The organism is Achromobacter sp. RT286_PF (assembly GCF_059760425.1).
On sequence record NZ_JCBAMR010000038.1, the window covers coordinates 1 to 49,654 of the forward strand.

Here is a 49,654-nt window from a genome sequence, read left to right on the forward strand (position 1 = left end):
TGGCTGCGCAGTGTGGCGCGGGCATGACCGCCTGTCGATACGGACAATCCGAGGTGATGAAAATGTCCCGCAGGGCGGGACGCGGCGCTATCAGTGCACCGTGGGCGGCGCGTCGTCGGCGGCAGGTTGGTTCGGCGAGAACAACGTGGCGCAATCCACGGCGTCGAACTTATAGGGCTTGCCACAGAAGTCGCATGACACATCCACTTGGCCGCGCTCGGCCAGGACGCTGTTGACCTCTTCTTCGCCCAGCGAACGCAGCATGCTGGCGACGCGCTCGCGCGTGCAAGGGCAATGCCAGCGCACGGGCGCCGGGTCGAACGCCAGCAAGGTGTCTTCCCAGAACAGGCGATGGATCAAGGTGTCGATGTCGGCTTCCAGCACTTCGTCGCGCTTGAGCGTGCTGGCCAGAGCGACCACGCGGTCCCAGGTCTCGGCGGCGGCTTGCTCGGTCAACAGCGGGGCGTCGGTGCCACCATGGAACGGCAGGCGTTGCACCAGCATGCCGGCGGCGTTGTCGGCATCGGCGGCCAGCCACAAGCGCGTGTCCAGCTGTTCGGAGGCCTTCATGTAGTGTTGCAGCGCTTCTGCCACCGTGTCGCCTTCCAGCGGCACGATGCCCTGGTAGGTTTGCTGGCCCGGCAGCTTGCGCTGCGGGTCCAGCACGACGATGAAGCGGCCGTTGCCGCCCGGGTTCAGCAGGCTTTGCATGGTGCCATCGGACGGCACGTCGTGGCCTTCGCGCACTTTGACGGTGGCGCGCAGGCTCAGGTCCGAACGGCATTCCACCACCAGCAGGGCGATGGGGCCGTCGCCCTGGATCTGAAGCACCAGCGAGCCATCGAATTTGATGTTGGCGGCAAGCAAGGTAGAGGCCGCCACCAATTCGCCCAGCAGATGGGTGATGGCGGGCGGGTAGTCGTGGTTGGCCTGGACGGCCTTCCAGGTCGCGTCCAGGCGGACGGCCTGGATGCGGACGCTGCGGTCTTCGGTAAGGTATTTTTTGAGCTGATCGGTCATGGGGGAATGTTAGCCGATCAGGCCACCCAATTCCCCCTGCTGCCAGCAGGGCTACGGCAACTGCCCCGGGCGCTCAGGCCAGGCGCTTGAGGGCCGTCTTGTAGTGTTGGCCGCGCGCCACGTAATGGGCGGTGTTCTTGTGCAGATTGGCGATTTCTTCTTCGGACAGTTCGCGCACGATCTTGCCGATGCCGATCACCAATGAGTTGTCGGGAATGACGCGGTCTTCCGGGATGATGGCGCCGGCGCCGATCAGGCAGTTGCGCCCGATCACCGCGTTGTTCAGCACGATGGCCTGCATGCCCACCAGCGCGCCTTCGTGGATGGTGCAGCCGTGCAACATGGCCTGATGGCCCACGGTGACATTCGGGCCGATGGTCATGGGACAGCCGCTATCGACGTGCAGGACGCTGGATTCCTGGATATTGGTGCCATGGCGGATCAGGATGGCGTCGTTGTCGCCCCGGATTGACACGTGCGACCAGATGCTGACGCCGGCTTCCAGCGTGACATTGCCGATGATGTCGGCGCTGTCGGCGACATAGGCGGCGGGGTCGATGCGGGGGATCAGGTCGTCAAGCTGGTAGATGGGCATTGCCTAGGTTTCCGATAATTTTTCAGGGCCCGCAGGGGCAGGCGCGACGTTCTCGGCGGGTGCGGCGGCGTCGGCGAGGCCGGGCGTGGCGGCGGGCGAGGATGGTGGCGTGGGCGATTTCGGCACGGCGGCGGGCGTGGCGGGCGCGGACACCTTGGGTGTATCGGCGGGTGCGGACGGCTTGGACGCTGGCGGCGCGGCGGTGGGCGCTGGCGGCGTGGACGCCTTCGGTGCCACGGTTGCCGCTTGCGTCGCGACCGTCGCACGTGCCCCGGTTGCCGCAGGCGCCGCTGCCGGTGCCGTCGCCACGATGTGCGCGCGCTCTTGCTCGCGTTGGCGCAGGATGCGGCGTTGGATTTTCCCGGTCGTGGTCATCGGCAATTCGTCGACGAACTCGATCTCTTTCGGGTATTCGTACGGCGCCAGGCGCTCACGAACATGCTCTTGCAGGTTTTCGATGATCTCGCCGCGGTCGCGCTGGGCGAATTCGGGCGTCAGCACGACATAGGCCTTGACCAGCGCGCCCCGTTCGGCGTCCGGCTTGGGCACCACGGCGGCGTTGGCCACGGCGGGGTGGCCGACCAGGCAGCTTTCGATTTCGCCGGGGCCGATGCGGTAACCGGCCGACTTGAACACGTCATCGGCACGCCCGGCGTACCAAAGGTAGCCGTCCGCGTCGACGGTGGCCAGGTCGCCCGTCAGGCACCAGTCGCCCTTGAATTTGGCTTGGGTGGCGGCTTCGTTGCGCCAATAGCCCAGGAACATCACGGGGTCGGGAAAGCCGTGGATGTCCAGCCGGTTGACGGCAATTTCCCCGGTTTCACCAGGCGCCACCGGCTGCCCATCGTCGTTCAGCACCGACACCTGATGGCCGGGATACGGGCGGCCCATGCTGCCCGCGCGGGCGGGCCAGCGCTTCTGGCTATTGCCCACCACGTAGTTCATTTCGGTTTGGCCGAACATCTCGTTGGGCGTCACGCCCAACGCCGACTGGCACCATTCAAATACCGTTTCCCCCACGCTTTCGCCCGCACTCATGATCGAACGCAGCGCCAGCTGGTAATGATCGCGGGGCTGGGGCACCGCCTTCATCATCATTTTCAGCGCCGTGGGAAACAGGAAAGTATTGGTGACCTGGTAGCGCTCCATGAGCTCAAACGCGCGCTCGGGCGAAAAGCGGCCGCGCGTGCCCACAATGGGATGGCCGAAATACAGGGTCGGCAACAGCGCGTCCATCATGCCGCCCGTCCAGGCCCAATCGGCCGGCGACCAGAACACGTCGCCAGGCTTGGGGAACCAGTCTTGCGAGGCGACGAAGCCCGGCAGGTTGCCGATCAACACGCTGTGGGGCAGTAGCGCGCCCTTGGGCGCGCCGGTGGTGCCTGACGTATACAGCAGAATGGCCGGGTCCGACGAACGCGTCGGAACGGCCTTGAATTCGTTGGGTTGGCGGGCAAGCAGGCTGCGCCACGGCAGCACCCGCTCGTCAGCGAAGCCGATGCCGATGATCTGTTGCAGGTTGGGGCAGTTGTCGCTGACGGCCAGCAGATTGGCGCTGGAAGCGTGGTCCACGATGGCGACCCGAGTTTCGGAGTCGCGCAAACGGGCTTCCAGTGCCTCGGGGCCGAACAGTGCCGACAGGGGCAAGACGACGCCGCCTACGGTGTAGATGGCCATGTGGGCCACCACCGTTTCCGGCCGTTGCCCCAGCACCACACCGACGCGGTCGCCCCGGCCCACGCCCATCTTCACCAGGCCGTTGGCCAGCTGATTGACGGCTTCGGCCAGGCGGGCATAGGTCCAGACTTCGCGGTTGCCCGATTCGTCTTCGTAGTAGATGGCGATGCGCCGCGCATCCGGACTACTGGATGCCCAGCGGTGGCAGCACGCTTCCGCGATGTTGAACTGGGTGGGAACCAGCCAGCGGAATGTTTGGTAGAGCGCCTGATATTGGTCGTTCATGGCCCTATGTTGTAAGCATGTTGCAGCTGCGTGAACGGGCCGGCTCGCCCGTTGCCTCAGATGCAAGCATGACCTAGAGGGCCGTGAACTGCAATATCCCCGTTGCGTAATGGGGACGCATACGGGTTATCACGGGTGTTTGCTTTGGCGGCGAAGCGCTGAGGGCAGGGCGGGTAGTGACAGCGATCGCGGGGGGCGGGCAGTGGGCTCGGCCTGGCGTTCGGCCTGGATGGCGGCCCAGTCCAGCAGCTGCAACTGGCCATCGTGGGTCTCCGCCAGCGCCGACAGGCTTTCGACCCAGTCGCCGTCATTGCAGTAGAGGATGCCGCCGACGTCTCGCAATTCCGCCTTGTGGATGTGGCCGCAGACCACGCCGTCCAGGCCCCGCCGACGCGCCTCACCGGCCAGCGCTTCTTCGAAGTCGGTAATGAACGACACCGCGTTCTTGACCTTGTGCTTCAAATATTGCGACAGCGACCAGTAGTGCAGCCCCAGGCGATGCCGCAGCCGGTTGAAGTGGTGGTTGATCCACAGGGCCAGCTGATAAAGCCCGTCGCCCAGGTGGGCCAACCAGCGGCTGTGCTGGATGACGCCGTCGAATTGGTCGCCGTGCAGCACCAGCAGCCGCAAGCCTTTGGCGGTGACGTGCACGTCTTCATCCAGGATTTCAATGTCGCCGAACGCGTAGCCCGCAAATTCCCGCGCGAATTCGTCGTGGTTGCCGGGGATGAACACGACCCGCGTGCCGTTGCGCGCCTTGCGCAGGATGCGTTGAATGACGTCGTTGTGCGCGCGCGGCCAGTGCCAGTGCTTGCGCAGTTGCCAGCCGTCGACGATGTCGCCCACCAGATACAGGGTGTCCGAGTCGTTGTGGTCCAGGAAATCAAGCAGGAATTCCGCCTTGCACCCGGCAGTGCCCAGGTGAATATCGGAAATCCAAAGGGCACGCCAGTGCGCGGGGCGGATTTCGTTCACGGTCGCTTCCATGTGGGCTGTCGTCATGCCTTGGAATCAAACCATCCGGCGATGACGGGCGTGTGAAGCTATCGTGACGCTGTTGTGACGGGCGCGGCCCCCGGCGCGGGACGGCTAGCGGGATTTCTGGCGTTGCGGCGCGTTGCGCAGCCGCGTGCCAAGCAGACGGTCGTGCAGGAACTGGCCGTCCGGGTCGAACCAGGACCAGATAAAAATCGTGAACGGCGCGGCCACGATGAACATGTCCATCGACGCCCAGCCCGTGAGGCTGGCGGCGCCCCACACCACGGCCGCGCCGGCCAGCACCAGCGGCCAGACAAGCACGTAGCGCAAGATCAGGCGGCCGGTTGCCGGCGTGTTGCCGTCACGGTCCACCAGCCGGATATTCCAGGTTTTCATGGGCAGGGTCTGCCCGCGCCGACGCCAGCACAGCACGAAATACGCGCCAATCGCCACAAACAACCACGCTTGCCGCGCCGCGCGCAACTCCAGCGCGTTCTTGCTTTGCGTCAGCGTGTCCAGCAGATAGCCGGCCAGGAAGACGACGCCGAACAGCAACACGGCCTCGTACATCATGCAGGCAAAGCGGCGCAGCCGGTTGGGGGTCTGATCTAGGAAGGCGTCGGTCGTCATGGGTCGCCATTATCCGACAAAAAAAAACCCGCCGGTAAGGGCGGGTCTATAAAAGGGGCTATGCAGCCCCCAAGGGGAAAATCGTTCGGGCCGCGACGTCAGGCCCGGTCAGGCTTCAGGCGGCGGAGTGCGCGTTCTTGGCGCTCGTCTTGCCAACCAGGGCCTTCACGCCGTGAGCCAGCTTACGCAGGCCTGCGGCCAACGCCCGCATCGGGTGCGGACGGAATTGTTCTTCAATTGCCTGGAGCATCAGTTGGCGCTCGAGTTCGTCGGTCAGGCGGATGGTGTTGTTCGGGTTGATCACAATAGCCTCCACGGGCTTGCTCAGTTGTTTAGCTACTAGGGATAACCCGAATTATAGGGGTTTACCCTCAAACTGTGCAAGAGGCAGATGCAAGCTGGTGCAACACGGCAACACCTTGGTGCTGATGATGCCCCAAAACCGGGCGGCGGGGCACCATAAGCAAAGATACGGCCAGCATGTTGCGGCGCTTTTACAACGTGGCGGTGAGCGTCGGGGAAGGGGGCTGCCCGGGCGAGAACCGCCCGGGCAAGGCGGCGATCAGGCGTCGCGGTAGCCGGCGGCAACCAGTTCGAAACCGAACAGGCGGCAGTCCAGCGCGCCGTTGTGCAAGGGCACGCGGCGCTTGGGCTTCAGGCGCATCTGGTTGGGCAGCGTCATGTCGCTGGTGATGACGTGCAGCTGCCAACCGGCAAAATTGCGCTTCAGGCAGGTGGCCCAGTCACGCCACAAATCGGCGTCCTGTTCGGTCTGCATGCGCTCGCCGTAGGGTGGATTGGTGACAATCCAGCCGTGGTCGGCGGGCGCCGTTATTTCGCGGGCGTCGCCGATTTCAAAGCGGATCGAGTCGGCGGTGAGCCAGGCACGTTCGGCATTGTTCTGAGCGAATTCAATGGCTTGCGGATCCAGGTCGTAACCGACCAGGGGTGCGTCCAGCTGAGGCAGGATGCGTGAGCGGGCATCGTCCTTCAGATCGCGCCAGCGATAGGCGTCATGGTCGCGCAACCGTTCGAAGCCAAAGGGACGCGAAATGCCCGGGGGCACGCCCAGGGCGATCCAGGCCGCTTCGATCAGGATGGTGCCCGAGCCGCAAAAGGGGTCCAGCAGCGGGGCGGCGGGGTCCCACCCGGCCAGGGCCAGCATGCCGGCGGCCAGGTTTTCGCGCAGGGGGGCTTCGCCCTTGTCCAGGCGCCAGCCACGCTTGAAGAGCGATTCGCCGGACGTATCCAGGTACAGCGTGGCGGTGTGGCCCGTCAGGAACAGGTGGACGCGGGCGTCCGGGCGCACGGTGTCGATGCTGGGGCGCTCGCCTTCCAGCTCGCGCAGGCGGTCGCAGATGCCATCCTTGGCGCGCAGATTGCAGTACTGCAAGCTTTGCACCGGGCTCTTGATGGCCGAAGTGTCCACGCGCAGCGTTTGTTCGGCACCGAACCAGCGTTCCCAGGGGGTGTCGCGGGCCAGGTCCAGGATGTCGTCTTCGTGCGAAATCTCGGCGTGCGCGACCTGCACCAGGATGCGGGTCGCCAGGCGCGAATACAGGTTGGCGCGCTGCACGCCCGACCAATCGGCGGTGAACGAGCAGCCCGCGCGGCCTGCCTGGGCGTCTTCATAGCCCAGCGCCTGCATCTCGGCCGTCAGGGCCTCTTCCAGGCCTTGAGGGCAGGGCGCGAATACGGTGAAAACTTCCGCCTGGCGGGGCTCGCGCGGGCGGCGGCTGCGGGTCTCGACGCGGGGCGCGCGATCCTGGTGGTCGTCGTGCGCGTCGTCCTGGTAATCGTCGTGCACGTCGGGGTAATCCGGTTGCGATGCCTCTACGGACGGTTCGGCCTGGAAGTCGGGCGCGGGGCCGTCATCTTCGAAGGGATCGTAGAAACGGCCTGCCGGGGTGGCCGGTGCAATGTACTGGTCATCACGCAGGCGCGGCGCGCGTTGCGGCGGGCGGCCGGAACGGGCACCGGGTGCGGCGTCGCGACGCGTATCGTCGGAGCGGTCACGGGAAGGCTGGTTGCGATCGTATCTGCCGCGCTCGGACGTGCCGCGCTCGGAGGAGCCGCGCTCGGAGGAGCCGCGCCCGGACGCGCCGCGATCGGACGTGCCACGCTCAGAGGAACCACGGCCTGCCGGGCCGCGCCCTTCACCCCGGCTGGGCTGGCCGCGATCGTATTGACCGCGTTCCGCGCCGCCACGGGGCGCCTGGCCACGCGCGCCGGCGCCCGGCTTGCGGCGCGCCTCTTCTTCCTGGCGGCGTTGATAGCCTTCCGGGTCTTTCTGGCGTTCGACGTTTTCCTTGGTGCGCGAGATCTGCGCGACCAGCTTGGCGCGGGCGCCCGTGCGGGTGCGCTTGGGCGCCTCGACGGCGTGGGCGTCACGCGCCGTTTTTTTGATCGTCAGCGTCTTGCGCGGGCGGTCCTGTTCATCAGAGGACATACGAATCCTGGCGAATGTGCAAAGGTAGGGGGAATCAGAAGGGTTTGACGACGACCAGCGCCACCACCACCAAGAGCAGCAAGACGGGAACTTCGTTGAACCAGCGATAGAACTTATGCGAACGGGTGTTTTTGCCCTGTTCGAATTTACGCAGCATCAAGCCACAGGCGTGATGGTAGCCGATGACGAGCAGGACGAAAAAGAGTTTGGCGTGCATCCAGCCATTGCCCGGGCCCACGCCGATGCGGTAACCCAGATACAGCCACATGCCGAACACAATGGCCACCACGGCCAAAATGGTGGTGAAACGATACAGCCGGCGCGCCATGCCCAGCAGCGTCACCTGGACGGACGCGTCCGACTGCTGCGCCAGATTCACGAAAATGCGGGGCAGGTAGAACAACCCGGCAAACCAGGAAGCGATGAAGACGATGTGAAAGGTCTTGACCCAAAGCATGGCCATGGCGGCATCCAATCTAGGAAAGCCGCATTGTAAGGCCGCCGGATGGTCCCCCGCGCCGCCGCTAGATCACATACAGATCCACGTATTCGTGCACCGGCATGGCCTCCAGCGCCTGCTGGTCCAGCGACACGTCAAGAATGCGCCGCTGCTGCCTGGCCGGGAACATGCGCGCCAGATTGGTGCGGAACTTGGCCTCCAGCAACGGAATGCCGTCGGCGCGGCGGCGCTTGTGGCCGATCGGGTATTCGCAGACGATTTCGTCCAGCTTGGATCCGTCCACGAATTCCACCGTCAGTGCGTTCGCGATCGAGCGCTTGTCCGGATCGTGGTAATCGCGGGTGAAGGCGGGATCTTCCACGCATACGATCTTGTCGCGCAAGACGTCGATGCGCGGGTCGCGCGCCACGTCGTCCTCGTAGTCGGCGGCCGTCAAGCGGCCGAACAGCACGGGCACCGCCACCATGTACTGGATGCAATGGTCGCGGTCGGCCGGGTTGTTCAGCGGACCCTTCTTGTCGATGATGCGGATGCACGCCTCATGCGTGCGAATGGTGATGGCCTTGATGTCTTCCGGCCGTTTGCCCAGCGCACCGAGCTTTACGTGCAGCTCCATGGCGCATTCCACGGCGGTCTGCGAATGGAACTCGGCCGGGTACGAAATCTTGAACAGCACGTTTTCCATCACGTAGCTGCCATACGGCCGCTGGAACTTGAACGGCTGGCCCTTGAATAGCACGTCGTAAAAGCCCCAGGTCTTGGCGGTAAGCACCGACGGGTAGCCCATCTCGCCGGTTTTCGCGATCAGCGCCAGGCGCACGGCGCGGCTGGTGGCGTCACCCGCCGCCCAGCTTTTCCGGCTGCCGGTGTTGGGGGCGTGGCGATACGTGCGCAGGCTTTGGCCGTCGACCCAGGCCAGCGACACGGCGTTGATGACCTCGTCGCGGTCCAGCCCCAGCATCTGCGCCACCACGGCGGTGGACGCGACCTTGACCAGCACCACGTGGTCCAGCCCGACCTTGTTGAACGAATTTTCCAGCGCGATGCAGCCCTGGATCTCATGCGCCTTGATCATGCCGGTCAGCACGTCGCGCATCGTCAAGGGGGCTTTGCCGGCGGCGACCGCGGTGCGGGACAACCAATCCGCCGTGGCCAGGATGCCGCCCAGATTGTCCGACGGATGGCCCCATTCGGCAGCCAGCCACGTGTCGTTGAAATCCAGCCAGCGGATGATCGTGCCGATGTTGAACGCGGCCTGCACCGGGTCAAGTTGAAACGACGTGCCGGGCACCTTGGCGCCATGGGGCACCACCGTGCCCGGCACAATCGGCCCCAGCAGCTTCTTGCATGCCGGGTATTCCAGCGCTTCCAGGCCGCAGCCCAGCGTGTCGATCAGGCAGTTGCGGGCGGTCTCATACGCCAGGCTGCTCTTGATCTCGTAGTTAAGAGCGTAGTCCGCGATATCGACCAAAACCTGATCGGGATCGGGACGTACGTTTGAGATTGGGGCGGACATTGCGAACCCTCCTTAGCGAAGAAGTGAATACAGGTGGCCATGCCGCGCCTTGTTCTCGTTATGGTTGCGGCCGCCTTACTTGCGCTTGTCCAGCGGCACGAACTTCTGGTCTTCCGGGCCCACGTAGTTGGCGGTGGGGCGGATGATCTTGTTGTCGATGCGCTGTTCAATGATGTGGGCCGACCAGCCTGCCGTGCGCGCAATGACGAACAGCGGGGTGAACATCGACGTGGGCACGCCCATCATGTGGTAGCTGACGGCCGAGAACCAGTCCAGGTTGGGGAACATCTTCTTGATGTCCCACATGACCGTTTCCAGGCGTTCGGCGATGTCGAACATCTTGGTGCTGCCGGCCTTCTTGGACAGCTTCTTGGCCACGTCCTTGATGACCTTGTTGCGCGGGTCGGACACGGTGTAGACCGGGTGGCCAAAACCGATGATGACTTCCTTGGCCTCGACGCGGCGGCGGATGTCGGCTTCAGCTTCGTCGGGCGAGTCATAGCGCTTTTGCACGTCGAACGCCACTTCGTTGGCGCCGCCGTGCTTGGGGCCGCGCAGCGCGCCGATGGCGCCGGCAATCGACGAGAACATGTCCGAGCCCGTGCCGGCGATAACGCGCGCGGTAAAGGTCGATGCGTTGAACTCGTGTTCGGCGTACAGGTTCAAGGAGATGTGCATCGCCTTGACCCATTCGTCGCTGGGCTTTTCGCCGTGCAGCAAGTGCAGGAAGTGGCCGCCGATGCTGTCGTCGTCCGTCTGTACGTCAATCATGTGGCCGTTGTGGCTGTAGTGATACCAGTACAGCAGGGCCGAACCCAGGTTGGCCATCAGGCGGTCGGCGATGTCGCGCGCGCCCGGGGTGTTGTGGTCGTCTTTTTCGGGCAGCACGCAACCCAGCACGGACACGGCGGTGCGCATCACGTCCATGGGGTGGCTCGATGCCGGCAGCGCTTCCAGCGCCACTTGCAACTGGGCGGGCAGGCCGCGCAGGCTCTTCAGCTTTTGCTTGTAGGCGGCCAGTTCCGCCTTGTTCGGCAGCTTGCCGTGGACCAGCAGGTGGGCAATTTCCTCGAACTCGCTGGTGTGGGCGATGTCCAGGATGTCGTAGCCGCGGTAGTGCAGGTCGTTGCCGCTGCGGCCGACGGTGCACAGCGCGGTGTTGCCCGCAACCACGCCCGACAGGGCAACGGACTTCTTGGGTTTAAAACCGGCTTTCTCTTCCGGCTTGGCGTCCGGCTTGGCTTCTTGCTTTTTGGGAGCCGTGCTCATGTCTCTACTCCTTCACTTTCGCTGTGGTCGATGCAATGGGGGACTGGCGTGGCGGGATTACGCTTTGCCCTTTTGAAACAGAGCGTCCAGCCGGGATTCAAACTCGTGATAGCCGATGCGGTCGTACAGTTCTTCGCGCGTCTGCATCAGGTCCACCACGTTTTTCTGGTGGCCGTCGCGGCGGATGGCGGTGTAGACGGCTTCGGCGGCCTTGTTCATGGCGCGGAAGGCGGACAGCGGATACAGCACCATGCCCACGCCCACGCTCTTCAATTCTTCAACGGTGAACAACGGCGTCTTGCCGAATTCGGTGATGTTGGCCAGCACCGGCACCTTGACGGCCTTGACGAAGCGGTCGTAGGTGGGCAGGTCATAGGCGGCTTCAGCGAAGATCGCGTCGGCGCCGGCTTCCACGCAGGCCAGCGCGCGCTCAATCGCGGCGTCCACGCCATGCGAGGCGATGGCGTCGGTGCGGGCGATCAGGTAGAAGTCGCTGTCGGTGCGCGCGTCGGCAGCCGCCTTGACGCGATCGGCCATTTCTTCGGTGGTGACGATTTCCTTGCCCGGGCGATGGCCGCAGCGCTTGGCGCCAACCTGGTCTTCGATGTGGCAGGCTGCCGCGCCGAACTTGATCAGGCTCTTGACGGTGCGGGCGATGTTGAACGCCGACGGGCCAAAGCCGGTGTCGATGTCCACCACCAGCGGCACGTCGCACACATCGGTGATGCGGCGCACGTCTGTCAGCACGTCGTCCATGGTGTTGATGCCCAGGTCGGGCAGGCCCAGCGACCCGGCCGCCACGCCGCCACCCGACAGGTAGATGGCGCGGTAGCCGGCGCGTTTGGCCAGCAAGGCGTGGTTGGCGTTGATGGCGCCGATGATCTGCAGCGGGCTTTCTTCGGCAAGGGCGCGGCGCAAGAGGGCGCCGGGCGATTCGGGTCTGGACATGGTGGTCTCCGTTCTTATGGCTAGCCCACGACCTTATCGCGGGTCCGGAATATAAATCTGTCCCCTACGCGACAATCCCGGCGCGGCCGGGCCAAGAGACAGGTGTATGTTTCGGCATGAGGCGGGTACAGAAGAATTGGGCCCGCATGAACGGGCCCAATTCTGATTCAAGCGCTGCTTACTTCAGCAGGTCCTTGACGCCGTCGCGCTCTTCCAGGAGCTCTTTCAGCGTGAAGTCCAGGCGCTCGCGCGAGAAGGCGTCGATTTCCAGGCCTTCGACACGCTTGTATTCGCCGTTTTCGGTCGTGACCGGCACGCCGTAGATGATGCCTTCCGGAATGCCATACGAGCCATCCGACGGAACGCCCATCGTGACCCACTTGCCGTTGCTGCCCAGGACCCAGTCACGGACGTGGTCGATGGCGGCGTTGGCGGCCGAAGCGGCCGAGGACAGGCCACGGGCTTCGATGATGGCGGCGCCACGCTTGCCCACGGTGGGGATGAACGTGTCGCGGTTCCAGGCGTCATCATTGATGAGCTTGGTCAGCGATTCGCCGCCGACGGTGGCGAAACGGAAGTCGGGGTACATCGTGGGCGAGTGGTTGCCCCAGACGATCAGGTTTTCGATGTCGGCAACCGGCTTGCCCGACTTGGCCGACAACTGCGACAGGGCGCGGTTGTGGTCCAGGCGCAGCATGGCGGTGAAGTTCTTTGCCGGCAGGTCCGGCGCCGACTTCATGGCGATGTAGGCGTTGGTGTTGGCCGGGTTGCCGACCACCAGAACCTTGACGTTGCGGCTGGCCACATCGTTCAGGGCCTTGCCTTGCGCCGTGAAGATCTGGGCGTTGACCGACAGCAGGTCCTTGCGTTCCATGCCGGGGCCGCGCGGACGGGCGCCAACCAGCAGGGCCACGTCGGCATCCTTGAAGGCGGTGCGCGGATCGCTGTGGGCGGTCACTTCCTGCAGCAGCGGGAAGGCGCAGTCATCCAATTCCATGATGACGCCCTTCAGGGCCTTTTGCGCTTTCTCGTCGGGGATTTCCAGCAGTTGCAGGATGACGGGTTGATCTTTACCCAGCATTTCGCCGGAGGCGATGCGGAATAGCAGTGCGTAACCGATTTGGCCGGCGGCGCCGGTGACGGCGACACGCAAGGCAGGCTTGGACATGGACGTTCTCCGTAATGGTTTGGCGAGAAAAATCTCACCAATCAGTGTAATCGTTGGGGCATCAAAAACGGCGCGCACGAACCTGCCGGCGCGGGGCCCTGACAGCCGTGAATCCTAGAACGATTTCAGGGGTCCGTCAAACGCTCTTCTATCTTATATAAGACATAAGACGTTGGACAGCGTCCGGGCCGATATGCCACAATAGAGCGTTTATTCGAATGCGCTACAGGCCGTTTCTTCATACCCCTGGCAGCGCATTTTTGGATGTGGGTCCGCACCCATCTTGCGCTGCCCTCCCATCATCCGGATGAACATGACACTTTCAAGAAGATCCATGGCAGAGCCCCGGCCCGAAACCTCCTTACGCAATCGCGCCGCCCGTTCAACGGGCGAGGGGGCCGCTTTCAGTCCGCTCTATCGCCAGATCAAGGATCTGCTTGTCCAAAGCCTTGAACGCGGCGAATGGAAGCCCGGCGAACTCATCCCCAGCGAAATCGATCTGGCTGCCCGTTTTCAGGTCAGCCAGGGCACGGTGCGCAAGGCGGTTGATGAGTTGGCCGCCGAGCACATGCTGCTGCGCCGCCAGGGCAAGGGTACCTTTGTCGCCACCCACCACGAAGCCCGCGTGCGCTATCGCTTCCTGCGCCTGGCCGCCGATGACGAAAGCGAGGCCGGCCGCGCCGAAAGCCGCATCCTGGAATGCCGCCGCGTGCGCGCGCCGGCCGAAGTCGCCCGTGCGCTGGACTTGCGCGCCGGTGAAACCGTCGTGATGATCCGCCGCCTGCTGTCCATGGGGCAGACGCCCACCGTCGTGGACGACATCTGGCTGCCCGGCTCCATTTTCCGTGGCCTCACCCTGGAGCTTCTGACCGCCAACAAGGCGCCGCTCTATGGCCTGTTTGAATCCGAATTCGGCGTCAGCATGGTGCGCGCGGACGAAAAGCTGCGCGCGGTCATTGCGCCGGCTGAAGTCTGTCCCCTGCTTAATGTTCCGGCCGGCACGCCGTTGTTGCAGGTAGACCGGGTGTCTTACACCTATGGTGACCGCCCCATGGAAATTCGCCGGGGTTTGTACTTGACCGATCGATACCACTACCGCAATAGTCTGAATTGATGAGCTTTTACACTACGATTTGATACCGACCCTATCTCTGGGCGAAAATAGCGTGTTTGCCCGAAAGGGCCACGGCAATTTCGCCGTCACGATTCCCTAGTTCCGAAACACCGAGGCCGTCATGTCCGACACCGCTGCCAAGCCACGTCCGCAGTTTCGCAATATTGGGCTTGCCCAAGTTGCGTTCTCCTATCGCCTGCCCCTGGCCGGCAAGCTGTCCATCCTGCACCGCATCAGCGGCATTTTGCTGTTCCTCTGTTTGCCCTTGGTCATCGTGCCGCTGTTCGCAGCTAGCGTGGCCGCACCGCAATCGTTTGCCTGGATCGCCTCCATTGCGACCAACCCGATCGTCAAGCTTGTCTTCCTGGTTCTCGTCTGGGGCTACCTGCACCACTTCTGTGCCGGCATCCGCTACCTGCTGCTGGACCTGCACATCGGTATCGACAAGCTGTCGGCCAAGAAAAGCGCCGGCGTGGTCTTCGGTGTCAGCCTGGCGCTGACGCTGGTGTTCGGTCTCAAACTGTTCGGAGTGCTGTAAATGGCCGCCGCTAAAAACTACGGACCCAAGCGCCTGGTCGTCGGCGCGCACTATGGCGTCATGGATTTCATCATCCAGCGCATCACCGCCGTCATCATGGCCGTGTATACGCTGGTGCTGCTCGTCGGCATCTTGATGATGCCTGCCTTCACGTATGAACACTGGGTCAAGCTGTTCAATTTCTACGTGGGCTTCATTCCGGTTGGCCAGATCCTGGCCTCCCTTGCATTCATTGCGTTGGCCTGGCATGCCTGGATTGGCGTGCGCGACATCTGGATGGACTACGTCAAGCCGGTGGGCTTGCGCCTGCTGCTGCAAGTGCTGACGATCCTCTGGCTGGTCGGTACGGTCGTTTACTTCGCGCAAATCCTCTGGAGCATTTAAGCCGTGGTCTCTGTCATGAAATCCTTGCCGCGCCGCCAGTTTGATGTGGTGGTCGTTGGCGCCGGTGGAGCCGGCATGCGTTGTTCGCTGCAACTGTCCCAAGCGGGGCTGTCCGTTGCAGTGCTGTCCAAAGTGTTCCCCACGCGTTCGCACACCGTTGCCGCGCAAGGCGGCGTGAGCGCCTCGCTGGGCAACATGAGCGAAGACAACTGGTACTGGCACATGTACGACACCGTCAAGGGGTCGGATTGGCTGGGCGACCAGGACGCCATCGAATTCATGTGCCGTGAAGCGCCGAACGCCGTGTACGAGCTCGAGCACTTCGGCATGCCGTTCGACCGCAACCCCGACGGCACGATCTACCAGCGTCCGTTCGGCGGCCACACCGCCAACTTCGGTGAAAAGCCGGTGCAGCGCGCCTGTGCCGCCGCCGACCGCACCGGCCACGCGCTGTTGCACACCCTCTACCAGCGCAACGTTGCCGCGCGCACCCAGTTCTTCGTCGAATGGATGGCGCTGGACCTGCTGCGCAACGAAGCCGGTGACGTCGTGGGCGTGACCGCCCTGGAAATGGAAACGGGCGAAATCTACATCCTGGAAGCCAAGACCACGGTGCTGGCCACCGGCGGCGCCGGCCGTATCTGGGCCGCTTCCACCAACGCCTTCATCAACACCGGTGACGGCCTGGGCATGGCAGCGCGCGCGGGCATCCCGCTGCAAGACATGGAATTCTGGCAGTTCCACCCCACCGGCGTGGCCGGCGCGGGCGTGCTGATCACGGAAGGCGTGCGCGGCGAAGGCGGCATCCTGTTGAACAAGGATGGCGAACGCTTCATGGAGCGCTATGCGCCCACGCTGAAAGACCTGGCCCCGCGCGACTTCGTGTCGCGCTCGATGGACCAGGAAATCAAGGAAGGCCGCGGTTGCGGTCCGGACGGCAGCTACGTCGTCCTGAAGCTTGACCACCTGGGCGCCGACGTCATCAACAAGCGTCTGCCCTCGATCCGCGAAATTGCCATCAAGTTCGGCAACGTCGACCCGATCAAGGAACCGATCCCCGTCGTTCCGACCATCCACTACCAGATGGGCGGCATTCCGGCCAACTACCACGGCCAGGTGCTGTCGCGCGAAAACGGCGAGAACAAGGTCGTCAACGGCCTGTACGCCATCGGCGAATGCGCCGCGGTGTCCGTGCACGGCGCCAACCGCCTGGGCACGAACTCGCTGCTGGACTTGATCGTGTTCGGTCGCGCCACCGGCAACCACATTGTCAATTCGCATCCCGAGCGCCAGCGCGCGCATCAGGATCTGCCGAAGGAAGCCGTGGACTTCTCGCTGGACCGCGTGAACAAGCTGGAATCGCGTACGTCGGGCGAAAAGACGCAAGACATCGGCAACGCCATCCGCTTCTCGATGCAGCGCCACTGCGGCGTGTTCCGCACGCTGGAACTGCTGAACGAAGGCGTGACGCAGATCGAAGATCTGGCCAAGCAAGCCGACAGCATCTACTTCAAGGACAAGTCCAAGGTGTTCAACACCGCGCGCGTCGAAGCGCTGGAACTGGCCAACATGACCGAAGTGGCCCGCGCCACGATCAAGTCGGCCGCTGCCCGTACGGAAAGCCGTGGCGCTCACGCGCTGGACGACCACCCGACGCGCGACGACGAGAACTGGCTCAAGCACACGCTGTGGTATTCCGAAGGCAGCCGCCTGGATTACAAGCCCGTGCAGATGAAGCCGCTCACCGTTGAGTCCTTCCCGCCCAAGGCGCGTACCTTCTAAGTCCGGATAGAGCCCATTATGAGCACCAAGAGAATCGTCAAGTTCGAAATCTACCGCTACGATCCGGACAAGGACGAGCGCCCCTACATGCAAAAGCTGGACGTTGAACTCCAGCCCACCGACAAGATGCTGCTTGATGCGCTGGTGCGCATCAAGAACGACGTCGATGACAGCCTGGCCCTGCGCCGCTCGTGCCGTGAAGGCGTGTGCGGTTCGGACGCCATGAACATCAACGGCAAGAACGGCCTGGCCTGCACGACGAACCTGCGTGAATTGAAGGAACCCATCGTTCTGCGTCCGCTGCCGGGCTTGCCCGTCATCCGCGACCTGATCGTGGACATGACGCACTTCTTCAACCAGTACCACTCGATTCGTCCGTACCTCATCAACGATGCGCCGCCGCCCGAAAAAGAGCGCCTGCAATCGCCCGAGGCACGCGAAGAATTGGACGGCCTGTACGAGTGCATCCTGTGCGCGTGCTGTTCCACGTCCTGCCCGTCGTTCTGGTGGAATCCGGACAAGTTCGTCGGCCCGGCCGGCCTGCTGCAAGCCTACCGTTTCATCGCTGACAGCCGCGACGAAGCCACCGGCGAGCGCCTGGACAACCTGGAAGATCCGTACCGCTTGTTCCGTTGCCACACCATCATGAACTGCGTCGACGTCTGTCCCAAGGGGCTGAACCCGACCAAGGCAATCGGCAAGATCAAGGAACTGATGGTCCGCCGTACGGTCTAGTGTCTATCTAGCGTGAAGACTTTTGTTTTTATGGTGTAAAGATGAGCAGGCTAACTGAACTGGAGCGGGCGCGTCTGCGTTGGCGGGCGCGCCGCGGCCTGCTCGAAAACGACTTGATCATCACTCGGTATCTTGACGCTTACGAGGCTGAACTTACCGATGATGATGTGGCCGCATTGACCCAGCTGTTCGAGATGGGAGACAACGATCTTCTCGACCTGCTGCTGGCCCGCAAGGAACTCGAAGGTGAACTGGATACTCCCAGGCTTCGGGGCATTATTGGCCAGATGCGCGCACTCTGATTAATGTGAGAGGAATAAACATGAACCTGTCTGACAAAAAAGCCACTCTATCCTTCTCGGATGGCAGCGCACCCATTGAGTTCCCTGTCTACAAGGGCACGGTCGGTCCGGATGTGATCGACATCCGCAAGCTGTATGGCCAGACGGGCATGTTCACGTTTGACCCCGGCTTCATGTCCACCGCGGCTTGCGAATCCGGTATTACGTACATCGACGGCGACAAGGGCGAACTGCTGTATCGCGGCTACCCCATCGAGCAATTGGCCGTCAATTGCGACTTCATGGACATCTGCTACCTGATCCTGAACGGCGAACTGCCGAACCAGGAACAGAAGGCCGACTTTGATTCGCAAGTGACCCATCACACGATGGTCAACGAACAGCTGCACTTCTTCCTGCGTGGCTTCCGCCGCGACGCCCACCCGATGGCCGTCCTGACGGGCCTGGTCGGTGCGCTGTCCGCGTTCTACCACGACTCCACCGACATCACGAACCCGCAGCATCGTCACATCTCGGCCATCCGCCTGATCGCCAAGATGCCGACGCTGGTTGCGATGGCGTACAAGTACTCGCAAGGCCAACCGTTCATCTATCCGCAGAACGACCTGTCCTACACGGGCAACTTCCTGCGCATGATGTTCGCCACGCCGTGCGAAGACTACAAGGTCAACGAAGTTGTTGAACGCGCGCTGGACCGCATTTTCATCCTGCACGCCGACCACGAGCAAAACGCCTCGACCTCGACCGTGCGCCTGTGCGGTTCGTCGGGCACCAACCCGTTCGCGGCCATCTCGGCTGGCGTGGCTTGCCTGTGGGGCCCGGCTCACGGCGGCGCCAACGAAGCTTGCCTGCAAATGCTGGAAGAGCTGCAAGCCAACGGCGGCATCGACAAGGTCGGTGAGTTCATGGAGAAGGTCAAGGACAAGAACTCGGGCGTGCGCCTGATGGGCTTTGGCCACCGCGTCTACAAGAACTACGACCCGCGCGCCAAGCTGATGCAGGAAACCTGCAAGGAAGTGCTCTCGGCCCTGGGCCTGGAAAACGACCCGCTGTTCAAGCTGGCCATGGAACTGGAACGCATCGCCCTGTCGGATCCGTACTTCGTCCAGCGCAAGCTGTACCCGAACGTGGACTTCTACTCGGGTATCGTCCAGCGCGCCATCGGCATCCCGACCTCGCTGTTCACGGCCATCTTCGCGCTGGCCCGCACGGTGGGCTGGATTGCCCAGTGGAACGAAATGCTGTCGGATCCCGACTACAAGATCGGCCGTCCGCGCCAGCTGTTCACCGGTTCGGTGACCCGCGACGTGCCCCCGATGGACAAGCGTTAATCCGCTTTCCGTTTCGGCAAGTCAGTGACAAGAAACCGCCTTCGGGCGGTTTTTTGTTGCGCGCTCGGCAGCGGCGATGGCGCGATTGATATCCGGATATCATGCTGGCCATGATTCCCGTCTCATTGCCATCGGCCAATTTTTACCTGCTGCTTTTGTTCGGCATGCTTGCCGGCGTCGTGCTGGGCGTGTGGGCCCTGGTGCTGGCCATCAGCGCCAGCCATCGCCGCACCGTCCGCAAATATTGGAAGACGTCGGCCGCGTTGTTCGTGGTGCTGGCGGTGCCCTTTGCGTTCTTCGCCTGGGTGCAGATCATCATCGGCCAGATTGAACGCGAGAGCGAACGGGCCGAGGCTGCGCGCAATGTCACGCTTGAACAGGCAAGCACAGTGGGTGGCGTGGCCATGCCCGCCGGCACCCGCTTGAAGCTGCAAGACGAAGGGCAGTTGGAAACATATGTGGCGGCCGAATTCCCGGCACCCACCCCGATCTTCGGGGTGCAAGCCACACTGGCGCGCCGCTATCTGGACGCCGAATACGAAAAAGAAACGTACGCGCTGATCCGCCGGTATCCCCGCAGCATCATCCTGAAAGGCCAAGGCGATCAGACCGTGCTGGGATGGCGCTGTGACAGTACGCACGACATCGAATTCGATACCCAGCCCGACGGCACGATGAAGGCCTTGGACCAATGCCGCCTGGGTACCGGCAACAACGTCGACGGCATGGCCATTCACGCGGGCTCGGTGCTGTATGGCTCGACCGGCACGGTGTACGTGGATGGCTCGACCGACCCTGACCGCTGGCGCATTGAAGTGAAGGACCCCGTGGCGGTCAAGGTGTTCGGGCTGATGTTGAGCGAGCCCAGGATTTATCTGGATGCAGACCGCCATCTGCTGCGCGTCAGCGATTCGGAGCTTGCCTGTCGGGCACGGTTCGGCGGCTTTGACTACGCCGAGGGCACGCAGGTCAAGACCATCAGGCGTGTGATTGATGGGCAGCGGGAACCCTTTCCCGGCGTGCTCGTGTTCAGCCCGTCATCGGGGCAGGTGGCCAACAGGGAAGGCCATGCCGACGTGCCGCAGGGCATGTCCGTCATGCAGGCGTTCGATGGAACCTTGCTGGGCATCGTCACGAACGAGGAGGTCGGCGTCTTCAAGTTTGCAACGTTCAGCGTTGGCGACGAAGCACCGACCGCACCGGCTCGGGCGCGCTGCCCTCAGTAGCGGCGCGGTGCTTGCACGGGCGCACCGCTGCAGCAGGGCAGTCGCACCCGCCGCGCCTACACGCTGATATGGCGCGCCATCAGCACCGCGAACAGCGGCAGGAAGATGAACAGGTGTGATTCGATCATCACCCAGCGACGCACGCGCTTGATCTCGGGCAGCGTGGGCACGAAGCCAGCCTGCTGGCGCGACTGTTTTGCCCAACGGAATATCGCCAAGGTGGGCGGGATCGAACAGAGCGCGATGATGACGAACAGCGTGATCTTGGCGTGAAACCACGGGCTGCTCATGTAGAACGCCGCGCCCTTCACGCCCTGCGTCAGGCGCAGCAGACCGGTAATCAGCACCAGCACGGCGCTGACGCCGTAAAGGCGGTCGTAGATCACCAGGCGCTTGACGCCTGCGGCGGTCAGGTCCGGGCGTAGCAATACGGCTTCGGCGGTCAGCACAACCACCAGTACAAATATCGCAAGGTAATGGAACCAGGCGTATAGCGCGTCGGCCAGCATGTCGTCTCCAGGGTAGGGGTGAAGCATGGTTTTACCATTGGCCGGTGGCGGCGCGTGGTGCGGCGGATATAAAAAAACGCACCGGGGCGATCAGCCGGCGCCATCCAAAAGACAGCATGAAAAAAGGCGCCCCGAAGGGCGCCTTTTGCGTCAGGACAAGAGCGGTATCAACGGCGCTTCTTGGCGGCGTCGGCGGCTTCCTGCTGCGCGTCCACAACGGCCAGCGCCGTCATGTTGACGATACGGCGCACGGTGGCGCTGGTCGTCAGGATGTGCACCGGGCGCGCGGCGCCCAGCAGGATCGGACCCATCGCGACGCCATTGCTGCCCGTCATCTTCAGCATGTTGTACGTGATGTTGCCGGTGTCCAGGTTCGGCATGACCAGCAGGTTGGCGCGACCCTTGAGCGTGCTGTCCGGGTAGGCCAGTACACGGATCTTTTCCGACAAGGCGGCGTCGGCGTGCATTTCGCCGTCTACTTCCAGATCCGGCGCGCGGTCTTGCACCAGCTTGCTGGCGGCGGCCATCTTCTTGGACGATTCCGTGACGCGGCTGCCAAAGTTCGAATGCGACAGCAGGGCGATCTTCGGCACCACGCCAAAACGCAGCATTTCGTCCGCGGCCTGGATGGTGATGTTGGCCACTTCTTCCGCCGTCGGGTTTTCGTTGACGTGGGTGTCGGTGACGAACAGCGTCTGGTCGGGCAGCATCAGCACGTTCAGCGCGGCGTACGTCTGGCCTTCTTTCTTGCCGATGATTTCGTCGACGTACTTGAGCTGGTTGTCGTACTTGCTGGCCACGCCGCACAGCAGCGCGTCGGCGTCGCCGCGACGCAGCAGCATCGCGCCGATCAGCGTGTTGTGCTTGCGGATCATCGCCTTGGCGATGGCCGGCGTCACGCCTTCACGGCCCTTGAGCTGGTAGTACGCATTCCAAGTTTCGTTAAAGCGGCTGTCGTCTTCAGGGTCGACAATTTCGAAGTGCTCGCCGGCCACCAGGCGCAGGCCGGCCTTGTTGATGCGCATTTCGATGACCGACGGGCGGCCGATCAGGATCGGGCGCGCCAGCTTTTCGTCGACCACGGTTTGCACGGCGCGCAGGACGCGCTCGTCTTCGCCGTCGGCGTAGATGACGCGCTTGGGCGCCTTCTTGGCCTGGGCGAACAGCGGACGCATCAGCTGGCCCGAGTGGTACACAAAGCCCATCAGCTTCTGGCGATAGGCCTCGATGTCTTCGATGGGGCGGGCGGCCACGCCGGAGTCAGCGGCGGCTTGGGCCACGGCCGGCGCAATCTGGAAGATCAGGCGGGGGTCGAAGGGCTTGGGGATGATGTAGTCGGGGCCGAACGACAGTTCCTGGCCGGCGTAGGCGCGGGCCACTTCATCGTTTTGTTCGGCTTGTGCCAGCTCGGCAATGGCCTTCACGCAAGCCAGCTTCATTTCTTCCGTGATGCGCGAGGCGCCGGCGTCCATGGCGCCGCGGAAGATGAACGGGAAGCACAGCACGTTGTTGACCTGGTTCGGGTAGTCCGAACGGCCGGTGGCGATGATGCAATCCGGGCGGGCGGCCTTGGCCACTTCCGGGCGGATTTCCGGTTCGGGGTTGGCCAACGCCAGGATCAGCGGACGGTCGGCCATGGTCTTGACCATGTCGCCCGTCAGCACGCCGGAGGTCGAGCAGCCCAGGAACACGTCGGCGCCGTTGACCACGTCGGCCAGCGTGCGCGCGTCGGTCTTTTGCGCGTAGCGCTTCTTGTTGGCTTCCATGTTTTCATCGCGGCCGTCCCAGATGACGCCGCGCGAGTCCACCACATAGATGTTCTCGCGCTTGACGCCCAGGTGCACCAGCAGGTCCAGGCAGGCGATGGCGGCAGCGCCCGCGCCCGAGCAAGCCAGCTTGACCGCGCCGATGTCCTTGCCCACGACCTTCAGGCCGTTCAGGATGGCGGCCGACGAAATGATGGCGGTGCCGTGCTGGTCGTCATGGAACACGGGAATCTTCATGCGCTCGCGCAGCTTCTTCTCGATGTAGAAGCACTCGGGCGCCTTGATGTCTTCCAGATTGACGCCGCCCAGCGTGGGCTCCAGCGCCGCGATGATGTCGACCAGCTTGTCCGGATCGTTCTCGGCCAGTTCGATGTCGAACACGTCGATGCCGGCAAACTTCTTGAACAGGCAGCCCTTGCCTTCCATGACCGGCTTGGCGGCCAGCGGGCCGATGTTGCCCAGACCCAGGACGGCGGTGCCGTTGGTGATCACGCCCACCAGGTTGCCGCGCGAGGTGTACTTGGACGCCGCGTCTTCACCCTGGTCGAAGATGGCCATGCAAGCTGCCGCCACGCCGGGCGAGTAGGCCAGGGACAAGTCGTCCTGGTTGGCCAGCGTCTTGGTCGGCACGACCGAGATTTTGCCGGGGGTGGGATAGGCGTGGTAATCCAACGCCAGTTTGGTAAGAGTTTCGTCCATGGGATCGGGGCCTCTGAGGCACTAACTGAGAAAGAAAACGGGATGAAAAGCGAAGATGACAAACGGCGGGCTCGCGGCCCGCCGGTTTCTTTGCGAAATGCTTAGGGAACACCCGTATTTCACCAGAAAGCGCGGGCGCTTGGTTGTTGCAGTGCAGCGATCAGGCGGGTTTGGTCAAAAACCCGTCGGATTTATTTGAAGCTGCGCTGAAAGCCGGCGATGCCTTTGCTGAAGGCGCGGGCACGCGCTCGACGCGGCCGCCGTAGCCCGTAGCCCGTACCCGTACCGGTGTGTGCCTCGTCTACAACTCCCAGGGCGGCGTCTGGCGCGTGCCCGCGTTCAGGCGGTGACGCAGGGCGTCGGCGTCTTCCTGCCGGCCCAGGCTGTCCAGCGCGTACAGCACGATCCAGTCCGCGCTGACTTCGAAGAAGTCGCGCAGTTGCGCGCGGGTGTCGCTGCGGCCGAAGCCGTCGGTGCCCAGCGTGCGGTATGGCGCGGGCACCCAGGCGCGGATCTGTTCAGGCACGGCGCGCACATAGTCGGTGGCGGCAATCACCGGCGCGTCGCTGCCGCCCAGGCAGGTGCGAACCCAGTCCGCGTCGTCGGCGGCTTCCAGGCCCAGGACGCGGGCGCGTTCGGCTTGGCGGCCATCGCGGGCCAACTCAGAAAAGCTGGTCACGCTCCAGACCTCGGCATCCACGCCGTAGTCAGCGTGCAGCCGGTCGGCCGCCATGTCGGCTTCGCGCAGCATGGGCCCGGCGCCCAGCAGCCGGACCTGTGCCTGTACGCGCGCGGCCCGCAGCCGGTACATGCCGCGCAGGATGCCGACGCGCACGGCGGGGTCGGGGGGCATGTCGGGCTGCGCCAGGTTTTCGTTGGTGACGGTCAGGTAGAAGAATTCGTCGTGCTGCTCGTCCAGCATGCGGCGCATGCCGTGTTCGACGATAACGGCCACTTCAAACGCATACGCGGGATCGTAGGCGCGGCAGTTCGGCACGGCGGCGGCCATGATGTGGCTGGAGCCGTCCTGATGCTGCAAGCCCTCGCCGCCCAACGTGGTGCGGCCCGACGTGGCGCCGATCAAAAAGCCGCGCGTACGCTGGTCGGCGGCGGCCCAGATCAGGTCGCCGATGCGCTGGAAGCCGAACATCGAGTAATAGATATAAAAGGGCAACATCGGCAAGCCGTTGACCGAATAGCTGGTGCCCGCCGCCGTCCACGACGAAATCGCGCCGGCTTCGGTAATGCCTTCCTCAAGGATTTGCCCGTCGCGCGCTTCGCGGTAATACAGCACCGAGCCGATGTCCTCGGGTTCGTACAACTGGCCTTGCGCTGAATAGATGCCGATCTGCCGGAACAAGTTGGCCATGCCGAAGGTGCGGGCCTCGTCAGCCACGATGGGTACGATGCGCGAGCCCACCGTGGCGTCTTTCAGCAGCCCGGTCAGCATGCGCACGATGGCCATGGTGGACGACATTTCCTTACCGTCGGCGGCCAGCGCAAAGCGCGCCCACTGTTCAACCGCGGGCGGCGCCAGGCGTGGAGATTCGGTGCGACGGCGGGGGATGTGGCCGCCCAGCGCCGCGCGGCGAGCTTGCAGGTGGCGCAGTTCGGCGCTGTCTTCGGCCGGGCGGTAGAACTTCAGGGCCAGGCAGTCGGCATCTGAAATGGGCAAGGCAAAGCGGTCGCGAAACGCCAGCAGCGCTTCATCGTCCAGCTTTTTCTGCTGATGCGTCGTCATCTTGCCCTGGCCTGCGGCGCCCATGCCGAAACCTTTTTTCGTCTGCGCCAGAATCACGGTGGGTTGTCCGCGATGCTGCGCGGCGCGGTGATAAGCCGCATGGATCTTCACCATGTCATGGCCACCGCGATGCAGGCGGTCGATGGCTTCGTCGGTCCAGTCGGCCACCAGCGCCGCCAGTTCCGGGTTCTGGTTGAAGAAGTGGGCGCGGTTGAAGGCGCCGTCATTGGCGGCAAAGGTCTGGAATTGCCCGTCCACCGTGTTGGCGAAGGCTCGGGCCAGCGCGCCGTTGGTGTCGCGGCGAAGCAGGGCGTCCCAGTCGCTGCCCCACACCAGCTTGATGACGTTCCAGCCGGCGCCGGCGTACAGGGTTTCAAGCTCGTCGATGATGCGGCCGTTGCCGCGCACCGGGCCGTCCAGCCGTTGCAGGTTGCAGTTGACGACGAACACCAGGTTGTCCAGCTTTTCGCGCGCGGCGAGCGTCAGCGCGGCAATGGACTCGGGTTCGTCCATTTCGCCGTCGCCGAAAATGCCCCAGACCTTGCGGTCGCCGGCGGGCACCAGCGAGCGGTGTTCCAGGTAGCGCATGAAGCGCGCCTGGTAAATGGCGTTGATGGGTCCGATGCCCATGGACCCTGTCGGGAACTGCCAGAAGTCCGGCATCAGCCAGGGGTGCGGGTAGGACGACAACCCGCGCAGGCCGCGCGCGGTGGCGGTGATTTCCTGTCGAAAATGTGCCAGATCGTCTTCGCCCAAAAAGCCTTCAAGGAAGGCGCGGGCGTACACGCCGGGCGCGGAGTGCGGCTGCATGTAGACCAAGTCACCCGGGCCGTCGGCCGTTTGCGCGCGGAAGAAGTGGTTGAAGCCGACTTCGAACAAGTCGGCGGCCGATGCATAGCTGGCAATGTGGCCGCCAAGTTCCCCGTGCGCCTGGTTGGCACGCACGACCATGGCCAGCGCGTTCCAGCGGTTGATGCGGGCGATGCGTTCTTCAACGGCCAGGTTGCCGGGAAAAGGCGGTTCCTGGTCGGCCGGTATCGTGTTCAGGTAGGCGGTGCGCGTCTGGCTGTTGGCGCGCAGGCCCAGGGACGCGGCATGCCCGAGCAGGCTGTCCAGCACGTAGCCCGCGCGGCGTGCTCCGTCCGCGTCGACCAGTGATTGCAGGGCATCGCGCCATTCGGCGGTTTCAGCCGGGTCGGCATCGGTGGGGTGGTCATGCCCCGGGGCGGGGTGGCTTGCGTCACGCATGGGGTGTTGTCTCCTGTTATCGCTCCATCCTAGACCTGTGTGGATGGCATGAGTCATCAAATTGCGGGGAAGACGCCGTGAATTTCAGCATAATATTTTGCGGAAATTTCCAATGCCGGCAGCTTCTGCGGCGTGCATGCGCTTACTCGTGGTGACCACTGGGTGGACGCCAAAGCGCTAGAATGCGCGCTTTATTCGCATTCATAACGGGAGACTTCAATGACCCAACCCGTCAGCGTCCCGGCAAATGTCACGCTTCCCGAGCTTACGTTCCGGGGCATTTTGCTGGGCGCCCTGATCACCGTGATCTTCACGGCGTCGAACGTCTTCCTGGGGCTGAAGGTGGGCCTGACGTTTTCGTCCGCGATTCCGGCAGCCGTGATTTCGATGTCGGTGTTGCGCCTGTTCAAGGACGCGAACATCCTGGAAAACAACATGGTGCAGACGCAGGCTTCCGCGGCCGGCACCTTGTCTTCCATCATTTTCATCCTGCCCGCGCTGGTCATGATGGGCCACTGGCAAGGCTTTCCTTTCTGGCAGACGCTGGGCATCTGCGCGGCTGGCGGCATGTTGGGCGTGATGTTCACGATTCCGCTGCGCCACGTCATGGTGGTGCAAAGCAATCTGCCGTATCCGGAAGGCGTGGCGGCGGCCGAAATCCTGCGCGTGGGCAGTGCCGAACGCGCACAAGATGCGGCAGACGATGCCCAGGCAACGTCGGGTCAGCCGGTGACCAATACCGCTACCAAGCCCGTGGCGACCGGCATGGGCGACATCGTCGCCGGGGGCGTGGTGGCGGCGGCGGTCAGCTTTGCGGCCAGCGGCTTGCGGGTGCTGGGCGATAGCGTCAGCGGGTGGTTCGCGCTGGGCGGCGCGGTGTTCCGGCTGCCCATGGGCTTTTCGTTGGCCTTGCTGGGCGCGGGTTACCTGATCGGCATCGTGGCGGGCCTTGCCATGTTGACGGGGCTGATCATTTCGTGGGGCATCGCCGTGCCGGTGTTGACCGCGATGGGCGACATGCCGGCGGGCCAATCGCTGGCGCAATACGCCACCGGCCTGTGGGCGTCGCAAGTGCGCTTCATTGGCGCGGGCGTGATCGGCGTGGGCGCCATCTGGACGCTGGCAACCCTGTTCATGCCGATGGCGCGTGGCGTCAAGGCCTCGTTCTCGGCGCTGACCAGCGCGGGCGCGGCCCGTGCCGGACAAGCGCCTCGTACCGAACGCGACTTGTCGGCCGGCTGGATTTCAATAGTGACGCTGGTGCTGGTGGCGGTGTTGGTGGTGACCTTCCAGGTGTTCCTGTCGGGCGCGCCCGTGTCGGCCGCCGCCGTCTGGAAGCTGGTGGCGTACGCGGTGCTGTTCGCCTTTGTGTTCGGGTTTCTGGTGGCGGCCGCTTGCGGCTACATGGCGGGTTTGGTCGGTTCGTCGACCAGCCCGATTTCCGGCGTGGGCATCGTGGCCATCGTGTTGGTGTCGTTGTTGATGCTGACGTTGGGCGGCGAGCTGCTACAGGCGCAAAACGGCGTGCAGATGGCGATTGCGTTGTCCATTTTCAGTACGTCGGCGGTGGTGGCCGTGGCTTCCATTTCCAATGACAACCTGCAAGATCTGAAGACCGGCTGGCTGGTTGGCGCCACGCCATGGCGCCAACAGGTAGCCTTGCTGATTGGCTGCGTGGTGGGCGCGGCGGTGATTTCACCCGTGCTGGAACTGCTTTACAACGCCTATGGTTTTGCCGATGCGATGCCACGCGCGGGCATGGACCCGGCGCAAGCCTTGTCCGCGCCGCAGGCCACGCTGATGCTGGCGATTACACGCGGCATCTTCACGCACCAACTGAACTGGACGATGATCCTGATCGGCATGGCGGTGGGCGTGGCGCTGATCGTGGTGGACGAAATCCTGAAGCGCACCTGCCGCGTGGCGCGCATTCCGGTGTTGGCCGTGGGCATCGGGATCTATCTGCCGCCCACGGTGGCCGCGCCAATCGTGGCCGGCGCGGTGCTGGCGTGGTTGCTGGAACGCGCGCTGCGTCGTCGCGCCGCCGCGGCGGGCAAGCCTTACGAGCAATTCGCCGACGCCGCGAACCGGCGTGGCGTGCTGATTGCGTCGGGCTTGATCGTGGGCGAAAGCCTGGTGGGGGTGTTGATGGCCGGCATCATTGGCGCGGCGGGTACGGATGCGCCGCTGGCCATCGCGGGCGAGGGCTTCGCGGTGACGGCGTCGTACCTGGGCTTGGCCGTGTTTGTATGGGTGGCGGTGCTGTTCTGGCGGCGCGTGATGCGGCTGGCCTGAGCCGCGCCATGGGCATTGAGACAGGCGCGTCGTGACGCGCCCGCCGCTGCCCGCCATCAAATCAATGTTCCTCGGCCTGCAAGGCCGCCGCGATGATGGCGCGGCGGTCGTGCGTCGCGCCGTTCAGGAACAGGTTCAGCAACACGGCCGACAGCGAGGCCAGCAAGATGCCCGATTCGATCAGGGTGTGCAGCGAATGCGGCATCCATTGTTTGAAGTTGGGCGCGATCAGCGGCACCATCCCGATGCCGATCGACACGGCCACGATCATGGAGTTGTGGCGGTTGCCCTTGAAGTCCACGCCAGACAGAATGCGGATGCCGGTCGCCGTCACCATGCCGAACATGACGATGCCCGCGCCGCCGAGCACCACGGTGGGCAACGATTCCACCAGCGCGGCCATTTTGGGCAGCAAGCCCAGCACCAGCAGGATGATGCCCCCCGCGACGCACACGAAGCGGCTCTTCACGCCGGTTACCGCAACCAAGCCCACGTTCTGCGAAAAGCTGGTGTACGGAAACGTGTTGAAGATGCCGCCGATCAAGGTGCCCAGCCCGTCCGTGCGCAGGCCGCGCGCCATGTTCTGCTGACTGATTTCGCGTTCGGTCATTTCCCCCAGCGCCAGGAACATGCCCGCCGATTCGATCATCACGACGACCATGATCAACGCCATGCTCAGGATCAGCATGGGGTCGAAACGGGGCATGCCGAAATGGAAGGGCAGCACGATGTCGAACCAATCCGCCTGGCCGATTTTTTCGAACGTCATGATGCCGGTGGCCGATGCCACGATGGCGCCGATGACGATGCCCAGCAGCACCGAAATGTTGGCGATGAAGCCCTTGGTGAATTTCACGATCAGCAGGATCGACGCCAGCACCAGCACGGCAATGCCAAAGCCGGTCAGGTCGGCATAACGCGGGTTCGGCATCGAGGGCATGATGGCGAAGCCTTGCGGCACGGGCGGGATGGCGCTGCCCGGTGAGGTGACGTCGGCCAGCCATTTGGCATAGATGGGATCGACGATGACGGGGGCGGTGGGGCCGGATGGGTTGCCGAACACCCAGTTGATGCCGACGCGCATCAACGTAATGCCGATGACCGTGATGATGGTGCCCGTGACCACGGGCGGGAAGAACCGCAGCATGCGGCTGATGACCGGGGCGATCAAAATCGAAATGATGCCGGCCCCGATGATGGTGCCGAACAGTAGCTGCGCGCCGCCCGGACCCGGGTTGGCGTTGGCCATCGCGACCATCGGCGCCACGGCCGCGAACGTGACACCCATCATGACGGGCAGCTTGATGCCGAACCACTGCGTGGCGCCCAGGGTCTGGATCAGCGTGACCAGCCCGCAACAGAACAGGTCCGCCGAGATCAGCATGGCGACTTCGTCTGGCGTCAGGTTCAAGGCGCGGCCGACGATCAAGGGCACGGCCACCGCGCCGGCATACATCACCAACACATGTTGCAGGCCCAACGCCGCGAGTTTGCCGGTAGGCAGGCGTTGGTCGACGGGATGGAGGTCTTGAGACGCGCCGGACGGCGCGGGCGATGCAGCCTGCATGGGAGTGTCTCCTGGCGGAGTGGGATGTCGGTCGGAAAATCCTGAAAAGCGTTCTTGTGTACGAGGAATGTATACAGGTATGCGCGGTCCCCGAAATGGAGGAAAACCCGCATCATATAAACATGTTTAGTTACGTTATGTAGGAATTGTCGCAGCTGGGCCGCGCGATGGGACAGGAGCCCGGCGGCCCCCGCCACGATCCGGCGCGATCAGGCCGGTGCCAGCAGGTCGGCCAACGTGCGCGCAATCACCTTGGTGGCGCGGCGCAGGTCTTCCAACACGACGCGTTCGTCGTTGCGTTTGGCATGGGATTCCAGCACGGTGCGCGGCCCGGCGCCGTAGATGACTCCGGGAATGCCGGCTTCGCCGTACAGGCGCACGTCGGTGTACAGCGGCGTTCCCATGGCCGGGATCGGTTCGCCGAACAGCACTTCACCGTGTTTCTGGATGGCGTCGACCAGCGGCTGGTTGCCCGGCAGCGGACGCATCGAATTGGCCAGCAGCAGGCGCTTGATGTCGATGGTGATGCCGGGGGTGGCGGCAGCGGCTTCCTGGATGATCCGGCGGATGTCTGCTTCCACTTCAACGGCGTTTTCTTCGGGAATCATGCGGCGGTCCAGCTTGAAGCTGACCTTGCCGGGCACCACGTTGGTGTTGGTGCCGCCTTCAATGCGTCCGACATTCAGGTACGGGTGGCTGATGCCGGGCACCTCAGACGTGATGTTCTGGTACAGCGTGTTCTGCGCATACAGCGCGTTCAGGATCTTGACCGCGCCTTGCAGCGCGTCCACGCCCGTGGACGGAATGGCGGCGTGCGCCATTTTGCCGTGTACCGTCACTTCCATTTGCAGGCAGCCGTTGTGCGCGGTGACGACCTCGTAGCTGAAGCCCGCGGCAATCATCAGGTCGGGCTTGGTCAGGCCTTGCGACAGCAGCCAGCCGGGGCCCAGCAAGCCGCCGAATTCTTCGTCATAGGTGAAATGCAGTTCGACCGCGCCGTGGCTGGGCTTGGCCACCGCTTCCAGGGCGCGCACCGCGTAAGTGAAGCTGGCGAAGTCGCTTTTGCTGACTGCGGCGGCGCGCCCGTACAGGCTGCCGTTTTCGATTTCGGCACCGTAAGGGTCGTGTTGCCAGCCGTCGCCCGGGGGCACGACGTCGCCGTGCGCGTTCAGCGCGATGCGCCGGCCAGCGCCGTATTCGCGCCGCACGATCAGGTTGGTGATGGATTGCATGCCGTAGTCCTGCACCGCTTGCGCGGGCACGGGGTGCGCTTCGGCCTCAAGGCCCATTTCCTTGAGCAGTTCGGCGGTGCGCACGGCGTGCGGCGCGTTATTGCCGGGCGGCGTGTCGGTGGGCACGCGCACCAGCGATTGCAGGAAGCTCACCTGCTCGTCGAAGTGGGCGTCGATCCAGGCGTCTAGTCGGGCGTAATCGGTCATGGCGTTAGCGTTTGATGTCATTGGCAAGGTCGTCCAGCAGGTGCTGCATGGCATGCGCGGCCAGCTGGATGTCGTCGCGGGTGGTGGATTCGCGGGGGTTGTGGCTGATGCCGTGGTTCTGGCCGCGCACGAACAGCATGGCTTGCGGCATGACTTCGTGCAGCTTCATGGCGTCGTGCCCGGCACCGCTGGGCATGCGGTGCAGCGGCACGCCCAGCGCGTCGACGGCGTGTTCCCAACGCTGTTGCCAGGCAGGGTCGCTGGGCGCGGCGGCGGCGCGCATGGTTTCTTCAAGCGCATAGCGCAGGCCCCGGCGCGTGCAGATGGCATCAAGTTCGGCCAGCACGTCATTGACCAGCGCGTCGCGTTGCGCATCGCTGGGCGCGCGCAGGTCCAGGCTGAAGCGGCATTCGCCCGGCACGACGTTGATGGATCCGCTGGGCACTTCCAGCATGCCGATGGTGCCTACCGAATCGCCATCGCGCGCGGCGCGTTGTTCGACATACAAGGCCAGTTCGGCGGTGGCGGTGGCGGCATCGCGGCGGCGGTTCATCGGCGTGGTTCCGGCATGGCAGGCCATGCCAAAGATCTGCGCCTGATAACGCACGCTGCCGTTGATCGATGTGACGATGCCCAGCGGCAGTCCCATTTCATACAGCACCGGGCCTTGCTCGATATGGACTTCGACAAACCCAAGATAGCGCGCCGGGTCGCGGCGCAGCTTCGGAATGTCGTCAATGCACAGGCCGGCATGCAGCATGGCGTCGCGCATGGTGACGCCTTGCGCGTCCTTCTGGTCCAGCCATTCTGGCTTGAAGTCGCCGATCAAGGCGCCGGAGCCCAGGAAGGTGGCGCGGTAGCGCTGGCCTTCTTCTTCGGCAAAGCCGATGACTTCCAGGTGGTAGGGCAGGCGGCGACCTTGTCGATGCAGTTCACGCACGCAGGCCATGGGCACGAAAATTCCCAGGCGGCCGTCGTATTTGCCGCCATTGCGCACGGTGTCGTAGTGGCTGCCCGTCATCAATGTGGGGGCGTCGGGCTGCAGGGCACGATAGCGGCCCACCACGTTGCCGACGGCGTCGATTTCAACTTCGTCAAAGCCGCAATCTCGCATCCAGTGCGAGATGCGCTGCGCGCAGGCGCGGTGCGCTTCGGTCAGGTACGTGACGGTCAGCTGGCCTTTTTCGGCGTAACCGGGATCGCTGTGGATACTGAGCCGTTCCTGCCAGTCCCAGATGTCGTTGCCCAAGGTCAGGTCGCGTCCGAACTTGTCGGTCAGGCGAATTTCGACGATGCGATGGATATTGCGCAGCGCTTCTCGGATTTCAACGTCGGGCGGGTTATCCCGCCGGCGCGCAAATTCGTCGATGATCTGCTGGCGCGACAGGCCCGTGCCGCGCGCGCCGCGCACGGCCAGAATGAACGGAAAACCGAAGCGCGCGCTGTAGTCGTTGTTCAGCTGTTGCAGCCGCGCCAGTTCGTCGGGCGAGCAATGCGTAAGCCCCGCCTGATCCTGTTCCTGGGTGGATTCGGCGGTCAGGCTGTTTTGCTGCATGGCGCGCCCCGCCAGTTCCGGGTGCGCGCGGATCAGCGCCAGTTGTGCGTCGATATCGGCTTGATCCAGCACGTGGCGCAACTGGTCCTGCAAATGCGCCAGCGACCGAAAAGGCCGGGCGGCGAGCGCCTGGCGGGCAATCCACGGCGAAAGTTCGTACAGGCCGTCCAGCATGGCGAGCGCCGCGTCGGGCGTGGCGGCATTGAGTTGTTCCAGCGTGTGGGGCATGGTGGGTGCGCTCAACGGTTGGGAAGATAGGGGTGGGTGGCCTTCCAGTGCCGGGCGATGTCCAGGCGGCGGCATACCCAGACGCGGTCGTGGCGGGCAATGTGGTCCAGAAAGCGCTGTAGCGCCGTGATGCGCCCCGGGCGGCCCAGCAGCCGGCAATGCATGCCGATACTGAGCATCTTGGGCGCTTCGTCGCCTTCGGCGTAAAGCACGTCGAAGCTGTCCTTCAGGTACTGAAAGAAGGGGTCGGCGTGCGAATAGCCTTGCGGCAGCGCGAAGCGCATGTCGTTGCAGTCCAGCGTATAGGGCACGATCAGTTGCGGGACGACGGCGCCGTCGCTCTTTTTCACCTGCATCCAGAAGGGCAGGTCGTCGCCGTAGTAATCGCTGTCGTATTCGAAGCCGCCGTAGTCAGCCACCAGTCGGCGCGTGCGCGGGCTGTCGCGCCCGGTGTACCAGCCCAGCGGGCGGCTGCCTGTCAGCTGGGTGATGGCTTCCATGCCCAGGCGCATATGTTCGCGTTCGGTGGCTTCGTCCACGTTCTGGTAATGCACCCAGCGCCAGCCATGGCAGGCAATTTCGTGGCCCAGTTCCGTGAACGCCGCCGTCAGTTCGGGGTGGCGCTGTAGCGCCATGCCCACACCGAACACGGTCAAGGGCAACTGCCGCTTTTCAAATTCGCGCAGGATGCGCCAGACGCCGGTGCGCGACCCGTATTCGTAGATGCCTTCCATGCTGAGATGGCGGTCGGGGTAGCTGGCCGGGTTGAACATTTCCGACAGGAATTGTTCAGAACCCGCATCGCCATGCAGCACGCTGTTTTCGCCGCCTTCTTCGTAGTTCAAAACGAATTGCACGGCAATGCGAGCCCGGTCGGGCCATTGCGCGTGCGGCGGATTGCGGCCGTAGCCGATCAGGTCGCGGGGGTAGGGAAGCGTGGAGTCGTAGGTGTTCATGAATAGAGCGGGCATGGAGCCTGGGGGGCGCGCGCAGCGGTAAGGAAAGAATTCAGGGGGCCAAGCGCGGATGAACGGACGGTTTCATGATGGGCTAAACAATAGCTGGAAAGCAATTAGCTGTATACAATTTATGTACATCATTAAGGATAACCATGAGACCGCCCCGCAGCCTTCGGGGCACACAGGAGACAACATGGGACTGACCACGCACGTACTCGACACCATGCACGGTTGCCCGGCCCAGGGCATGTCCGTTGCGCTATACGCCACACGCGGCGAATCCGCCACCTTGATCCAGGAATTCACGCTGAACCAGGACGGCCGCAGCGCCAAGCCCTTGTTTGCCGAGGCGGACTTGAAAGTGGGTACCTACAGACTGGTGTTCGACGTTGCCGCCTACTTCCGGGCGCGCGGCGTTGCCTTGCCCGAGCCCAACTTCTTGAATCGGGTCAGCCTTGACTTCGGGGTGGCGCATGCGGATCAGCACTATCACGTGCCGCTGTTGGTCAGCCCCTGGAGCTATTCCACGTATCGGGGCTCGTAAGCGGCAAGGCCCCTAACATCAGGGTATTCCTGATGCCACAGCGGTTGCGCGCGCATAGCATTGTGAACAAAACCTGCATACAATTTCGTCCATCCTGATCGCAGCGGTGCGGGGCACTTTAGCCTTGTGCGCGATCTATCTTCTGCTTACAGCGCCCGCGGTGGTAGGCAGTGCGGCGGAGCCTATCAAGGCCCGCCCACTGCGGGGGCGTGGATGGAAAGTTACTACCTGGATTGGGTCAACCTGTTGCTGCGTTGGGCCCACATCATTACCGGCATCGCATGGATCGGCACGTCGTTCTATTTCGTGATGCTGGACAACAGCCTTGAAAAACCGCAAGACGCCGAATCGCTCGCCAAGGGCGTGGGCGGCGAGCAATGGGCCGTGCACGGCGGCGGTTTCTACAACATGCAGAAGTACGCGGTGCAGCCCAAAAAGCTGCCCGAACATCTGCATTGGTCGTTCTGGGAAAGCTACAGCACCTGGCTGACCGGCTTTGCGCTGTTCACCATGTCGTACCTGTGGAACGCCAGCACCTACCTGATCGACCGGTCAAAAATGGACTGGCAGCCCGGCACCGCCGTGGCCGTCGCGCTGGCCTTCTTTGTGGTGTTCTGGATGGTCTACGACGGCATCTGCCGCCTGTTCGGGCGCGGCAAGCACGGCGACACGATCGTGGGGGTGCTGGTGGCGGTGTTCATCGCCCTGGCGTCCTGGCTGGCCTGCCACTGGTTCGCGGGCCGCGCGGCGTTCTTGCTGGTGGGCGCGATGATGGCCACCACCATGAGCGGCAACGTGTTCTTCTGGATCATCCCCGGCCAGCGCAAGAACGTGGCGGCGATGCGGGCGGGCAAGCCCGTCGACCCCGTCCATGGTCAGCGCGGCAAACAGCGCAGCGTGCACAACACCTACTTCACGCTGCCGGTGGTGTTCACCATGATGAGCAACCACTACAGCTTTACCTATACCCATCAGTACAACTGGATCGTTCTGCTGCTGATCATGCTGGGCGGCGCGGCGATCCGGCAGTTCTTCGTGGTGCGCCATCGCTTCAAGCTGGGCAACGCGCGCAACCCGCTGCCGTATGTGCTGCTGGGCGTGGCGGTGCTGGGCTTGACCATCGTGTGGATGCGGCCCGCGCCCGTGGCGGCGTCGGCGGCGGTGGCCGCGCCCGCCGAGGTGGCGTTTGCGGAAGTACGCCATGTATTCGACCAGCGGTGCCTGCTATGCCACGGCGCACAGGTGCAGATGAAGAACGTGCGCCTGGATTCCGTTGAGCAGATCGCGATTCACGCCCAGGCCGTGTACCAGCAAGTGGTGGTGTCGAAAATCATGCCGATGGCCAATTCCACCGGCATGACCGACGACGAACGCGCGTTGATTGGCGCGTGGTTTCAGGCCGGCGCAAAAACCCGGTAGCCGGAGCGGAGCCGGTCAGCGCAAGTCGCCGGCCGGCCAGCCCATGGCCCCGAAACCGGCGGGCGGGCCGTCGGCTTCAGCCGTTGCGGTACAGAAAGCTGTAGGCGTTGATCGCCGGCACCCCTCCCAGGTGCGCGTACAGAACCTTCGACCCAGCCGGAATCTCGCCTCGGCGAACCAGATCCATCATGCCCTGCATCGACTTCCCCTCGTACACGGGGTCGGTCATCATGCCCTCCAGCCGCGCGCAGGTGCGGATGGCGTCGTTGGTTTCGGCTGATGGCAAGCCATACGCGGGATAGGCGTAGCGCGTATCCAGCACCACATCGCTGTCGGCGATGCCTGCTTCTAGCCCGACCATATCCGCCGTGCGGCGCGCGATGCGCAGGATCTGCGCGCGGGTTTGTTCCGGTGTGGCCGATGCGTCGATGCCGATGACGCGGTTGGCCCGGCCGTCCGCCGCAAAGCCCACCACCATGCCGGCCTGCGTGCTGCCGGTGACGGCGCAGACCACGATGTAGTCAAACTTGAAACCCAGGTTGGCTTCCTGGCGCCGCACCTCTTCGGCAAAGCCCACATAGCCCAGCCCGCCCAGTTCGTGGTCGGACGCGCCGGCCGGAATGGCGTAGGGCTTGCCGCCCCGTTTGCGCACGTCTTCCAGCGCCTCTTCCCAACTGCGCCGAAAGCCGATGTCAAAGCCCTGGTCCACCAGGCGCACGTCGGCGCCCATCAGGCGGCTCATCATGATGTTGCCGACGCGGTCGTAGACGGCGTCGGAATAGTCCACCCAGTTTTCCTGCACCAGCACGCAAGCCAGACCCAGCTTGGCGGCCACGGCGGCCACCATGCGGGTGTGGTTGGATTGAATGCCGCCGATGGTGACTAGCGTGTCGCAGCCTTGTTCCAGCGCTTGCGGAATCAGGTATTCCAGCTTGCGCAGCTTGTTGCCGCCGAACGCCAGGCCGCTGTTGCAGTCCTCGCGCTTGGCATAGATGTCGACCTTGCCGCCCAGATGCGCGGACAGGCGGTCCAGCTTTTCGATGGGGGTGTCGCCGAAGGTCAGGCGATGTCGGGGAAAGCGTTGCAGATTCATGCGAGCTCCTGTGATGGGATTCCGGCCGGCAAGTGAGGCTCGGGTGGAAAAATCATAGGAATCGCGGGCGGTAGCGGTCAATTGCGTATTTATGGATGAACGCGATATTAAAAATAGCAAAGAAAGATAATTTAGATTTAATATTTTCTGAAGAAAAAGAATGACGAGATAATATTTTTGGGGACGCATGCCATGAGCGCGCTTGCCGGATTGGACCGTATTGATCGCCACATCCTTCGTCTCTTGCAAGACGATGCACAGATCACCAATCTGGATTTGAGTGCGCGCGTGCACCTGAGCCCGGCCGCCTGCTTGCGCCGGGTGGAAAAGCTGAAGGCCGAAGGGATCATCAAAAAGACGGTGGCGCTACTGGAGCCGGCCGACGTCGACATGGCCACGCTGGTCATCGTGGGCGTGGTGCTGGACCGTTCCACGCCGGATTCCTTCACCGACTTCGAGGAAGCGGCGCGCGGCATCAGCGGCTGCCTGGAATGCCACCTGGTGGCGGGCGAATTCGACTACTTCCTGATGCTGCGCATACGCGACCTGGAGCGCTTCAACAAGCTGCATGCGGGCGAGATCATCAAGCTGCCCGGCGTACGCCAGATTCGCACCTTTTTTGTGTTGAAAGAGATCTTGTCGACGACTGTCTTGCCGGTGTGACGCGGCTAATGCACAACACTCACGCATCGAAGTGCTCACCAATGACGCACTGCGGCATTTTGGAATGGCGGAAATTGATGGCGCGTAGACGTCGCAATGTCAGGGGTTGGCCGGACATTCCACGGCCGCATGCAGGCATTCCGAATGGGCTTTTGCGCCACAAAAATGTCTCAAGACGCCCGTAAACTCAAAGGGTTATACTGCTCGGCATACGGCTTTCAAGGCTTGTACGCGCCTTCTGCCCCCTGCGATCCGCTAAACGGGAAGCCCGTGTCGCGGAAGGTTTTTCCTGCATCGTGTCGAGTGAAGCACTCGTAAAGGTGAAGCGATATGTCTTCGGAAATAGAATCTCTATCCACGTCTTATCTCTTTGGCGGTAACGCGCCATATGTTGAGGAGCTTTACGAAGCCTACCTCGACAATCCCGGTTCGGTTCCTGATAACTGGCGCGAATATTTCGACCAGTTGCAGCACGCTCCCGCAACCGACGGCCAGGAATCCACTCGCGACCAGGCCCACGCTCCCATCGTCGAATCGTTCGCCCAGCGCGCCAAGGCCAATGCCTTCGTGCAACGCTCCGCCGAACCCGACCTGAGCGTCGCCAGCAAGCAGGTGTCGGTGCAATCGCTGATTGCCGCCTACCGCTCGCTGGGTTCGCGTTGGGCCGATCTGGACCCCCTCAAGCGCCAGGAACGTCCGCAGATCCCGGAACTCGATCCCGCCTTCTACGGCCTGACCGAATCCGACCTGGACCAGACCTACTCGGCCACCAACACCTACTTCACGACCGCCAGCACCATGACGCTGCGCGACATCCTGAAGGCGCTGCGCGACACGTATTGCCGCAGCATCGGTGCTGAATTCACGCACATCTCCGATCCCGCCGCCAAGCGCTGGATCCAGGAACGCCTGGAAACCACGCTGGGTGCGCCTGCCTACTCGGTCGAAGAAAAGCGCCACATCCTGCAGCAGCTGACCGAGTCCGAAGGGCTTGAGCGCTTCCTGCACACCAAGTACGTCGGCCAGAAGCGCTTCTCGCTGGAAGGCGGCGAAAGCTTCATCGCCTCGATGGACGAAGTGGTGAACCACGCCGGCGAAAACGGCGTCCAGGAAATCGTGGTCGGCATGGCCCACCGCGGCCGCCTGAACCTGCTCGTGAACATCATGGGCAAGATGCCCGGCGACCTGTTCGCCGAGTTCGAAGGCAAGCACGCCGAAGGCCTGACCGACGGCGACGTGAAGTACCACAACGGTTTCTCGTCCGACCTGTCCACCCGTGGCGGTCCGGTCCACCTGTCGTTGGCCTTCAACCCGTCTCACCTTGAAATCGTGAACCCCGTCGTTGAAGGCAGCGCACGCGCTCGCCAGGAACGCCGCGGTGACACCGAAGGCAAGACCGTTCTGCCGGTGCTGGTGCACGGCGACGCGGCTTTTGCCGGCCAAGGCGTGGTCATGGAAACGCTGAACCTGGCCCAGACGCGCGGCTACGGTACGGGCGGCACGCTGCACATCGTCATCAACAACCAGATCGGTTTCACCACGTCCGACCCGCGTGACTCGCGTTCGACGCTGTATTGCACCGACGTGGTCAAGATGATCGAAGCCCCGGTGTTCCACGTCAACGGCGACGACCCCGAAGCCGTGGTGTTCGTCACCAAGCTGGCCCTGGACTACCGCCTGCAATTCCGTCATGACATCGTTGTGGACATCGTTTGCTTCCGCAAACTGGGTCACAACGAACAAGACACCCCGTCGCTGACGCAGCCGCTGATGTACAAGCGCATCGGCCATCACCCCGGCACGCGCAAGCTGTACGCCGACAAGCTGACCACGCAAGGCGTGCTGGCCGAAGGCGAAGCCGATCAACTGGTCAAGGACTACCGTCAGCTGATGGAAGACGGCCAGCGCACGATTGAACCCGTGCTGACCGACTACAAGAGCAAGTACGCCATCGACTGGTCCCCGTTCCTGGGCGCCAAGTGGACGGACCAGGCCGACACGGCCGTGCCGCTGGCTGAACTCAAGCGCATCGGCGAACGCATCACGACGGTTCCGGAAGGCTTCACGGTGCACCCGCTGGTTGCCAAGCTGCTGAACGACCGCCGCACGATGGCCAAGGGCGAAATGAACCTGGACTGGGGCATGGGCGAACACCTCGCCTTTGCAACCCTGGTTTCCTCGGGCTACGCCATCCGCATCACGGGCCAGGACTCGGGCCGTGGCACGTTCACGCACCGCCACGCCGTGTTGCACGACCAGAACCGCGAACGCTGGAACGACGGCACCTACATTCCGCTGCAGAATGTCTCGGAAGGCCAGGCTCCGTTCACCGTCATCGACTCCGTGCTGTCCGAAGAGGCGGTGCTGGGCTTCGAATACGGTTACTCCAGCGCTGAACCGAACACGCTGACCATCTGGGAAGGCCAGTTTGGCGACTTCGTCAACGGCGCCCAGGTCGTGATCGACCAGTTCATCAGCTCCGGCGAAGCCAAGTGGGGCCGCCAGTCGGGCCTGACCCTGATGCTGCCGCACGGCTACGAAGGCCAAGGCCCCGAGCACTCGTCGGGCCGCATCGAGCGCTTCCTGCAGCTGTGCGCCGACAACAACATGCAAGTGGTCCAGCCGACCTCTGCCTCGCAGATCTTCCACGTTCTGCGTCGCCAGATGATCCGCCCGTTCCGCAAGCCGCTGGTGCTGTTCACGCCGAAGTCGCTGCTGCGTAACAAGGACGCGGGTTCGCCCCTGACCGATCTGGCAGGCGGCAGCTTCCAGCCGGTGATCGGCGAAGTCGACGACACCATCGACGCCAGCAAGGTCAAGCGCGTTCTGGCTTGCTCGGGCAAGGTGTACTACGACCTGGTCAACGCCCGCCGCGAGCGTGGCGCCGACAACGTCGCCATCGTCCGCGTCGAGCAGCTGTACCCGTTTGCGCACAAGTCGTTCGAAACGGAACTGCGCAAGTACCCGAAGGCCACCGAAGTGATCTGGGTTCAGGACGAACCGCAGAACCAAGGCGCCTGGTTCTACGTTCAGCATCACGTGTACGAGAACATGGTGGAAGGCCAGAAGCTGGGCTACGCCGGCCGCGCCGCGTCGGCATCGCCGGCCGTGGGCTACCTGGCCAAGCACCAGGAGCAGCAGAAGGCCCTGATCGAGACTGCTTTCGCGCCCAAGTTCAAGGTCATGTTGACGAAGTAACCCTGACTTGATGCACGCGCTGCGCGCGGCAAGCGTTTTGGAACCTGCTTTCGAACCTTGCCGCGCCGCGTGACCAGAACACACACTTTACGGAACAAACAAAATGGCTATTACCGACGTCGTCGTCCCCCAACTTTCCGAATCCGTCTCCGAAGCGACCCTGCTGACCTGGAAGAAGCAGCCGGGCGCTGCCGTTGAAGCGGACGAAATCCTGATCGAAGTCGAAACCGACAAGGTCGTGCTGGAAGTGCCGGCTCCCGCCTCGGGCGTGCTGGCTGAAATCGTCAAGGGCGATGGCAGCACCGTGACCTCGGGCGAAGTGCTGGCCCGCATCGACACCGCCGCCAAGGCCGCCGCCGCCGCGACCGCCCCGGCCGAAGCCCCCAAGGCCGCTGAACAAGCCGCTGCCGCCCCGGCACCCGCCGCCGCGCCCGCTTCGTCGGCTGCCGCCGGCGTGGCATCGCCCGCCGCCGCCAAGATCCTGGCCGAGAAGGGCGTTGACGCCGCTTCCGTGTCGGGCACCGGCCGCGACGGCCGCGTGACCAAGGGCGACGCCCTGGCCGCCGGCGCTCCTGCCGCCAAGGCCGCTCCGGCCAAGGCGCCGGCTGCTCCCGCCCCGACCACGCTGTCGCTGGACGGCCGTCCGGAACAGCGCGTGCCGATGAGCCGCCTGCGCGCCCGCATCGCCGAGCGCCTGCTGCAATCGCAGCAAGAAAACGCAATCCTGACCACGTTCAACGAAGTGAACATGCAAGCGGTCATCGATCTGCGCAGCAAGTACAAGGACAAGTTCGAAAAGGAACACGGCATCAAGCTGGGCTTCATGTCGTTCTTCGTCAAGGCCGCCGTGGCTGCCCTGAAGAAGTACCCGCTGATCAACGCCTCGATCGACGGCAAGGACATCATCTATCACGGCTACTTCGACATCGGTATCGCTGTCGGCAGCCCGCGTGGCCTGGTGGTGCCGATCCTGCGCAACGCCGACCAGCTGTCCATCGCTGAAATCGAAAAGACCATCGCCGACTTTGGCCGCCGCGCCGCTGACGGCAAGCTGGGCATTGAAGAAATGACCGGCGGTACGTTCTCGATCTCCAACGGTGGCGTGTTCGGTTCGATGCTGTCGACCCCGATCATCAACCCGCCGCAATCGGCCATCCTGGGCGTGCACGCCACCAAGGATCGCGCTGTTGTCGAAAACGGCCAGATCGTCATCCGCCCGATGAATTACCTGGCGCTGTCCTATGACCACCGCATCATCGACGGCCGCGAAGCCGTGCTGGGCCTGGTCGCCATGAAGGACGCCCTGGAAGATCCGCAGCGTCTGTTGCTGGACCTGTAATCTCGACGCCCCGCGTGGCGCCGCTCCGGGCCTTCCGGATCGCGGCGCCCCGGCCGGCCTGGCGCCGGCCTCCGGCTCACCAGCGTCGGGCGGGGCGTGTTCCACCCCACACTCATCCGCGAGAACACTATGTCCAAACAATTTGACGTCGTCGTGATCGGCGCAGGCCCTGGCGGCTACATCGCCGCTATTCGCGCAGCCCAACTGGGCATGTCGGTCGCTTGCATCGACGCCTGGCAAAACGGCCAAGGCGGCCCGGCTCCCGGCGGCACCTGCACCAACGTTGGCTGCATCCCGTCCAAGGCGCTGCTGCAATCGTCCGAGCACTTTGAACAGGCCAACCACCACTTCGCCGAACACGGCATCGAAGTCAAGGGCGTCAGCCTGAAGCTCGATACGCTGATCGGCCGCAAGAACACGGTGGTCAAGCAGAACAACGACGGCATCCTGTACCTGTTCAAGAAGAACAAGGTCACCTTCTTCCACGGCAAGGGCGCGTTCAGCGGCCAAGTGGAAGGCGGCTGGGCCATCAAGGTCACCGGCACCGCCGAAGAAGACCTGGTGGCCAAGCACGTGGTGGTGGCGACCGGTTCGTCGGCTCGCGAACTGCCCGGCCTGCCGTTCGACGAAAAGGTTGTGCTGTCCAACGACGGCGCGCTGAACATCGGCGGCGTCCCCAAGACGCTGGGCGTGATCGGCGCCGGTGTGATCGGCCTGGAAATGGGCAGCGTGTGGCGCCGCCTGGGTTCCGACGTCACCATCCTGGAAGCGATGCCGGAATTCCTGGCCGCCGCTGACAGCCAGGTGGCCAAGGAAGCGCTGAAGGCGTTCACCAAGCAAGGCCTGAACATCCAGATGGGTGTGAAGATCGGCGAGATCAAGGCCACCGCCAAGTCGGTGACCGTGCCTTACGTCGACGCCAAGGGCGCCGAGCAAAAGCTGGTGGTCGACAAGCTGATCGTCTCGATCGGCCGCGTGCCTTACACCGGCGGCCTGAACGCCGACGCCGTGGGCTTGAAGCTGGACGAACGCGGCTTCGTGGCCGTGGACGGCGACTGCAAGACCAACCTGCAAAACGTCTGGGCAGTGGGTGACGTCGTGCGTGGCCCGATGCTGGCGCACAAGGCCGAAGAAGAAGGCGTGGCGGTTGCCGAGCGCATCGCCGGCCAGCATGGCCACGTCAACTTCGACACCGTGCCGTGGGTGATCTACACGTCGCCGGAAATTGCCTGGGTCGGCAAGACCGAACAGCAGCTCAAGGCCGAAGGCCGCGAGTACAAGGCCGGCAGCTTCCCGTTCCTGGCCAACGGCCGCGCCCGCGCGCTGGGCGACACCACCGGTTTTGCCAAGGTGATCGCCGATGCCAAGACCGACGAAGTCCTGGGCGTGCACATCGTGGGCCCGATGGCCTCGGAACTGATCTCGGAAGCCGTGACCATCATGGAATTCCGTGGCGCCGCCGAAGACATCGCCCGCATCTGCCACGCGCACCCGACCTTGTCGGAAGCCGTGAAGGAAGCCGCTCTGGCCGTGGACAAGCGCGCGCTGAATTTCTAAGCGTCCTTGACCTGAGCTAGACAGGGGGCGGGTTCAAGGACCCGCCCTTTTTTCATTTTGGTTGCTTGAGCTGAACCCCATGAACGTCCTCGAATACTACGAACACGCCCTGGCCGAACGTGGCTACAAGCCCGATGCCGCGCAAAAGCTGGCCATCGACCGCTTGCAGCGCTATTACGACGAGTGGGTCAAGTTCAAGTCGATGCGCTCGAATGCCCTGAAAAAGCTGTTGAACCGGCCCGACGTGCCGCGTGGCGTGTATCTGTGGGGTGGGGTGGGGCGCGGCAAGAGCTTCCTGATGGACGCCTTCTACGCGACCGTGCCCGTGGTGCGCAAGACGCGCCTGCACTTTCACGAGTTCATGCGCGGCGTGCATCGCGAGCTGGAAGAAGTAAAGGGCATGCAAGACCCGCTGGACGAAGTGGCCAAGCGCGTCGCCAAGCGTTACCGGCTGATCTGCTTTGACGAGTTCCACGTGTCGGACGTGGCCGACGCGATGATCCTGCATCGGCTGCTGCTCAAGCTGTTTGAATACGGCACGTCGTTCATCATGACGTCCAACTACGAACCGTCCACCTTGTACACGGACGGCCTGCACCGCGACCGCGTGCTGCCCGCCATTGCGCTGATCCAGTCGCGCATGGACGTGATGAACGTGGACGCTGGCGTGGACTACCGCCGCCGCTCGCTGGAGCAGGTGCAGTGTTATCACACGCCGCTGGACGAACACGCGCAGGCTGCGCTGAAGAAGGCGTTCGACAGCCTTGCCGATACGCCGCCGCAGGAACCCTTGCTGCACATCGAGCACCGCGAGATCCGCGCCGTGGCGCTGGCCGGTTCGGTGGTGTGGTTTGATTTCGCCACGCTTTGCGGCGGCCCGCGTTCGCAGAACGACTACCTGGAATTGGCCAACCGCTTCCACGCCGTGATCCTGTCGGGCGTGCCCAGGATGGGCCCGCGCCAGGCATCCGAGGCGCGCCGCTTCACCTGGTTGATCGACGTGTTCTACGACCACCGCGTCAAGCTCATCATGTCGGCTGAGTGCGAGCCCGAAGAGATCTACACGGAAGGGGCGCTGGCCAACGAATTCCATCGCACCGTCTCGCGCATTCTTGAAATGCAATCGCGCGAATATCTGGAATCCGAGCGCCGCCTGACGGCGACGTTGTAGTAATGCCGCAAGCGGCCCGTCTGGGGCGAGCCGCTTGTACATAGCATTGGTAATGCAAGTCATTATCACTTAAGATTTTGACACTTCAGGTTCCGCACCGCGGTCTCAATTGTGTCTTCCTCTTTGTTTTCCCCACCGGCTACGTGCGCGGACGCCGCGATCGCGCCTGTTGACGGGCTGTATCGCGAGCACCGGCCATGGCTGTTTGGATGGTTGCGCCGCAAGCTGGGCTGCGAGCATCGCGCCGAAGATCTGGCGCAGGACGTTTTTGTCCGGGTGATTCAGGGCCGCAAGGCGGTGCGCGCGACCGATGCACGCGCCTTGCTGACCACGATCGCGAAGGGGCTGGTTGTGGACCATCAGCGCCATGCCGCGCTGGAATACGCTTATCTGAACTACCTGGCCACGCTTGAGCAGGCTTACGCCCCGTCGCCCGAGACACAGGCCGAACAACTGCAAGCCCTGGTGCGTCTGGACCGCCTGCTTGACGGCTTGCCGCCCAAGGCGCGTTCCGCATTTCTGATGTCGCAGCTGGATGGGCTGACCTATCCCGACATCGCGCAGCGTCTGGGCGTATCGCTCAGTTCCGTTCAGCAGTACATGGTGCGGGCGATGGCCGCCTGCTATGCCGCATTCTATGAATAGCGCCGCACGAGGCGCCCCGCCGGATGCCGTGGTGCGCCAGGCCATTGCCTGGTGGACCCGCTTGCAAAGTGGCGTGGCGAATGCCCGGGACCACGAGTCCTGCCGCGCGTGGCTGGATGCGGATGCCGCCCATCGACAAGCCTGGGATCGCCTGGAGGCCATCGGCCGCGATACGCGCCGCGTGCCGGCGGCGTTGGCCCATGCCGCGTTGAGCTCCCCAAGCTCCCGGGGCCGCCGCAATGCATTGCGCGGCTTGCTGAGCCTGACGGGCGTGGCCGCCATCGGATGGGCAGGCTATCGGCACACGCCCTGGCAACGCCTGGCGGCTGACCTTAGCACCCGCGTGGGCGAACGCCGTACTGTGGCGCTGGCCGACGGCCTGACCATCACGCTGAACAGCGATAGCGCCGTACGCCTGCATCTGTCGGGGGCCGCGCGCGGCATCGACCTGCTGCGCGGCGAGATGTTGGTGAATACGCAACCGCGCGCGGGCGTGGATGCGCTGCGCGTGATCGCGGGCCATGGCGAACTGCGTGCCGAGCGCGCGCGGTTCGATCTGCATCGCACCGACGCAGGCTTGCGGCTGGGCGTGTACGAAGGCAGCGTGGGACTGCTGCGCCAGGGCGCCTGGACGCACGCCGACGCCGGCGAGCGGCTGGCCTACACCGACCCCGACGCCGGTGCCGACGAGCTGGTGCGCAGCGCCGTTGACCCCGATCGGTTGGCCTGGGTGGACGGCATGGTGGTGGCCAAGGAGTGGCGGCTGGACGCGTTTGCGCGCTATCTGGCGCGCCAGCGCGTGGGCGTGATCCGCGTGGACCCCGCCGTGGCCGCCCTGACGCTGTCGGGCGTGTTCCCGCTAGACGATGCGGAACGGGCGTTGAAGGCGCTTGAGCCCGCGCTGCCCATCAGGGTCACGCGGCACACGCAGTATTGGTTGCAGGTCGATCCTCGGCAAATCTGAGCGTTACAACTTTTTCGCCGGATGTCTTGCAGGTTTTTGCTTCCCGTACGGAAAGGCAGGGATAGATCACCGTACAGGGAGAGTTTCGTGTCTGCTTCATCTCAATCGCGCCTGCGCGCCACACTGACGGCCGGCCGCAAGGCCGTGCTGACCGCCACTTGCGCGGGCGCGCTTGCCGCCGGCATGCCCGCTGCGTGGGCACAGTCCGCGCCCGCCGCCGCCAACGCGCAGCGCAGCTACCAGATTCCCGCCGGTGCGCTGGCCGATGTGCTGACGCAATTCGCCCGCACGGCTGGCGTGGTGCTGTCATTCGATCCGGCTTTGGTGCGCGGCCAGCGATCCGGCGGTTTGAATGGTGGCTATTCCGTGGGCGCCGGCTTTGCGCGCATCTTGGCGGGCAGCGGCCTGCAGGCGCGTGCGCAATCCGGCAATACCTGGACGCTGGTGCCCGCGCCTGCCTCGCCGTCAGGTGACGCGCATGTGCTGGCGCCGGTGACGGTGTCCGGCATGGCGGAAAGCGCGCTGGCGCCCACGGTGGGCTATGTGGCCAGCGCCAGCGTCAGCGCGACCAAGACCGACACACCGCTGATTGAAACGCCGCAATCGGTGTCGGTCATCACGCGCGAACAGATCACGGAGCAGGGCGCGCAGACGCTCAACCAGGTGCTGCGATACACCGCCGGCGTGGCGACCGAATCGCGCGGCGCCACTGCCACGCGGCTGGACCAGTTCAATGTGCGGGGCTTTTCCGCATCGTCTTATCTGGACGGCTTGCGCGTATTTGGTGGCCGCGATGCGCTGCCGCAAGTCGATGCCTATCGCCTCGAACGGGTGGACGTGCTGAAGGGCCCGGCGTCGGTCATGTACGGCCAGGGAGGCCCGGGCGGCGTGGTGAACCAGGTCAGCAAGCGACCGCTGGAAGAGACGCTGCGCGAAGTGGAGGTGCAGGTCGGCAACTACGACTATGGCCGCGCCAACTTCGACTTTGGCGGGCCGGTCGATGGAGACGGCAAGTTCTTGTATCGCCTGGTCGGCGCCGGCTATATGTCGGACGGCCAGGTGAAGGACACCAAAGAGCGCCGCTATTTTGTGTCGCCGGCCTTCACGTGGAAGCCCAGTGGCGATACCTCGCTGACCGTGCTGACCAATTTCCAGCGCGATCCGGACATGGGTTCGTACGGCAGCGTGTCGTCCATGCGTACGCTGTTGTCGGCACCGGACGGCATCCGCCTGCCGGCGGATTACTACGATGGCGACGCCAATTTCGAAAAGAGCGACCGCAAGAGCTATTCATTGGGCTACGTGCTGGACCACCGGTTCAACGACACGTTCAAAGCCACGCAAAGCCTGCGCTGGACCCGTTCCGAAGCCAAGTACCGCAGCGTCTACGGCGCCATGACGAACAACTACGGCTATACGGACCGCACCTATCTGTACCAGCAGCGCGCGGCGATCGCCACGGACGTGGACGTGGGCGCACTGACCATCGACAACAATGTGCAGGCCCGCTTCAACACCGGCAGCTTTGGTCACACCGCGTTGCTGGGCTTTGACTACCAGCACGTGAAGACAGACACGTTGTCGGGATCGGGCAGCGCGCCGCCGCTGTACGTGTTGAACCCGGATAACCGACAGCACATCGCCACTCCGGCATTTTCGTCGGATGCCACGTCCAGGCAGTACCAGGCCGGCTTGTACTTCCAGGACCAGATCAAGATCGACCGCCTGTCGGTGTTGCTGGGCGGGCGCTATGACTGGGCCCGCACCGTGGGCGAAACCACGGCAATTTCCAGCGGCCGCGTCACCCCGTCGTCGCTGACCGCCGAGAAGTTCACGGGCCGCGCGGGCGTCATCTACAACTTCGATAATGGCGTGGCGCCGTACTTCAGCTATTCGGAATCGTTCGAGCCGCAGTCGGGCACGGGTTGGCAAAACGTGCCGTTCAAGCCCATCGAGGGCAAGCAATACGAAGTCGGCATCAAGTACCAGCCGCCGGGCAGCGCAACGTTGCTGACCTTCGCCGCCTTCGATATCCGACGCGAGAACATGACGACAACCGATCCGGACCCCACCCACGTGTGCGGCACGGCCGGCGGGCGCTGCTCGATCCAGGCGGGCGAGCTGCGCACGCAGGGGATCGAGCTGGAAGCCAAGAGCGAGCCGCTGCGCGGCCTGACGCTGGTGGCGGCGTATTCGCTGATGGACAACGAATATTCCAAGGCCAATCCGAACCTGGCGGGCTTGAACCTCAAAGGTAAATCGCCGGCCGGCGTACCGTCGCAACAGGCGTCCGCATGGGCACGCTACCAGCTGCAAGGGGGGCCGCTGGCGGGCATGGGCGTGGGCGGCGGCGTCCGTTATATCGGCTCGTCGTTCGTTGACGAAGCCAATACCTACAAGGCGCCTTCCGTCACGCTGTTCGACTTGATGCTGGACTATGACCTGGGCCGCGTGTCGCCTTCGTTAAAGGGCATGCAAGTGGCGTTGAACGTGCAGAACCTGTTCGACAAGGAGTATGTCGCGTCGTGCCTGGGTGAGTCCTGGTGCTGGTACGGTTACCAGCGTTCGGTGAAGGCCAGCTTGCGTTATCGCTGGTAAACCGGGAGTACAAAGCGCGGCAGGTTGCGCCGCAGCGGGCGGACCATCGG

38 protein-coding genes and 1 pseudogene are annotated in these 49,654 nt (G+C 63.8%); 19 read left to right on the top strand and 20 right to left on the bottom strand.

Annotation, left to right across the window (positions count from 1 at the left end):
- Positions 1 to 90: 90 nt before the first annotated feature.
- From hslO to AC6LJY_RS23080, 12 genes and pseudogenes are all read right to left on the bottom strand, one after another.
- On the bottom strand, positions 91 to 1,020 hold the full coding sequence (gene hslO, locus AC6LJY_RS23025; protein ID WP_314361116.1) for an Hsp33 family molecular chaperone HslO: 930 nt from the start codon (positions 1,018 to 1,020) through the stop codon (positions 91 to 93).
- A 73-nt stretch (positions 1,021 to 1,093) separates the two neighbouring features.
- Positions 1,094 to 1,615, bottom strand: a complete 522-nt coding sequence (locus tag AC6LJY_RS23030) for a gamma carbonic anhydrase family protein (protein ID WP_006218111.1) — start codon at positions 1,613 to 1,615, stop codon at positions 1,094 to 1,096.
- 315 nt (positions 1,616 to 1,930) lie between these two features.
- Positions 1,931 to 3,577 (bottom strand): annotated as a pseudogene (locus AC6LJY_RS23035) (acetate--CoA ligase); the annotation flags it as partial.
- 129 nt (positions 3,578 to 3,706) lie between these two features.
- Positions 3,707 to 4,579 carry a UDP-2,3-diacylglucosamine diphosphatase gene (locus AC6LJY_RS23040; protein ID WP_120154333.1) on the bottom strand — a complete coding sequence of 291 codons (873 nt, stop codon included), beginning with the start codon at positions 4,577 to 4,579 and terminating at the stop codon, positions 3,707 to 3,709.
- Between the two features lie 87 nt (positions 4,580 to 4,666).
- Positions 4,667 to 5,185, bottom strand: coding sequence for an RDD family protein (locus AC6LJY_RS23045; RefSeq protein ID WP_120154335.1), 519 nt, complete (start codon positions 5,183 to 5,185; stop codon positions 4,667 to 4,669).
- 115 nt (positions 5,186 to 5,300) lie between these two features.
- Positions 5,301 to 5,489 carry a hypothetical protein gene (locus AC6LJY_RS23050; RefSeq protein ID WP_046802652.1) on the bottom strand — a complete coding sequence of 63 codons (189 nt, stop codon included), beginning with the start codon at positions 5,487 to 5,489 and terminating at the stop codon, positions 5,301 to 5,303.
- A gap of 258 nt (positions 5,490 to 5,747) precedes the next feature.
- Positions 5,748 to 7,106, bottom strand: a complete 1,359-nt coding sequence (locus AC6LJY_RS23055; protein ID WP_498136860.1) for a THUMP domain-containing class I SAM-dependent RNA methyltransferase — start codon at positions 7,104 to 7,106, stop codon at positions 5,748 to 5,750.
- A 562-nt stretch (positions 7,107 to 7,668) separates the two neighbouring features.
- Positions 7,669 to 8,097, bottom strand: coding sequence for a CopD family protein (locus tag AC6LJY_RS23060; protein WP_185975319.1), 429 nt, complete (start codon positions 8,095 to 8,097; stop codon positions 7,669 to 7,671).
- Positions 8,098 to 8,158: 61 nt separating this feature from the next.
- Complete coding sequence (locus AC6LJY_RS23065; RefSeq protein WP_498136852.1) at positions 8,159 to 9,610, bottom strand: bifunctional 2-methylcitrate dehydratase/aconitate hydratase; 1,452 nt, start codon at positions 9,608 to 9,610, stop codon at positions 8,159 to 8,161.
- Between the two features lie 75 nt (positions 9,611 to 9,685).
- Positions 9,686 to 10,879 carry a bifunctional 2-methylcitrate synthase/citrate synthase gene (gene prpC, locus AC6LJY_RS23070; RefSeq protein ID WP_104143074.1) on the bottom strand — a complete coding sequence of 398 codons (1,194 nt, stop codon included), beginning with the start codon at positions 10,877 to 10,879 and terminating at the stop codon, positions 9,686 to 9,688.
- Positions 10,880 to 10,936: 57 nt separating this feature from the next.
- Positions 10,937 to 11,827, bottom strand: coding sequence for a methylisocitrate lyase (gene prpB, locus AC6LJY_RS23075; RefSeq protein ID WP_046802656.1), 891 nt, complete (start codon positions 11,825 to 11,827; stop codon positions 10,937 to 10,939).
- Between the two features lie 178 nt (positions 11,828 to 12,005).
- Positions 12,006 to 12,995 carry a malate dehydrogenase gene (locus AC6LJY_RS23080; protein WP_006218122.1) on the bottom strand — a complete coding sequence of 330 codons (990 nt, stop codon included), beginning with the start codon at positions 12,993 to 12,995 and terminating at the stop codon, positions 12,006 to 12,008.
- 334 nt (positions 12,996 to 13,329) lie between these two features.
- Between AC6LJY_RS23080 and AC6LJY_RS23085 the strand changes: the two genes are divergently transcribed.
- The 8 genes from AC6LJY_RS23085 (at position 13,330) to AC6LJY_RS23120 (ending at position 20,407) form a co-directional block, all read left to right on the top strand.
- On the top strand, positions 13,330 to 14,109 hold the full coding sequence (locus AC6LJY_RS23085) for a GntR family transcriptional regulator (RefSeq protein WP_104143076.1): 780 nt from the start codon (positions 13,330 to 13,332) through the stop codon (positions 14,107 to 14,109).
- Positions 14,110 to 14,230: 121 nt separating this feature from the next.
- The gene (gene sdhC, locus AC6LJY_RS23090; RefSeq protein WP_046802658.1) at positions 14,231 to 14,647 is read left to right on the top strand and encodes a succinate dehydrogenase, cytochrome b556 subunit; all 417 of its coding nucleotides are present in this window, start codon (positions 14,231 to 14,233) and stop codon (positions 14,645 to 14,647) included.
- A complete protein-coding gene (gene sdhD, locus AC6LJY_RS23095; RefSeq protein WP_046802659.1) occupies positions 14,648 to 15,031 on the top strand; it encodes a succinate dehydrogenase, hydrophobic membrane anchor protein in 384 nt (127 codons plus the stop codon). It abuts the gene before it with no gap.
- 3 nt (positions 15,032 to 15,034) lie between these two features.
- On the top strand, positions 15,035 to 16,813 hold the full coding sequence (gene sdhA / locus AC6LJY_RS23100) for a succinate dehydrogenase flavoprotein subunit (RefSeq protein ID WP_046802660.1): 1,779 nt from the start codon (positions 15,035 to 15,037) through the stop codon (positions 16,811 to 16,813).
- 18 nt (positions 16,814 to 16,831) lie between these two features.
- Entirely contained in the window at positions 16,832 to 17,548 is a 717-nt protein-coding gene (locus AC6LJY_RS23105; RefSeq protein ID WP_006218127.1) for a succinate dehydrogenase iron-sulfur subunit, read from the top strand.
- A gap of 41 nt (positions 17,549 to 17,589) precedes the next feature.
- Entirely contained in the window at positions 17,590 to 17,850 is a 261-nt protein-coding gene (locus AC6LJY_RS23110; protein WP_046802661.1) for a succinate dehydrogenase assembly factor 2, read from the top strand.
- A gap of 20 nt (positions 17,851 to 17,870) precedes the next feature.
- Positions 17,871 to 19,181: a citrate synthase gene (locus AC6LJY_RS23115; protein WP_006218129.1), complete on the top strand. Its 1,311-nt coding sequence runs from the start codon at positions 17,871 to 17,873 to the stop codon at positions 19,179 to 19,181.
- Between the two features lie 110 nt (positions 19,182 to 19,291).
- A complete protein-coding gene (locus AC6LJY_RS23120; RefSeq protein WP_498136853.1) occupies positions 19,292 to 20,407 on the top strand; it encodes a hypothetical protein in 1,116 nt (371 codons plus the stop codon).
- Positions 20,408 to 20,463: 56 nt separating this feature from the next.
- Here the strand turns inward: AC6LJY_RS23120 and AC6LJY_RS23125 are convergent, their stop codons facing one another.
- From AC6LJY_RS23125 to mdeB, 3 genes are all read right to left on the bottom strand, one after another.
- A complete protein-coding gene (locus AC6LJY_RS23125; protein WP_046802662.1) occupies positions 20,464 to 20,916 on the bottom strand; it encodes a DUF2214 family protein in 453 nt (150 codons plus the stop codon).
- 167 nt (positions 20,917 to 21,083) lie between these two features.
- A complete protein-coding gene (locus tag AC6LJY_RS23130) occupies positions 21,084 to 23,381 on the bottom strand; it encodes an NADP-dependent malic enzyme (protein WP_046802663.1) in 2,298 nt (765 codons plus the stop codon).
- Between the two features lie 301 nt (positions 23,382 to 23,682).
- Positions 23,683 to 26,370 (bottom strand): alpha-ketoglutarate dehydrogenase, encoded by a 2,688-nt coding sequence (mdeB, locus tag AC6LJY_RS23135; RefSeq protein ID WP_498136854.1) that lies wholly within the window; start codon positions 26,368 to 26,370, stop codon positions 23,683 to 23,685.
- 219 nt (positions 26,371 to 26,589) lie between these two features.
- Between mdeB and AC6LJY_RS23140 the strand changes: the two genes are divergently transcribed.
- On the top strand, positions 26,590 to 28,665 hold the full coding sequence (locus AC6LJY_RS23140; RefSeq protein ID WP_319304080.1) for an OPT family oligopeptide transporter: 2,076 nt from the start codon (positions 26,590 to 26,592) through the stop codon (positions 28,663 to 28,665).
- Between the two features lie 61 nt (positions 28,666 to 28,726).
- Here the strand turns inward: AC6LJY_RS23140 and AC6LJY_RS23145 are convergent, their stop codons facing one another.
- From AC6LJY_RS23145 to puuE, 4 genes are all read right to left on the bottom strand, one after another.
- Entirely contained in the window at positions 28,727 to 30,232 is a 1,506-nt protein-coding gene (locus AC6LJY_RS23145; protein WP_046802666.1) for a nucleobase:cation symporter-2 family protein, read from the bottom strand.
- A gap of 209 nt (positions 30,233 to 30,441) precedes the next feature.
- Entirely contained in the window at positions 30,442 to 31,671 is a 1,230-nt protein-coding gene (locus AC6LJY_RS23150; RefSeq protein ID WP_498136855.1) for a M20 family metallopeptidase, read from the bottom strand.
- 4 nt (positions 31,672 to 31,675) lie between these two features.
- Positions 31,676 to 33,454 carry a 2-oxo-4-hydroxy-4-carboxy-5-ureidoimidazoline decarboxylase gene (gene uraD, locus AC6LJY_RS23155; RefSeq protein ID WP_498136856.1) on the bottom strand — a complete coding sequence of 593 codons (1,779 nt, stop codon included), beginning with the start codon at positions 33,452 to 33,454 and terminating at the stop codon, positions 31,676 to 31,678.
- Positions 33,455 to 33,465: 11 nt separating this feature from the next.
- Positions 33,466 to 34,410 (bottom strand): allantoinase PuuE, encoded by a 945-nt coding sequence (gene puuE, locus AC6LJY_RS23160; protein ID WP_046802668.1) that lies wholly within the window; start codon positions 34,408 to 34,410, stop codon positions 33,466 to 33,468.
- Between the two features lie 196 nt (positions 34,411 to 34,606).
- Between puuE and uraH the strand changes: the two genes are divergently transcribed.
- Together uraH and AC6LJY_RS23170 are read left to right on the top strand one after the other, a co-directional pair.
- A complete protein-coding gene (gene uraH, locus AC6LJY_RS23165) occupies positions 34,607 to 34,957 on the top strand; it encodes a hydroxyisourate hydrolase (protein WP_498136857.1) in 351 nt (116 codons plus the stop codon).
- Between the two features lie 213 nt (positions 34,958 to 35,170).
- On the top strand, positions 35,171 to 36,376 hold the full coding sequence (locus AC6LJY_RS23170; protein ID WP_314361080.1) for a urate hydroxylase PuuD: 1,206 nt from the start codon (positions 35,171 to 35,173) through the stop codon (positions 36,374 to 36,376).
- A 76-nt stretch (positions 36,377 to 36,452) separates the two neighbouring features.
- Here the strand turns inward: AC6LJY_RS23170 and AC6LJY_RS23175 are convergent, their stop codons facing one another.
- Complete coding sequence (locus AC6LJY_RS23175; RefSeq protein WP_498136858.1) at positions 36,453 to 37,469, bottom strand: 1-aminocyclopropane-1-carboxylate deaminase; 1,017 nt, start codon at positions 37,467 to 37,469, stop codon at positions 36,453 to 36,455.
- A 192-nt stretch (positions 37,470 to 37,661) separates the two neighbouring features.
- On the opposite strand from AC6LJY_RS23175, the gene AC6LJY_RS23180 reads away from it, so the two are divergent.
- The 8 genes from AC6LJY_RS23180 to AC6LJY_RS23215 all read left to right on the top strand — a co-directional run bounded on the left by AC6LJY_RS23180 (position 37,662) and on the right by AC6LJY_RS23215 (position 49,604).
- Positions 37,662 to 38,132 (top strand): Lrp/AsnC family transcriptional regulator, encoded by a 471-nt coding sequence (locus AC6LJY_RS23180; RefSeq protein ID WP_046802672.1) that lies wholly within the window; start codon positions 37,662 to 37,664, stop codon positions 38,130 to 38,132.
- Positions 38,133 to 38,462: 330 nt separating this feature from the next.
- The gene (locus tag AC6LJY_RS23185) at positions 38,463 to 41,330 is read left to right on the top strand and encodes a 2-oxoglutarate dehydrogenase E1 component (RefSeq protein WP_046802673.1); all 2,868 of its coding nucleotides are present in this window, start codon (positions 38,463 to 38,465) and stop codon (positions 41,328 to 41,330) included.
- Positions 41,331 to 41,433: 103 nt separating this feature from the next.
- The gene (gene odhB / locus AC6LJY_RS23190) at positions 41,434 to 42,669 is read left to right on the top strand and encodes a 2-oxoglutarate dehydrogenase complex dihydrolipoyllysine-residue succinyltransferase (protein WP_046802674.1); all 1,236 of its coding nucleotides are present in this window, start codon (positions 41,434 to 41,436) and stop codon (positions 42,667 to 42,669) included.
- A 129-nt stretch (positions 42,670 to 42,798) separates the two neighbouring features.
- Positions 42,799 to 44,226 carry a dihydrolipoyl dehydrogenase gene (gene lpdA, locus AC6LJY_RS23195; protein WP_046802675.1) on the top strand — a complete coding sequence of 476 codons (1,428 nt, stop codon included), beginning with the start codon at positions 42,799 to 42,801 and terminating at the stop codon, positions 44,224 to 44,226.
- A gap of 79 nt (positions 44,227 to 44,305) precedes the next feature.
- The gene (gene zapE / locus AC6LJY_RS23200; RefSeq protein ID WP_046802676.1) at positions 44,306 to 45,397 is read left to right on the top strand and encodes a cell division protein ZapE; all 1,092 of its coding nucleotides are present in this window, start codon (positions 44,306 to 44,308) and stop codon (positions 45,395 to 45,397) included.
- 111 nt (positions 45,398 to 45,508) lie between these two features.
- Entirely contained in the window at positions 45,509 to 46,042 is a 534-nt protein-coding gene (locus AC6LJY_RS23205) for a sigma-70 family RNA polymerase sigma factor (RefSeq protein WP_120154356.1), read from the top strand.
- Positions 46,035 to 47,006 carry a FecR domain-containing protein gene (locus AC6LJY_RS23210; RefSeq protein WP_498136859.1) on the top strand — a complete coding sequence of 324 codons (972 nt, stop codon included), beginning with the start codon at positions 46,035 to 46,037 and terminating at the stop codon, positions 47,004 to 47,006. The genes AC6LJY_RS23205 and AC6LJY_RS23210 overlap by 8 nt, the downstream gene beginning before the upstream one ends.
- A gap of 183 nt (positions 47,007 to 47,189) precedes the next feature.
- A complete protein-coding gene (locus AC6LJY_RS23215; RefSeq protein WP_498136861.1) occupies positions 47,190 to 49,604 on the top strand; it encodes a TonB-dependent siderophore receptor in 2,415 nt (804 codons plus the stop codon).
- Positions 49,605 to 49,654 lie beyond the last annotated feature (50 nt).

Bases quoted from the DNA above. Each gene is read 5' to 3' on its own strand.
- AC6LJY_RS23065 (WP_498136852.1), bottom strand. From the start codon at position 9,610: ATGTCCGCCCCAATCTCAAACGTACGTCCCGATCCCGATCAGGTTTTG.
- sdhC (WP_046802658.1), top strand. From the start codon at position 14,231: ATGTCCGACACCGCTGCCAAGCCACGTCCGCAGTTTCGCAATATTGGG.
- uraD (WP_498136856.1), bottom strand. From the start codon at position 33,454: ATGCCCCACACGCTGGAACAACTCAATGCCGCCACGCCCGACGCGGCG.
- hslO (WP_314361116.1), bottom strand. From the start codon at position 1,020: ATGACCGATCAGCTCAAAAAATACCTTACCGAAGACCGCAGCGTCCGC.
- AC6LJY_RS23030 (WP_006218111.1), bottom strand. From the start codon at position 1,615: ATGCCCATCTACCAGCTTGACGACCTGATCCCCCGCATCGACCCCGCC.
- AC6LJY_RS23085 (WP_104143076.1), top strand. From the start codon at position 13,330: ATGGCAGAGCCCCGGCCCGAAACCTCCTTACGCAATCGCGCCGCCCGT.
- AC6LJY_RS23040 (WP_120154333.1), bottom strand. From the start codon at position 4,579: ATGACGACAGCCCACATGGAAGCGACCGTGAACGAAATCCGCCCCGCG.
- AC6LJY_RS23185 (WP_046802673.1), top strand. From the start codon at position 38,463: ATGTCTTCGGAAATAGAATCTCTATCCACGTCTTATCTCTTTGGCGGT.
- AC6LJY_RS23125 (WP_046802662.1), bottom strand. From the start codon at position 20,916: ATGCTGGCCGACGCGCTATACGCCTGGTTCCATTACCTTGCGATATTT.
- prpB (WP_046802656.1), bottom strand. From the start codon at position 11,827: ATGTCCAGACCCGAATCGCCCGGCGCCCTCTTGCGCCGCGCCCTTGCC.
- zapE (WP_046802676.1), top strand. From the start codon at position 44,306: ATGAACGTCCTCGAATACTACGAACACGCCCTGGCCGAACGTGGCTAC.
- sdhD (WP_046802659.1), top strand. From the start codon at position 14,648: ATGGCCGCCGCTAAAAACTACGGACCCAAGCGCCTGGTCGTCGGCGCG.
- AC6LJY_RS23180 (WP_046802672.1), top strand. From the start codon at position 37,662: ATGAGCGCGCTTGCCGGATTGGACCGTATTGATCGCCACATCCTTCGT.
- AC6LJY_RS23215 (WP_498136861.1), top strand. From the start codon at position 47,190: ATGCCCGCTGCGTGGGCACAGTCCGCGCCCGCCGCCGCCAACGCGCAG.
- AC6LJY_RS23170 (WP_314361080.1), top strand. From the start codon at position 35,171: ATGGAAAGTTACTACCTGGATTGGGTCAACCTGTTGCTGCGTTGGGCC.
- odhB (WP_046802674.1), top strand. From the start codon at position 41,434: ATGGCTATTACCGACGTCGTCGTCCCCCAACTTTCCGAATCCGTCTCC.
- puuE (WP_046802668.1), bottom strand. From the start codon at position 34,410: ATGAACACCTACGACTCCACGCTTCCCTACCCCCGCGACCTGATCGGC.
- uraH (WP_498136857.1), top strand. From the start codon at position 34,607: ATGGGACTGACCACGCACGTACTCGACACCATGCACGGTTGCCCGGCC.
- AC6LJY_RS23045 (WP_120154335.1), bottom strand. From the start codon at position 5,185: ATGACGACCGACGCCTTCCTAGATCAGACCCCCAACCGGCTGCGCCGC.
- AC6LJY_RS23210 (WP_498136859.1), top strand. From the start codon at position 46,035: ATGAATAGCGCCGCACGAGGCGCCCCGCCGGATGCCGTGGTGCGCCAG.
- AC6LJY_RS23140 (WP_319304080.1), top strand. From the start codon at position 26,590: ATGACCCAACCCGTCAGCGTCCCGGCAAATGTCACGCTTCCCGAGCTT.
- AC6LJY_RS23115 (WP_006218129.1), top strand. From the start codon at position 17,871: ATGAACCTGTCTGACAAAAAAGCCACTCTATCCTTCTCGGATGGCAGC.
- AC6LJY_RS23080 (WP_006218122.1), bottom strand. From the start codon at position 12,995: ATGTCCAAGCCTGCCTTGCGTGTCGCCGTCACCGGCGCCGCCGGCCAA.
- mdeB (WP_498136854.1), bottom strand. From the start codon at position 26,370: ATGCGTGACGCAAGCCACCCCGCCCCGGGGCATGACCACCCCACCGAT.
- AC6LJY_RS23060 (WP_185975319.1), bottom strand. From the start codon at position 8,097: ATGGCCATGCTTTGGGTCAAGACCTTTCACATCGTCTTCATCGCTTCC.
- AC6LJY_RS23150 (WP_498136855.1), bottom strand. From the start codon at position 31,671: ATGACCGATTACGCCCGACTAGACGCCTGGATCGACGCCCACTTCGAC.
- prpC (WP_104143074.1), bottom strand. From the start codon at position 10,879: ATGAGCACGGCTCCCAAAAAGCAAGAAGCCAAGCCGGACGCCAAGCCG.
- AC6LJY_RS23105 (WP_006218127.1), top strand. From the start codon at position 16,832: ATGAGCACCAAGAGAATCGTCAAGTTCGAAATCTACCGCTACGATCCG.
- AC6LJY_RS23175 (WP_498136858.1), bottom strand. From the start codon at position 37,469: ATGAATCTGCAACGCTTTCCCCGACATCGCCTGACCTTCGGCGACACC.
- AC6LJY_RS23110 (WP_046802661.1), top strand. From the start codon at position 17,590: ATGAGCAGGCTAACTGAACTGGAGCGGGCGCGTCTGCGTTGGCGGGCG.
- lpdA (WP_046802675.1), top strand. From the start codon at position 42,799: ATGTCCAAACAATTTGACGTCGTCGTGATCGGCGCAGGCCCTGGCGGC.
- AC6LJY_RS23130 (WP_046802663.1), bottom strand. From the start codon at position 23,381: ATGGACGAAACTCTTACCAAACTGGCGTTGGATTACCACGCCTATCCC.
- AC6LJY_RS23145 (WP_046802666.1), bottom strand. From the start codon at position 30,232: ATGCAGGCTGCATCGCCCGCGCCGTCCGGCGCGTCTCAAGACCTCCAT.
- AC6LJY_RS23120 (WP_498136853.1), top strand. From the start codon at position 19,292: ATGATTCCCGTCTCATTGCCATCGGCCAATTTTTACCTGCTGCTTTTG.